This is a genomic window from Janthinobacterium sp. J1-1 (genome assembly GCF_030944405.1).
In the GTDB taxonomy this organism is placed as follows: domain Bacteria; phylum Pseudomonadota; class Gammaproteobacteria; order Burkholderiales; family Burkholderiaceae_D; genus Janthinobacterium.
Genome location: NZ_CP132339.1, coordinates 5,746,790 through 5,804,108 on the forward strand (window position 1 = coordinate 5,746,790; position 57,319 = coordinate 5,804,108).

Here is a 57,319-nt window from a genome sequence, read left to right on the forward strand (position 1 = left end):
CGCCCACCTGCCCTTCGTTCTTGCCATGGCGCAGGCCCAGCGCCTGGCGCGCATCGTCGAACGACACCACCGGCAGTTGCGGATGGTGTTTCGCCACCCAGGTATTCTTGCCCGACGCCGGCAGGCCCGACATGACGATCACCCGCGAGCCCGGCTGCTGGAACAAGGGATAGTCGGGATGCGCCTCGGCGCCGCGAAAATACCTGACGCGCGTATGATCGTCGACAAAGGCGCGCGGCCGGTCGTAACAGCCCTCCTCGCGCGCCAGTTCGCGAAACAGTTCGATCGCGTCCAGCATGCGCTGCGGATCGGGACAGATGCGGCCGCGGATATCGGCCTCGGCCAGCATGGCGAGCAGGCCGATATCGACCTGCCACGACAGTTCGCGCACGGTAAATTCGGGCGTCACGCCACGACGCGAGGTCTCCAGCGCAAAAAACGGCACCTGATGCACCTGGATCAGGCGGCAGATGGCTTCGCGCGCGGCAAACGGCACCGCGTAATCCCATAGCGCGATGCGGGCGTCGAGCGCCCCCTTGCGCGAGTGGCCGGGCTGGCCGATGGCGCCCGAGACAGGATCGATCACGGTGGTGCTGCACTTGGCCACGTCGTGCAGCAGCGCGGCCAGGAAGACGATTTCCTGCTGCGCGCGCGCGGCTTGCGCATAGGCAGGCATGGCCAGCAGCGCCTCGATGACCATCATGGTATGCGTCCAGACGTCGCCTTCGGCGTGATACACCGGATGTTGCGGCGTGGTCTTGGCCAGTTCCAGTTGTGGAAAGGCGGCCAGGCAGGCGGCGAAATCGGGCTGCCTCCCTGGCAGCGGCGCCAGTTGGCGCAGGGTGTTCCAGTTCATCGGGTACTCCTTTTCTTTGTCAGTGCGGCCAGCTCGTCGAGCGAATGGCAGGTGCGCAGGCCCAGGCTTTCCCAGGTAAGCAGCGCTTGCGGCGCATACAGATCGACGCCGGGTGCCAGCTGGTTCGGGATCAAGGGCCGCGTGGCATGGTGCGAGCCGCTGTCGAGGATGGTTTGCGTAAAATCGGGCCGCACCAGCTTGTAGCGCGCCAGCACCTTGTCATCGTCTTCGACTTTCAGGTACAGGCCTTCGGCCAGGTCGGATTTGTCGGTCTGCCGCCAGCACAGGTCCAGTGGCAGCCTTTCACGCGCCACCACGGTCTCGAAGGCCCCGCGCCACAGCGTCGACTTGGCCAGCGAATGGCGCAGCAACTGCCACAGCTGCTGCGGCTTGGCCGGCATGGCGCCCGCGTACAGCACCGGCACGGACAGTACGGGCGATCCCGCCAGCAGCGCATGCCGGCGCGCCGTCGACAAAAATGTCTGGGTGCGGCGGCAATACATGTCGAATTCGTTGAAGTAATGCGGCAGGCAATCGTAGAACACGGAATGCTTGCTGTAGGCCCATTCGCCGAACAGCACGTACCGGTCTTCCAGCAGCGCCAGCAAGGCGTGTTCATGGGCATGCGCCCACGGTTTCAACAGGTTGAACTGGCGCTCGCTGCCGCCGCCCATCAGGTAGTGGCCGCGCGACTGCAGCAGCACCTCGCCGGCCTCGCTGAACGAAACGGCGGCGTTGGCGCCATCGATTTTTTCTTCGATAACGACGTAACGATTGGCCAGCCGCTTGAGAGGCATTTGATCGGAAGCATCGTCGCCGGGCTGCAGGCGCGAGCCTTCCAGGTGCGGCGTGCGCGGGTATTTGAATAACGGTAAAGATTGCAGGTACATGGCGTCACACGCCGCGTTCACCGGGGCGTGTCCTTTGCAGGGTCAGGGGTGCTGACGACGGGGTCGGGCGTGGACTATTTTCAGCGCACAAAGTGTCGCGGCAATCGGGAGCGTCAACGCGCCGGCCGATACCGCACAGGGCAGTTCGTCAGCGTTAGCAGGTGATGGCGAATTGGCGAGGCACTTTTGGCTCCAATGAGGAAGATGTTTGGGAAAGAAGCTGCAATATAACGGCAGTGCCGCTGTATTGCAAGCTTTAGGATTGCAAGCAGCTGAGGGAAAGCGTGTCCCTACTTCTTGCCCAGGCGCGTGATCAGGCTGGAGGTGTCGTAACGGTTGCCGCCGGCCTGCTGCACTTCGCCATAGAACTGGTCGGTCAGCGTGGTGACAGGCAGCTCGCTGCCGTTGCGCTGCGCTTCGGCCAGGCAGATGCCCAGGTCCTTGCGCATCAGGTCGACGGCAAAGCCGAAGTCGAACTTGCGCTCGATCATGGTCTTGCCGCGGTTTTCCATCTGCCACGATTGCGCCGCGCCCTTGGAAATCACGTCCACCACCAGCGCCGCGTCCAAGCCCGCATTCTCGGCAAAGGCGATGCCTTCGCTGAGCGCCTGCACCAGGCCGGCGATGCAGATCTGGTTGACCATCTTGGTCAGCTGGCCCGAGCCCGATGGCCCCATGTAGGTCACGGCGCGCGCGAACAGCGCGATCACGGCTTCGGCCCGCGCATACGCTTCCGCATCGCCACCGGCCATCACCGTCAGCTTGCCGTTTTCGGCGCCTGCCTGGCCGCCCGAGACGGGCGCGTCGAGGAAGAACACGCCCCGCTCTTGCGCCGCAGCATGGATGGTGCGGGCCGCTTCGGCCGAGGCCGTTGTATGGTCGACCAGGATGCTGCCCGGCGCCATGCCGGACAGCAAGCCGCCCTCTTCCAGGATCACCTGGTACAGATCGTTGTCGTTGCCGATGCAGGTGAAGACGAACTCGGCGCCAGCAGCCGCCGCGGCCGGCGTGGCGGCGCTGCTGCCCCGGTGCTGTTCCAGCCAGGCTTGCGCGCGTGCCGGATTGCGGTTGTAGACAGTCACCTCATGCCCGCCCGCCGCCAGATGGCCCGCCATGGGAAAACCCATCACGCCCAGTCCGATAAATGCCACTTTTGCCATTTGTCCGTCCCCTTGTTATCGATTGTTATGGATGAAAGAATCCGCCGATTGTGGCACAACTTCGGCTTGTTGAAGCCGTCACACCAGCGACCGCAAGCCCTCCACCAGCGCCGCGCATTCCTGCGGATTGCCGATGCTGATGCGCAAATACTGGCTGATGCGCGGCGCATTGAAATGGCGCACGATCACCGAGCGCGCACGCAGGCCGGCCGCCAGCTGTGCCGCGTCATGCTGCGGATGGCGCGCAAACACGAAGTTGGCCACCGATGGCAGCACCTCGAAACCGAGCTGCGTCAGCTGCGCCGTCAGCTGCGTGCGGCTGGCGATCACCGCCTGCCGCGTCTGCTGGAAATACGCTTCGTCGCGGAACGAGGCAACGGCGCCGGCCAGCGCCAGGCGATCGAGCGGATAGGAATTGAAGCTGTTCTTGACCCGTTCCAGCGCTTCGATCAGGTCAGGGTGGCCGATGGCAAAACCGACGCGCAGGCCGGCCAGCGAACGCGATTTCGACAGCGTTTGTACCACCAGCAGATTCGGATACTGCTTCACCAGCGTGATGGCGCTCTCGCCGCCGAAATCGACATACGCTTCATCGACCACCACCACTGCCTCGGGATGCGCGCGCAGCATCGCTTCCACGCCGGCCAGCGGCAGGTCGACGCCGGTCGGCGCATTCGGGTTCGGGAAGATGATGGCGCCGCACGGGCCCGTGTAATCGTCCGGGCGGATGCGCATCGCATCGTCGAGCGGCACGGTGCGGTAGTCGATGCCGTACAGCTTGCAATACACAGGATAAAAACTGTAGCTGATGTCCGGAAACAGCAGCGGCGCGTCGTGCTTGAGCAGAGCCATGAACGCCAGCGCCAGCACTTCGTCGGAGCCATTGCCGACAAATACTTCGGCGCTGCTCACGCCATGGTAATCGGCCAGCGTCTGTTTCAGTTCGCTGGCGCTGGGGTCCGGGTACAGGCGAAGGGCGTCGTTGGCCGCTTCCTTCAAGGCGGCGAGTACCTGTGGCGACGGGCCGTACGGGTTTTCATTGGTGTTCAGTTTGATCAGGCCTGGCAGTTTAGGCTGCTCGCCGGGGACGTAAGGGGTCAGCTGGGTGACGATGGAACTCCAGAATTGGCTCATTGCTTGTGCTTGTGGTGTGGGTCAGGGATGGGAAGGGGAAACTGATGGTAGATTACCATAGTGCGTAGGTCGGATTGGCGCACAGCGCGTAATCCGACATGCTGAATGAAACCGCCTTGCGCTGCGCGCTTTGGGCGGGTTTTGAAACCTTCAATGGGCGATTCGGAGAGGACTGGGCGAATACGCCCAGCCCTTCGAATCCCACACGCACGCCCCATTGGGGGCGTGCTCCTCTCCACCGCCACAAATAAAAAAAGCTCCCTTGCGGGAGCTTCTTTTATTTGTTCTGGCGGAGAGGGTGGGATTCGAACCCACGGTACGATTTAACGTACGCTTGATTTCGAGTCAAGTACATTCGACCACTCTGCCACCTCTCCAGGTACTGCTTTGCTGTTGCGGCCTGCTCAAACTGCCGGGGCCGTTTGAGCGAGGCGCTATTCTAGCATGGGGGGCAAGAGTTTGGGGAGAGGTTTTTCACAGTTTTCATTCTTGCAAACCTGAATGGACGATTCGGGGAGCCTCGCGCGAAGTACGCGCTCGTCTTCGAATCCCACGCGCCTGCCCCGCAGGGGGCAGGCTCCTCTCCGCCGGCACAAATAAAAAAAGCTCCCTTGCGGGAGTAATGCCGTTCAGTTAAGACTGAACGGCATTTTTATTTTGGGCTTGTAAACGTCAGGGTCTGCTGTTAACCTGCCTGGCTATGCTCAACGATACTCTCCACTTCCTTGCTAACCACCTTGAAGCACCTGACTGGCGCCGGCTGGGCGAACACTTGCCGGTCGAGTGGATTGATCAAGCCGTGCAGCATACTGATGCAATGAGCATCCGCCATCGTCGCCTACCGGCCGAACAGGTAGTCTGGCTGATGGTGGCATTGGCACTATATCGCCACAAGTCCATTAGTGAGGTCCTCGATGATCTCGGCTTGGCCGTTCCAGATGCACAGACTCCTTTTGTCAGCAAGAGCGCGGCTGCCCAGGCGCGCCAGCGCCTCGGCTCAGATCCGTTGAAGTGGCTGTTCGACCACTCAGCACAGCATTGGTGCGGCCAGGATCGTCGCTCGTATCTGTTCAAAGGATTGGTACTTTTTGCAATGGATGGGACCACTTTGCGGACCCATGACAATGACGAGACCCGTGAACACTTCGGCGCACAAAATTATTCCAGTGGCGCCATCGCGAGCTACCCTCAGGTACGCGGGGTGACCGTCACTGCGTTGTCAACCCATCTTGTTCACAGCGCTGCGTTTGGGCCTTACGGCACGAACGAAATGCTGTACGCCAAAAGGCTGATCGATGGCATACCCAACGATTCGCTGACCGTCTTCGATCGCGGATTTCTCTCAGCTGAAATTCTGTGCGCGCTAACCCGAGGCGGAAGTGAGCGCCACTTCGTCATCCCTGCCAAATCGAATACACGCTGGGAAGTGATCGAGGGCACTGAGGATGGCGACGACTTCACAGTGCGCATGCGCGTGTCACCGCAGGCGCGTGCCAAGTGTGCACAATTGCCGGAGTTTTGGGAGGCGCGTGCCATTACCGTCGTTGATGAACAAGCGCGAAGGCGTGTCCTGCTCACTTCGCTATGCGACCGACGCCGCTACAAACATGCCGATATCGAGAACTGCTACAAGCGTCGCTGGGGCATCGAAACAAGCTATCGCGAACTCAAGCAGACGATGCTTGGCGCCACGCTTACCCTGCGCTCAAAAACGGTAGATGGCGTGTACCAGGAGATCTGGGGCACCCTGATCGCCTATAACTTGATCCGACTGGAGATCGCCAAAGCCGCCTTGGTAGTCAAATGCGCACCGACCGAAGTGAGCTTCATCCGGGCCTTCCACCTGATCCAGTTCGAACTTCACTGGGCCGCCGTCACTAGGTCGTACGGCAAGCTGCCTGCGTCAATGAAACATCTGCGCGAAAGGCTGGTTAGCCTCTTGAATGACGAACGGCCCGATCGAAAATTCGACCGGGCCGTCAAGGCTAAACCAAAGCGTTATGCCACGCGCGTTCTACGAAAACCTGCTTAACTGAACGGCATTACCCTTGCGGGAGCTTCTTTTTCTTGAAAACCTGAATGGACGATTCGGGGAGCCTCGCGCAAGTACGCGCTCGTCTTCGAATCCCACGCGCCTGCCCCGCAGGGGGCAGGCTCCTCTCCGCCGCCACAAATAAAAAAAGCTCCCTTGCGGGAGCTCCTTTTTCTTGAAAACCTGAATGGACGATTCGGGGAGCCTCGCGCGAAGTACGCGCTCGTCTTCGAATCCCACGCGCCTGCCCCGCAGGGGGCAGGCTCCTCTCCGCCGGCACAAATAAAAAAAGCTCCCTTTCGGGAGCTCCTTTTATTTGTTCTGGCGGAGAGGGTGGGATTCGAACCCACGGTACGATTTAACGTACGCTTGATTTCGAGTCAAGTACATTCGACCACTCTGCCACCTCTCCAGGTACTGCGCATTGCTTGCGGTCTCTCTCGCATTGCTGCGAGAAGGCAAGATTATAGCAGCCCGCGGGAAAAAGAAAAGGACTTTTTTACGCCTTCAGATGCGTCAGGCCGCCCATGTACGGGCGCAGCACCGGCGGGATCTCGACGCTGCCGTCGGCTTGCTGGTAGTTTTCCAATACCGCCACCAAAGTGCGGCCGACCGCCAGGCCGGAGCCGTTCAGGGTGTGGGCCAGTTCCGGTTTGCCGGCGGCGTTGCGGAAACGCGCTTGCATGCGGCGGGCCTGGAAGGCTTCCGTGTTCGACAGGGACGAGATTTCGCGGTAGGTGTTCTGCGCCGGCAGCCATACTTCCAGGTCGAACGTCTTGGCGGCGGTAAAGCCCATGTCGCCGGTGCACAGCGACATCACGCGGTACGGCAGGCCCAGGCGCTGCAGAATGGTTTCGGCGTGGCCGACCATTTCGTCAAGCACGTCGTACGAGGTATCGGGATGGACCACCTGCACCATCTCGACCTTGTCGAACTGGTGCTGGCGTATCATGCCGCGCGTGTCGCGGCCGTAGCTGCCCGCTTCCGAGCGGAAGCATGGCGTATGCGCCGTCATTTTCAAGGGCAGCTGGTCCAGCGGCAGGATTTCGTCGCGGGCGATATTGGTCAGCGTGACTTCCGAGGTCGGGATCAGGTAGAAGGTCTCGCCCTCGCCTTCCACGCCGCCTTTTTTCACCGAGAACAGGTCGGCTTCGAACTTCGGCAGCTGGCCCGTGCCGCGCAGGGAATCGGCGTTGACCATGTAGGGGGTGTAGCATTCCGTGTAGCCATGCTCGTCGACGTGCGTGTTGAGCATGAACTGCGCCAGCGCGCGGTGCAAACGGGCGATGCCGCCTTTCATGACCGAGAAGCGCGAGCCGGTCAGCTTGGTCGCCACTTCAAAGTCGAGGCCCAGCGCGGCGCCGACGTCGACATGGTCCTTGACTTCGAAATCGAAACTGCGCGGCGTGCCGACCTTGCGCACTTCCACGTTGCCCGCCTCATCTTCGCCGACCGGCGCCGATTCGTGCGGCAGGTTGGGCACGGCCATAATGAAGTCGCTCAGCCTGGCTTGCACCAGCGCCAGCGCCGTTTCATCGGCTTTCAGTTCGTCGCCCAGGCCAGCCACTTGCGCCATCACGGCCGAGGTGTCTTCGCCCTTGCCTTTCAACATGCCGATCTGCTTGGACAGCGCATTGCGCTTGCCCTGCAATTCTTCGGTGCGCGTCTGTATCGCCTTGCGTTCGGCTTCGAGGGCGGTGAAACCTGCCACGTCGAGCTGGAACTTGCGCGTCGCCAGGCGGGCGGCAACGGTGGCGATGTCTTTACGGAGTAATTGGATATCTATCATGGGGTGCGTGGCGGTGCCGATGTATCGAAAGCACTCATTGTACCAAGACCCGTTCACTTCATTATGAGTTTTGCGCTGGCCGGCCTGGCGGCCGCCAGCATCAGATGAAAGCGGCTTTTTCGGCGGCGCTCAGACGGCGCGCGCTGACGGTCACGACCGGGATCGAGGTGTCGACTGCCTGGGCGACCAGGGCCGAGTCGGCGCTGACGGTAACGGCGCGGGTATCGGCGGTGGCAAAGCTGGAACCGATGGCCAGGACGGCGGCGGCGACAAAGGCGATTTCCATGTTTTTCAGTGCGTTCATGATGTGGCTCCTGGTGATGTTGTGTGTCGTTAAGTGCTGCTGGTATGGTGGTACTTTAGCCAGCAAACACCTGCGACACCACCGGATTGCGACCAGCGGCGAAAAACGCGGCGCGAACGGTAAAAAACAGGAACTGAGGCGAGAATGGACGCTACAGCGCGTCCTTGACCAGGCCGCCCAGCCGGGCAATCGCCTGCTCGATGCGCGGCGTCCAGGCATTGCCGCAATTGAGGCGCAGATAATTGCCGAACTTGCCCGAGGCCGAGAACAGCTGGCCCGGCATATACGCCACGCCCTGCGCGATGGCCGTGCCATGCAGCGCCAGCGCATCGACCTGCGCCGGCATCTCGACCCACAGTACAAAGCCGCCCTGCGGCTCGGACAGCCGGCACTCTGGCGGAAAACTGGCCGCCACCGCATCGGACATGCGGGCGATGCGCTGCACCAGGGTGCGCCGCATCTTGCGCAATTGCTGGTCGTAGCTGCTGCCTTCCAAAAAGTCGGCCAGCACGGCCTGGAAAAAATGGCTGGTGGCGCCGCTGGACACGGTTTTCAGCAAGGCCACTTCCTGCGCAAAGCGTCCGGCCAGCACATAGCCGACGCGCGAGGCGGGCGTGACCGCCTTGGAAAACGACGAGCACAACAATACGTTGCCGCTGCTGTCCCAGGCTTTCACGGGCCAGGGCCGCTGCTGGGCAAAGCACAGGTCGCCATACACGTCGTCTTCCACCAGCGGAATATTAAATTGCGACAGCAGGCCCGCCAGGCGCTGCTTGTGCGCGTCCGGCATCACGCAGCCCAGGGGATTGTTGGCGTTCGGCACGAACAGACACGCTTGCACCAGGCCCTCGCGCAGGGCCAGTTCCAGCGCGTCCAGCGACGGCCCCGTCTTCGGATCGGTGGGAATTTCGAGCGCCTTCATGCCCAGGCTTTCGATCATCTGCAGCAGCACGAAGTAGGTGGCCGACTCGATGGCGATGGTGTCGCCCGGTTTCGCCACGGCGCGCAGGCACAGGCTGATCGCCTCGGTGCAGGAATTGGTGACGACGATCTCGCCCGGGTCCAGCTTGCCCCAGTCCAGCGCGCGGCGCGTTACCTGGCGCAAGAAATTGCCTTCGCTGATGTCGTAGCAGCTGACCTTGCTGAGCAAGGCCGGCTCGCGCCGCGCCACCGCGCTGATGGTGCGTTGCATGCGCTTGATGGGCAGGATTTCATCGGGCGGCCAGGCCGTGCCCAGCTGCACGATATTCGCCGTTTCATTGTCCTTCAGCACCCGCATCAGCAGATTGTTGATGCCGACAAACGCCGGCTCCTTCAGGTGCTGGGCCTGTGCGCTGCACGGCCGGCGCGGCGCGCGATGCCGCACGAAATAGCCGGACTGCGGCCGCGCATCGACCTGGCCGCGGTCTTCCATCAGGCGCAGGGCCTGCATCACGGTACTGATGGACAGCCGCTTTTGCTGCGCCAGATGGCGGATCGACGGCAGCCGCTCGCCGGGCGCGAACACGCGCGTGTCGATCAGCGCCCCCAGTTCGTTGGCCAGGTGTTCGTACAGATTGGTGTGCATGGTGTCCTTGCTTTCCTCATTCCCTGCGCCAGTATGCGGTGGGCCGGCCAGGCTGGCACAGATACAGTTGCCGCATTTTTTGACAAGCACAGTGTAGCCGCGAGCGCACTGTATGCATGACAATTTCGATTGAGTGCATCTGTTCCGGCTCATGCTGGCCGCTTAAGCTGTTCCTGTCCGCACACCAGGAGCACGCCATGGCCACCGAGCACGTTTTGCACAGCAACCGACCCTTGCGGCTGGAGCACGCCAGCGCCGGCGTGATCGAATGCCTGGAAGGCCGCGCCTGGATCACCGCCTACGATCAATTCGACGACACCGTGCTGCAGCCGGGCCAGCGCTACACCATACCGAACGACGGCCTGGTGCTGGCCGAAGCGGTGGGCAGCGGGCGCATCCGTTTTCATGCGGCTGCGCCACAACGTGCCTGGTGGGCGTTACATATCCCGACATTATTGAGCACAAGGACGACATGACTTTATCTTTACCACGCGTGCTCGTCACGGGCGCGGCCGGCGTGATCGGCACCGTTTTCTGGAACAGCCGGCACGGGGAATTCTCCCTGCGCCTGGCCGACCTGCACACAAGCAGCCTGGCGCAAGCGCCCTGCCCTGTGCTCCGGCTCGATGTCAGCGACTACCAGGCCTGCCTGGCCGCCTGCGCCAATATTGACGTGGTACTGCACCTGGCCGGTGTGCCGCATGCGGGCGCCGATTTCGATACCCAGTTGCTGCAGCCAAATATCATCGGCACGCACAATATCTTTCGCGCGGCGCAGGCGCAGGGTGTCAAGCGCGTGATATTCGCCAGCAGCGCGCAAGCGGTGGAAGGCTATCCGCTCGACATGCAGGTGTACGAACACATGCCGGCGCGGCCCGCCAATATGTACGGCGCCAGCAAGGCGTTCGGCGAAGGGGTGGCGTCGGCATTCGCGCATCAGCACGGCATGACGGCGATCGCCGTGCGCATCGCCAATCTGGCGACATTTACACCAGGGCAACAGCACAGCGCACGCGATATCGCCGCCTTTGTCAGCGAGCACGACGTGGTGCAGCTGCTGGCCTGCTGCATTACGGCCGATGTACTGCCCGGTTATCACGTGGTGCATGGCGTGTCGGACAACCGTTACAAGCGGTTGTCGATAGATGCGACGCGCAAGCTGGTGGGATATGCGCCGCAGGATGATGGTTTTACCCTGCTGGGGCTGTAGGCGTCAGCCCTTGCCGACTTTCCGGTCCAGCTCGCGCAGCCAGGCCAGCTTGTCGGCAATCTTGCTTTCCAGCCCACGCGGCACGGGTTTGTACCAGCCCGGTTCGGCCATGCCGTCCGGGAAATACGTTTCACCGGCCGCATAGGCGTCGGGCTCGTCATGCGCGTAACGATAAGCATGGCCGTAGCCCAGCTCCTTCATCAATTTGGTCGGCGCATTGCGCAGGTGCACCGGCACTTCCTTGGACTTGTCCTTTTTCACGAACGCCATCGCCGTATTGAAGGCGTTGTAGCCGGCATTGCTTTTCGCGGCGATCGCCAGGTAGATCACGGCCTGGCCCAGTGCCAGCTCGCCCTCTGGCGAGCCGAGCCGTTCATAGGTTTCGGCCGCGTCGTTGACCATGGTCAGCGCGCGCGGGTCGGCCAGGCCGATATCTTCCCAGGCCATGCGCACGATGCGGCGCGACAGATAACGCGGATCGGCGCCGCCGTCGATCATGCGGCAGAACCAGTACAGGGCCGCATCGGGGTTCGAGCCACGCACGGACTTGTGCAGGGCCGAGATCTGGTCATAGAAATTGTCGCCGCCCTTGTCGAAACGGCGCGAATTCAACGTCAATGCATTGTCGACAAAGGCCGCATCGATGTTCGTGGTGCCGGTCGAGCTGGCGGCCGTGTCGGCCTGTTCCAGCAAATTCAAAAAGCGCCGCGCGTCGCCGTCGGCATAGCCGATCAGGGTATCGACGGCAGCGTCCTCGAATACCAGGTGCGACAAGGCGGTGGCCTGCGCCTTGGCCAGCAATTGCTTCAGCTCGTCTTCCGTCAGCGATTTCAACACATACACTTGCGCACGCGACAGCAGCGCCGAGTTCACTTCAAAACTGGGATTTTCCGTGGTCGCGCCGATAAAGGTGACCAGGCCCGATTCCACGAAGGGCAGCAAGGCATCCTGCTGCGACTTGTTGAAGCGGTGAATCTCGTCGACAAACAGCAAGGTATGCTTGCCGAACTGGTCCAAGCTGTTGCGAGCCTGGTCCATGGCCGCGCGGATATCCTTGACGCCGGCAAACACGGCCGACAGCGCGATGAATTCGCTGTCAAAGGCATTCGCCATCAGCCGCGCCAGCGTTGTCTTGCCCACGCCGGGCGGACCCCACAAGATCATCGAATGGGCCTTGCCCGCTTCGAAGGCCAGGCGCAGCGGCTTGCCCACGCCCAACAGATGGGTCTGGCCAATGACTTCGGTCAGGATTTTCGGGCGCAGCGCCTCGGCCAGCGGCTGGCGTGGTTCGGTGGAAAAAAGGTCCGCCATAGTATTTACCAGGTAAGAATGCAAAAGCCCCGCATCGCTGCGAGGCCGGTCGACAAGGAAGCGCGACTAAAGCAATGACGTCAATTATTGATCACGTCCGCGCCCTTGGGCATGACAAATTTAAAGTGATTGGCCGCCAGGGACGGATTCTTCTGGAAGTTCTTGAACGACAGGATCGAGGTCTGGCCGAACGAGTCGCGCAGCTCCATCGCTTCGGGCACGCCGTTGCGCAGGCCGATAGTGATTTCGTCGAAGGTCGTGTCCTTGGCTTTCGGCGTCGCCTTCAGCCATTCCAGGCCGTCGCGCGTGCCCGCTTCGGCCAGGGTGAAATTCTTTTCCAGGTCGTTGCTTCCGAACAGGATGGCGGCTGGCGAGGAACCGAGCGCGTCGCCCAGTTTCTTGATGGTGACCTGGCTCAGGTCCTTGTCATAGATATACAGCTGCTCGCCATCGGCCTGCAGCAGTTGTTCATATGGTTTCAGATAGGTCCAGATGAACTTGCCCGGGCGGGCGAATTCAAAGGTGCCGCTGGCCGGGGTCGAGACTTTCGCCTTGCCGCCCGCCTCCGCCTTTTTCACTTGCCGCTGCACGAATTCGCCCTTGGCCGACTTGGTGCCGGCGGCGAAGCTCTTGAATTGTTCCAGCGCGCTGGCCGAGGCGCTGGCCGCGAACAGCAGGCCGCAGGCAAGGCTGGTGGCGCCGATCATGAATTTTGTTGCGATAGTCTGTTTGCTCATTCTTCTTATCCTGGTTCGGCACTGGCCGCCGGCACCAGGATTTCCCGGTTGCCATTGGACTGCATGGTTGAGACGACACCGCTTTGCTCCATCTGCTCCAGCAAACGGGCCGCGCGATTGTAGCCGATGCGCAAATGGCGCTGCACCAGCGAAATCGAGGCGCGGCGGTTTTTCAAGACGACTTGCACGGCCTGGTCGTACAGGGCATCGGCCTCGCCGCCGCCCTCGCCCGGCGCGCCACCGGCTTCGCCGCCCTCGCCTTCCAGGGTGCCGCCTTCGAGGATGCCCTCGATATAGTTCGGCTCGCCCTGCAGCTTCAGGTGGCTGACCACGCGGTGTACTTCCTCGTCGGACACGAACGCGCCGTGCACCCGCATCGGCAAACCGGTGCCGGGCGGCATGTACAACATGTCGCCCATGCCGAGCAGGGTTTCCGCGCCCATCTGGTCGAGAATCGTGCGCGAGTCAATTTTGGACGACACCTGGAACGCGATACGGGTCGGGATATTCGCCTTGATCAGGCCCGTGATCACGTCTACAGATGGGCGCTGCGTGGCCAATATCAAGTGCAGGCCGGCCGCGCGCGCCTTTTGCGCGATACGGGCGATCAATTCCTCGACTTTTTTACCCACCACCATCATCAGGTCGGCCAGCTCGTCGATGATGATGACGATGGTCGGCAATTTTTCCAGCGGTTCCGGCGAATCCGGCGTCAGGCTGAACGGATTCGGGATATGTTCTTCCCGCTTGGCCGCGTCGGCGATCTTCGTGTTGTAGCCGGCCAGGTTGCGCACGCCCATCTTGCTCATCAGCTTGTAGCGGCGTTCCATCTCGTTCACGGCCCAGTTCAGCGCATGGCCGGCCTGGCGCATGTCGGTCACCACCGGCGCCAGCAAATGCGGAATGCCTTCGTAGACCGACATTTCCAGCATCTTCGGGTCGATCAAAATTAAACGCACGTCGAGCGGGTCGGACTTGTACAGCAGGGAGAGGATGGTGGCGTTGATGCCCACCGACTTGCCGGAGCCGGTGGTACCGGCCACCAGCAAGTGCGGCATCTTGGCCAGGTCGGCCACCACCGGCTTGCCGGCGATATCCTTGCCCAGCGCAATCGTCAGGCTCGACACGCCATCGTTATACACCTTGGATCCGAGAATTTCCGTCAGGCGCACGATCTGGCGCTTGCTGTTCGGCAGTTCCAGCGCCATGTAGTTCTTGCCGGGAATGGTTTCCACTACCCGGATCGACGTCAGCGACAGCGAACGGGCCAGGTCGCGCGCCAGGCCCACGATCTGGCTGCCCTTCACGCCGGTGGCCGGTTCAATCTCGTAGCGCGTGACAACCGGGCCCGGGTAAGCGGCCACGACCTTGGCGTCGACGCCAAAGTCGGACAATTTCTTTTCAATCAGGCGGCTGGTAAATTCCAGCGTTTCCACCGACACGGTTTCCACCACGGCCGGCGCTTCATCGAGCAAGGACAAGGGCGGCAGCTTGCCGTCGCCCAGGCCTTCGAACAGATAGGCCTGGCGTTCCTTTTCCACCCGCTCGGATTTCACCACGGCCACCACCTGCGGCTCGATTTTCACCGGCGGCGCGGCCACGTGTTTTTCCACATGCTTGGCGCGTTCGATCACCACCACCTCGTCGCGGCGCACGGCGGCCACTTCGCCCTGGCGGCGGTCTTCGCGGTCGCGGTAGCGCAGCACGAACCAGTTGAAGCTGTCTTCGATGGCGGCGCCGATGCGCTCGGCCACCTGCAGCCAGGAAACGTGGAAGAACAGGCTGAAACCGAGCGCGAACAGCAGCAGCAGCAGCAAGGTCGCGCCGGTGAACCCAAACGCCACGTGGCCGGAATGGCCGACCAGCTGGCCCAACACGCCACCGGGTTCGCGCGGCAGCTGCACGTGCAGGCTTTTCGCCATGCGCAGGTATTCCAGGCCCATGCTGCCGATCAGCATGATGGAAAATCCGACGATGCGGATCAGCATCTCGACATGGTGTTCGCGCTCGACCTCGTCTTCCTGCTCCAGCAGGAAGCGCCGGCTGAGCCGGCGATAGCCGTTCCACACCGTGCGCAGCAGCCACACGCACCACCACCAGGCGGAAAAGCCGAAGATATACAACAGCAGGTCGGACAGGGTCGCGCCCAGCTTGCCGCCCAGGTTCGCCACCTTGTCGACCGAGGTGGCGTGCGACCAGCCCGGATCGAGCTTGTTGAAGCTGGCCAGGATCAGCACGAAATACAGGGCGAAGGCGGCAAACGCGAACCAGCGCGCCTCGGACAACAGCCGTACCAGCCGGTTGGGCAGCGGGCGGCGCACGACCGGCTTGCGGGTGTAACTGTTCTGGTTGGCCTGGGCTGGTTTAGTCATTCTGGGAAGCGCTGCAAGGTGAAAAATGTTTCTGTAAGGGAATTTCCCATCATAAGCTGTATTCTAAGCCATATGTGTCTGGGACGACCCCACGATTCGTCTGTGTGGACGGCTTGGTCTATAATCCGGGCATAGCTTGCGCAAGCACAACACTCCCTTGTTCTTGACGTGATTGCCCCCAATTCGGATAGACCCCATACATAGAGAAGCCCCATCATGACCACTACCAAACACGCCCGCGTTCTGATCCTTGGCTCCGGCCCTGCCGGCTACAGCGCCGCCGTCTATGCCGCGCGCGCCAACCTGAAACCGATGCTGGTGACCGGCGTGGAACAGGGCGGCCAGCTGATGACCACCACCGACGTGGAAAACTGGCCTGGCGATCCGATGGGCGTGCAAGGCCCGGACCTGATGCAGCGCCTGCTGCAGCACGCCGAGCGTTTCAATACGGAAATCGTGTTTGACCATATCCACACCACTTTCCTGAACGAAAAGCCGATCCGCTTGAAAGGCGACAGCCACGAATATACCTGCGACACCCTGATTATCGCCACCGGTGCTTCCGCGCAATACCTGGGCCTGCCTTCGGAATCGGCCTTCATGGGCAAGGGCGTGTCGGCCTGCGCCACCTGCGACGGTTTCTTCTACCGCAACCAGGAAGTGGCGGTCGTGGGCGGCGGCAATACGGCCGTCGAAGAAGCGCTGTACCTGTCGAATATCGCCGACAAGGTCACCCTGATCCACCGCCGCGACAAGTTCCGCGCCGAAGCGATCCTGATCGACCGCCTGAACGCCAAGGTTGCCGAAGGCAAGATCGTGCTGAAGTACAACCACACGCTGGACGAAGTGACGGGCAACGAAGGCGGCGTGACGGGCCTGAACATCAAGTCCACCATCGACGGCAAGGTCGAAGCCCTGAGCGTGCACGGCGTGTTCATCGCCATCGGCCACAAGCCGAACACCAGCATCTTCGAAGGCCAGCTCGACATGCACAACGGCTATATCAAGACCAAAACCGGCCTGGAAGGCATGGCCACCGCCACCAGCGCACCGGGCGTGTTTGCCGCCGGCGACGTGCAGGACCATATCTACCGCCAGGCCATTACCAGCGCCGGCACCGGTTGCATGGCAGCACTGGACGCCCAGCGCTACCTGGAAGGCCAGGAGTAATCCAGGTGGCGTCGATGAAAGACTTTGCCGACCTGAAAGCCGTGAGCAAGCAGCTCAAGGAGCAGGCCGAAGCGCGCGCGGTGGAACAGGCCGAGCGCGCCAAAAAGGCGCAAGTGCAGGCGGTGGAAGGCAATCTGTTCAAGGCCAGCATCGGCGGCGTCAAGCGCCTGCCCGAATCGGACCGCTATGTGCCGGCGCTGCCGAAGACGCCCGCCATGACGTCGACCCAGCCGGCGCGCAAGCTGTCGCGCGAGGAAGACGATGCGGCCGTGCTGCGCGAGTCGCTGTCGGACCTGTTCGAAGTCGACCATTACCTGGAAAACGATCCGGCCCTCAATTATGCGGCGCCCGGCGTCGGTCCCGACGTGATCAAAAAGATGCGCAAGGGCCACTGGCCGATCCAGGATGAGCTGGACTTGCACGGCCTGCGCCGCGACGAGGCACGCGACGGCATCGGCGCTTTCCTGGCCCATGCGACACGGCGCAAGCTGCGCTGCGTACGCGTGATCCACGGCAAGGGTTTCGGTTCGAAAGGACAGGAACCGGTGCTGAAATCGATGGTGCACAGCTGGCTGGTGCAAAAGCCGGAAGTGATCGCCTTTTGCCAGTCGCGCCGCTCGGAAGGCGGCGATGGCGCCTTGACGGTGCTGCTGGCGGCGGCGCTGCAGGTGGTGCGCTAGCGCTACTGCAACACTGTTAAAAGTTACTCTCATGCACGGCCCCGTTTGTCACCATTCGGGGCCGTGTCATGTTAACCTGTGGCTATTATTTTTTGCTGAGTAATAGCTCAGGCGCCGCCTCCCATGATGCCACCCCAATTGCCGCCCGGCTCGCTGATCAAACTGATCGAAGTGATCGCCATCCTGGTGGGCGCGTTTTCCGGTTTTATCGAAGCGCGCCGCAAACGCATGGATCTGGTGGGCGTGTTCGTGGTGGCCTTTATCACGGCCTTTGGCGGAGGGACCTTGCGCGACATCCTGCTTGACAAGCGGCCCCTGTTCTGGGTCTCGCACCAGGAATACGCCATTTTAATCTTCGTGCTGGCGCTCACGGCCGCGCCGCTGATCCAGCATCTGCGGCAAATCGTCTCCGAACGCCTGATCGTGGTGGCCGACGCGATCGGCCTGGGCATGTTCGCGATTGCCGGCGTGGCCGAAGCGATGCGCGCGGGCATGCCGCTGTTTATCGCTTCAATGATGGGCGTGATTACGGGAATCTTTGGCGGCGTGATGCGCGACATCGTCTGCAACGAGGTGCCGATGGTGTTTCGTGATGGCAAACCCTACGCCATCTGCGCCTTTATCGGCTGCTGGGCCTATCTGCTGCAGAAGCACTTCGGCGTCGAGCACGACTTTGCGCTGTGGACCAGCGCCAGCGGCATTACCATCATGCGTCTGATCAGCTGGAAATTCGACATGCGGCTGGGACGGTGAGTTGCCCCGTCCTGCCAACAATGGTGTCGGATTACGCGCGGGGCGCTAATCCGACCTCCGCTTAAACAGCTTCCGGGCCCGTCTCGCCGGTGCGGATACGGATCACCTGCTCGATATTACGGACGAAAATCTTGCCGTCGCCGATCTTGCCGGTACGCGCGGCCTTGATGATGGCGTCCACCACCTGCTCGGACACGCTGTCGTCGACCACCACTTCGACCTTCACCTTCGGCAGGAAATCGACCACATACTCGGCGCCACGGTAGAGTTCGGTGTGGCCTTTCTGGCGGCCGAAACCTTTTACTTCCGTCACGGTCAAACCCGTCACATTCACATCGGCCAGGGCTTCGCGTACTTCGTCGAGCTTGAATGGTTTGATGATGGCGGTAATCTGTTTCATGGCTACTCCTTAAAAATTAATGGCTGTTCGGACAGATGGCTGCTTATTCGGTGAACCTGGACGTGATCGGGTAGCGCCAGTCGCGGCCAAAGCCACGGTGCGTGACACGGATGCCGACCGGCGACTGGCGCCGCTTGTATTCATTGATCTTGATCAGGCGCGTGATGCGGGCCACGTCGGCCGGTGGGTAACCGGCTGCGATAATCTCGGCGATCGGCCGGTTTTCTTCCATGTACAGTTGCATGATGCCGTCGAGAATGTCGTACGGCGGCAGCGAGTCCTGGTCCAGCTGGTCGGCGCGCAGTTCGGCCGACGGTCCGCGCGTCAGGATGCGCTGCGGAATCACGTCGGACACGCTGTTACGCCAAGCACACAGGCGGTAGACCAGAGTCTTGGCGATATCCTTGATCACCGCGAAGCCGCCCGCCATGTCGCCGTACAGGGTGCAATAACCGACCGCCATCTCGCTCTTGTTACCGGTCGTCAATACGATACTGCCATGCTTGTTCGACAGGGCCATCAGCAGGGTGCCGCGGATGCGTGCCTGGATATTCTCTTCCGTCGCATCTTCGGCCAGGCCGGCGAATTCTTCAGCCAGGGTGGCGCGGAAGGCGTCGAAGGTTTGTTTGATCGGAATTTCATCGTAGCGCACATTGAGGCGTTTTACCATGTCGCGCGAGTCGATCCACGAAATATCGGCGGTAAACTGCGACGGCATCATCACGGCGCGCACCTTGTCCGCGCCCAGCGCATCGACGGCGATCGCCAGGGTCAGGGCCGAATCGACACCGCCCGACATGCCGATCAGCACGCCGGGAAAGCCGTTCTTGACTATATAGTCGCGCACGCCCAGCACCAGCGCCTGGTAGACCTGGGCCTCGACCGCCAGGGGCAAGGGCAGCGGCTGCGGCACGGGCGCCGCACCATCGAACTCGACGATCTGCAAGTCTTCCTCGAAATGACGCAATTGCGCGCAAATGGTGCCTTCCGCGTCCATCACAAACGAATCGCCATCGAAAATCAGCTCGTCCTGGCCGCCGACCAGGTTGGCGTACACCAGCGACATGCCTTGCGCGCACACATTCTGGCGCATGGTCTCGTAGCGCAGATGCTGCTTGTTCATGTGATACGGCGAGCCATTCGGCACCAGCAGCACCTGGGCGCCGGCCGCGCGCGCGCGTTCGGGGGCGTGGGCAAACCACGTGTCTTCGCAGATATTGATGCCGAAGCGCACGCCCTTGACGGCAAACACGAAGGCCTGGTCGCTGGATGAGAAATAGCGCTTTTCATCGAACACGGTGGTGTTCGGCAAATCGTGCTTGCGGTAGGTGCCCAGCACCTGGCCGTTGACCAGCACCGAGGCGGCGTTATGGCGCACCAGGCCGGCTTCGTCCTGCAACGGCAAGCCCACTACCACGTGCAAATCGGGGAACTGCGCCAGGTCTTGCGCCAGCGCCGCAAACGTTTGTTGGGTTTTTGCGTAGAATGCATTGCGCAGCAACAGGTCTTCCGGTGGATAGCCGACCAGCGACAGTTCCGGCGTCAGGACGATATCGGCGCCGGCGGCATGGGCGCGGCGGGCCAGGTCGACGATCTTGGCGCGGTTGCCGGCCAGATCGCCGACCGTACTATTCATTTGAGCAATTGCGACTTTGACTGTCATGATATTGGATATTTCGTTTTATTAACAAAGACGGGGCCAGCCCCGAGGGGTTGCAGGTCGATGCCGGCAACCCGAGAGTGATGAATGCAAACCACAACAATGAATTATCGCACGGCTATCGTCTCCACCCTGGCTGAAATTGGCGAGCCGGCATGGTCCGCGCTGCTGGCCTTGCAAGCCGAAGCCAATCCTTTCCTGTCCTACGCCTTTTTGCATGCGATGCACGAATCGGGCTGTGCAAGTGCCGACTCCGGCTGGCAGCCACAGTTCCTGGCGCTGTGGCAAGGTGACACGCTGGCCGCCGCCCTGCCCCTGTATGTCAAGCTGCATTCCTACGGCGAATATGTGTTCGACTGGGCCTGGGCCGACGCCTACCAGCAACACGGCCTGGAATACTATCCGAAACTGCTGTCGGCCATTCCATTTACGCCCGTCAGCGGCAGCCGCTTGCTGGCCCGCGATGGCGAGGCGCGCGCGGCCCTGCTGGCCTTTCTGCAGGCGCGGCAGCAGGCCAGCCAGGTGTCGTCCACGCATATCCTGTTTCCGCCAGAGGCCGAGGCGCGCCAGCTCGAAGAGGCCGGCTTTCTGCTGCGCAGCGGCGTGCAGTTTCACTGGCTGAACCCGGGCTATGCCGATTTCGAGCAATTCCTGGCCACCCTGGAACACAAGAAACGCAAGAATATCCGCGCCGAACGGCGCAAGGTGGCGGAGGCCGGCGTGACCATGCGCCAGGTGCGCGGTACCGACATCACACCGGCGCTGTGGCAATTCTTTCACCGCTGCTACAGCAATACCTATGCCGAGCACCGCTCCTCGCCCTACCTGAACCTGGAATTTTTCGAGCGCATCGGCGCCAGCATGCCAGGCAATATATTGCTGGTGGTGGCCGAACGCGAGGGCCGGGCGATTGCCGCCTCGCTGGTGATCCATACACACGATACTTTATATGGCCGCTACTGGGGCGCGCTCGAGCACGTGCCCTGCCTGCATTTCGAGACGGCGTATTACCAGCCGCTGGAGTTCTGCATCGCGCAGGGCATCGCCACCTTCGAAGGCGGCGCCCAGGGCGAACACAAGATGGCGCGCGGCTTCCTGCCGCAAAAGACCTGGTCGGCCCACTGGCTGGCGCACCCGTCGTTCGCCGACGCCGTACAGCGCTTCCTGGAGCGCGAGCGGGGCGGCATCGACGCGTATCTGGACGAATTGAACGAGCACAGCCCGTTCCGGGAATAAAACTGCCTGTTTTATAAGTAATACGGCTGTGGTAAGCTGGAAAAAGTCACGCCTGCAGCAGACGTGCACTGTCCGCCCTGCCGGTCCTTGTTGGCCGCTCCGCTCAACTTTCTTTTTGGTGAATGCAATTGCAAGTATTTAATTTGACCGGCCGCCGCAACGCGCGCCGTGGAGTGTCCGCATGAGCGGCGTGATCGGCTGGTGGGAAGCAGCCCTGCTGGGCCTGATACAGGGCCTGACCGAATTTTTGCCCGTCTCGTCCAGCGCCCATCTGCGCATTATCGGCCCGTTCTTGCCGTCCGGCGCCGACCCCGGCGCGGCGTTTACCGCGATTACCCAGATCGGCACCGAGCTGGCCGTGCTGATCTACTTTCGCAAGGATATCCTGCGCATCGCCCTGGCCTGGTTCGGCGCCCTGCCCGGCAGCGGCGCGACTGCGGCGGCGAAAAGCAATCCCGACGTGCGCCTGGGCTGGCTGGTGATCATCGGCTCGCTGCCGATCGCCATCCTGGGGCTGGCCTTCCAGCATGCGATCGAAACCTATCTGCGCAACCTCTACCTGACGGCCATCATGCTGATTGTGTTCGGCCTGATCCTCGGCGCGGCCGACCGCCATGGCCGCCATGAACTGCCGCTGTCGCGCATGCGCTGGCGCGACGGCATCATCTTCGGCTTTGCGCAGGCGATGGCGCTGATTCCCGGCGTGTCGCGCTCGGGCGGCACCATCACGGCCGGCCTGATGATGGGCTACACGCGCGAAGCGGCGGCCCGCTATTCCTTTTTGCTGGCGATTCCGGCCGTGCTGGCGTCGGGCTTCTACCAGTTGTATAAAAGCTGGGGCGTGGCCGGCCCGGTCGCGCCCGGCCCCACCCTGCTGGCAACGATCATTGCGTTTTTTGTCGGCTATGGCGTGATCGTGGTCTTCCTGCGCATCGTCAGCAGCCGCGGCTACTGGCCGTTCGTGGCCTACCGCATCGTGCTGGGCGTGTTTGTGCTGGCATTGCTGCAAATGGGCGTGATCGCCGCCCACTGATCGCCTTGCGCCAATAAAAATGCCCCCGTGCCAGAGCTGGCACGGGGGCATTTTTCATGACACGGTGACGATTACGAAGCGCTGTCTTCCGCGTCTTTCTTGTAAGCGGCAACGCCGTTCAGGATTTCAGCGCGGGCTTCGTCGGCGCCGTACCAGCCGTCGATCTTGACCCATTTGCCTTTTTCCAGGTCTTTGTAGTGCTCGAAGAAATGCTGGATCTGGCGCAGGCGCAGTTCGTTCAGATCTTCCGGCTTCTGCCAGTGGCTGTAGATCGACAGGACCTTGTCGACTGGCACGGCCAGCACTTTGGCGTCTTCGCCCGACTCGTCCGTCATCTTCAGCACGCCGATAGGACGGCAGCGCACGACCACGCCAGGGAACAGCGGGAACGGGGTGATGACCAGCACGTCGACCGGATCGCCGTCCGGCGACAGGGTGTTCGGCACATAGCCGTAATTGCACGGGTAGTGCATCGCGGTGCCCATGAAACGGTCGACGAAAATCGCGCCCGATTCCTTGTCCACTTCATATTTGATCGGATCGGCGTTCATCGGGATTTCGATGATCACGTTGAAGTCGTTCGGCAAATCGCGGCCCGAAGGCACTTTATTCAAGCTCATGGGGGTTTCCTCGTGTGTGCTGACAGTGTTTTAACCGCGCAATTATAGCGAAGTACACGCCCCTTGTGCGACGCAGCAGCCCCAATGTGGCTATTTTGTCAAGCCAGTTTGCAACAGTGGCGCCGACGGCCCGGCAATGCTATGATTTGTAAATGAGAACCATTATTGTTTAATGCGCCGTGTCTTCCGCCCCTCACCTTTCCGCACCTGACGTCAGCGCCCTGTACAGCGACCATCACGGCTGGCTGCAGGGCTGGCTGCGCCGCAAGATGGGCAATGCCGGTGACGCCGCCGACCTGGCGCACGACACTTTCCTGCGCGTGCTGGCGCGCCGCGACATGCCCAGGCTGCTGGCGCCGCGCGCCTACCTGGGCGCCATCGCGCGCGGCCTGGTGGCCGACTTTTTCCGCCACAAGGATATCGAACGCGCTTATCTCGACGCCCTGGCCGCCTTGCCGGACGCGCATGCGCCGTCGCCGGAATCGCGCGCCATCGTGCTCGAGGCGCTGGTCGCCATCGACACCATGCTCGATGGCCTGAAGCCGGCCGTGCGGCAAGCATTTTTGCTGTCGCAGCTCGACGGCCTGACCTACGAGCAGATCGCGCGGCAATTGGGCGTGACCAAACGCACGGTCAGCAACTATATGTGCACGGCGATTGAACATTGCGTCGAACACTGCGATCCGCTGGCGCCATGAGTGAGCTGAGTGAGCTGATGACGGCGCCGCCGCGCGACGACGCGGCCGTGCGCAAGGAAGCCGTGGCCTGGTATGCGCGCCTGTGTTCGGGCAGCGCCGGCGACGCCGAGCGCAAGGCATGGCTGCGCTGGCATGCGGCGCACCCGGATCACCAGCGCGCCTGGCAGCGCATCGAGGCGATGCGCGCCACCTTGCAGCAGGCACCGGCCGGCATCGCTTCGCCGGTGCTGCGCGCCAGGCTGGCTTCCGGCGGCCAGGCACGCCGGCAAGTGCTGCGCAGCGTGCTGCTGCTGGCAGGCACCGGCACCGTCGGCTACCTGTCCTGGCAGACGGCGCAGCAGCATGGCCTGGTCCAGCCCTGGCTGGCCGATTACAGCACCGCCATCGGGCACCAAAAGCGGGTGCAACTGCCCGATGGCTCGCTGCTGATCATGAACACCGGCAGCGCGGTCGATGTACAGTTCGATATCCATACGCGGCGCGTGCGGCTGCTGGCCGGCGAAATCCTGGCCGAGACGGCCCGCCACCGGCAAGCTCCCGCCGCGCCGGCGGACACGCGCCCCTTCATCATCGAAACCAGGCACGGCGCCGCGCGCGCGCTGGGCACGCGCTTCACCGTGCGCCAGTTCGACGCTCACACGCAAGTGGCGGTGCTGGACGACGCCGTCGAACTGCGCGCCGCGCAAGCGCCTGCCAAGGCGGTCATCCTGCGCGCGGGACAGCAGGCACGCCTGATGGCCGGCGCCATCGACGCGCCGGAACAGGCCGACGAGAGCGCCGGCCTGTGGCATACCGGCAACCTGCTGGTCAACGACCGCAGCCTGGGCGAGGTGGTGGCCGAACTGGCCCGCTACCGCCGTGGCCGTCTGGTGTGCGACGCCAGGGTCGCGCAGCTGCGCATCTCCGGCGTGTTTCCGCTGGCAGACACCGACCGCGCGCTGCTGTTGCTGGTGCAATCGTTCCCGCTGCGCCTGCGCAGCGTGACGCGCTATTGGGTGACGCTGGAAGCGGCCTGAAAAAAAAATTCAGAAAAATTTTCATCTTTTTGTGTTTCGCACGGCCAGCAAGACAGAAGCAACACCAACCACCTGTCTATCATCTCACTGGGCCCATCATGCTTGATCACCGCTGCACGCTACTTCCCCTCGCCATCGCCATGCGTGGCGCCATGCTGACCATGGCGCTGTCGCTGCCGGCCGTCGCCATCGCCGCTCCGGCCGCCGCCACGGCGAAACCCTACCAGATCGCCGCCGGCCCGCTGGTCTCGGCCCTGAACCTGTTCGCCGCCTCGGCCGGCGTGGCATTGACGTATGACCCGGCGCTGGCCAGCGGGCGCACCTCGCCCGGCCTGCAGGGCACGCATACGCCGGGCTCCGGCTTTGCCGCGCTGCTGGCCGGCAGCGGCCTGGAAGTGGTCGACCAGGGCAATGGCGGCTATACCTTGCGCAAAACGGCGGGCGGCGAACAGACCCTGGCGCCCGTCAGCGTCACGGCCCGCGCCGAGGCGGCCAATGTCACCGAAAACAGCGGCAGCTACACCACCCCCGTGATGGGCACGGCCACCCGCATGGCCCTGTCGATGCGCGAGACGCCGCAGTCGGTCAGCATCGTCACGCGCCAGCAGATGGACGACCAGGCCCTGAACAGCGTGCCCGACATCCTGGAAAAAGTCGTCGGCGTGACCGTCGGGCGCAACGACAGCGAACGCGCCACCTTTTATGCGCGCGGCTATACCATCGAAAACTTCCAGTTCGACGGCATGCCCAATACCCTCGACAGCTCGAACCAGTACACCACGGCGATTGGCGACAGCGCCGTCTACGACCGGGTCGAAGTGGTGAAAGGCGCGACCGGCCTGCTGACCGGCGCCGGCAATCCGTCGGCCACCATCAACCTGGTGCGCAAGCGCCCGACCCGTGAATTTGCCGCGTCGGTGAATGGCAGCCTCGGTTCGTGGAACAAATACCGCGGCGTGGCCGATGTCTCCGGGTCCCTGAACGCGTCCGGCAGCCTGCGTGGCCGCGTGGTGGCCGCCGCGCAAAATGCCGACTCGTATATCGACTATTACCAGCGCGACACGCGCAGCCTGTACGCCATCGTCGAAGCCGACCTGGGGCCGCGCACCACCTTGAGCCTGGGCGTCGACTACATGCAGAGCCGCGCCGACGGCGCCACCTTCGGCCACTTGCCGCTGTTCTACAGCGACGGCTCGCAAACCCATTTTCGCCGCTCGCTGAACCCGGCCGCGCGCTGGTCGTACTGGGACAACGACAGCACCAATACCTTCGCCACCGTCAAGCACGCGTTCGACAACGGCTGGAAGCTGGACGCCGCCGCCAGCCATTTGAAACAGTCGAAAGACGTCTTGTACGGCTCGGCCTACAACGGCTACATGAACCAGCAAACCGGCGCCGGCATCCGCCTCTTGGGTGGGCCGCTGCCGACCCAGGCGAGCACCGACAGCGCCAACCTGGCCGTCACCGGCCCGTTCACCCTGTTCGGCCGCCAGCATGAGCTGATGCTGGGCGCCGGCTATTCGCGCCAGAACAAGGATGCCCAGATGTACACCAGCAGCCTGGTGACGGTGCCCGACTACCGGCTGTGGGATGGCAACCTGGTGCTGCCGACGCAGACAAAACGCGCCGACCGCGACACCACCATCACGGAAAAAGGCGTGTCGGGGGCCGTGCGCCTGCGCCCGCTTGACGATCTGTCGGTGATCCTTGGCGCGCGCGCCAGCTGGTATAAATTGTACGACTACCAGGTGTCGGTGGCCGGCGTGAAAAGCGTGTCGGACAACCTCGATGAAAGCGCGAAAGTGGTGCCGTATGCGGGCGTGGTGTATGACCTCAACACCACCTGGTCGGTGTACGCCAGCTACACCGACATCTTCAAGCCGCAGACCTATTACAAGGACGCCAATGACAGCTCGCTGGCCCCGTTGACGGGCAAGAGCATGGAAGCGGGCGTGAAGGGCGAATGGCTCGATGGCAAAATCAACGCCAGCGCGGCCGTGTTCAAGATCGAACAAAACAATGCGCCGCAATACCAGGGCATCCACAGCGTGACGGGCGGCGAAATCTACCGGCCCATCGCCGGCGTCACCAGCAAGGGCGTGGAACTGGAAATGTCGGGCCAGGTCACGCCGGCATGGAACCTGGCCGGCGGCTATACCTTCCGCACCTCGCATATTCCGCCGCAGCCCAACCTGATCCTCAGCGCGGTCAACACCAACCAGCCCAGGCACCTGTTCAAGCTGAGCACAGCCTGGACCCTGCCGGCCGGCTGGACCGTCGGCGGCTCCATGACCTGGCAAAGCGAGACCTACTACCAGCTGTCGACGGCCGCCCGCTGGCGCGCCACCCAGCCCAGCTACGCGGTGGTCGGCCTGATGGCGCGCTACCAGGTCAGCCCGCGCCTGTCGCTGGCGCTGAACGTCAACAACGTGCTCGATAAAACGTATATGCCCGGCATGGGCTCGTACGGCACCGGCGTATATGGCGACCCGCGCAATGCGCTGCTGACGGCCAATTTCAAATTCTGAGCCGGCACGCTCCATTTGAGATCATCGTTACCAACCATATAATACGCAGCATCACTTAAGTAATATTACCGACAGCGGCAATGCCATTCCAGGCATTGTCGTTTTTTATATCCGCCGCCCATTCAACGCCGGCCCTCCATTCCGTCTTCAGCACGCTTGCAATTAATGCAGCCATGTATGGCAACTGATTGATGATCGGGTCATTGCGACAGCCTGCCGCCCCCCGTGGCAACGCCAGCCGCCAATATCGCGGTGTCGTCTTTGCTCCATGAAAAACCACTTCTACAGCATGGTTTATTTTTATTTAAAATTTTTTTTGTTTTCAACATGATATTCACACCATATACAAGGAAATAAGATTTCCATTCAGCTCAAAAAAATTGATCAAGAAAAAGTAAATAAGGAATTCTGTTAAAATGAAGACCTTCCAGTGCAAGCAAGACTTCTGTATTCCTCTAGCCCTACCTTCACTCGATTCAACCTGACGCATACTCCGCGCCACCGATAAATCCTTGCAAAAAGGAGTATTATGATTCCCTCTGCGCGGCCGGGACTGTTACTGAAAGTCACCGGCATCATCTTTATCCTCTTCGGCCTCACCCTGCTGGGTGGCGGCATCTGGCTCGCCTCCCTGGGCGGCTCCTGGTACTACCTGCTGGCCGGCATCGGCATGCTGATTGCAGGCGTCCTCGTCTTCAAAGGCCGCCACAGCGCGCAAGCCTTCCTCGCCTTCCTGCTGCTGGCTACCCTGGCCTGGTCGCTGTTCGAAGTGAAATTCGACTGGTGGCAGCTGTTGCCGCGTCTCGATATCTGGTTTGCCGCCGCCGTCTGGCTGCTGCTGCCCTTCGTCAGCCGCCGCCTGGCTCCTGCCACGGCGCCGCGCCGGCAAGCAGGCAAGACCGCGCTGGGCGTGGCCGTGGCCCTGACGGTGCTGGCGGGCGTGATCGCCCTGTTCCAGGACTACCATGACCTGCACGGCGAAGTGCCTGCCGAAAACATGGCCGCCACCGCCGAAGGCGAACTGGCGCCCGGCGTCGCGCACGGCGACTGGTCCGCCTATGGCCGTTCCGGCTATGGTGACCGGTATGCGCCGGCCGGCCAGATTACGCCCGCCAATATTTCCGGGTTGAAGCAAGCGTGGACCTATCACACGGGCGACTTCAAGGGGCCGAACGACCCGGGCGAGATCGCCAACGAAGTCACGCCGCTGAAAGTGAACGGCATGCTGTATCTGTGCACGCCGCACAATATCGTGATCGCGCTGAACCCGGAAACGGGCAAGGAAATCTGGCGCCATGATCCGAAGATCAACCGCGATGCGGTCAGCTACCAGCACATGATCTGCCGCGGCGTCGCCTACTGGGATGTCAATGCGGGCCGTGCCAAAAACGATCCGGCGCCGGAAGCATCGGGCATGGAATGCCCGCGCCGCATCTTGGCGCCGACCATGGACGGCACGCTGATCGCCGTCAACGCCGATACGGGCGCTGCCTGCAAGGGCTTTGGCGACAATGGCGTGGTCAACCTGTACAAGAGCATGGGCATGACCAAGCGCGGTTTCCTGATGCCGACCTCGCCACCGGCCGTGTCGCAAAAAATGGCCGTGATCGCCGCCAGCGTGACAGACAACCATTCGACGGAAGAGCCATCGGGCGTGATCCGCGGCTATGACCCGGTGACCGGCAAGCTGGTCTGGAACTGGGACCCGGCACGGCCGGACGACACGGCGCCGATCGCCGAGGGCAAGCACTACGTCAACAACTCGCCCAACTCGTGGGGCGTGTCCAGCATCGATGAAAAGCTGGGCATGGTCTACATTCCGATGGGTAATGAAACCCCTGATACCTGGGGCGGCAACCGCAACAAGAACGGCGAGAAATACAATAGCGCCATCGTCGCGCTCGACCTGGCCAGCGGCAAGGTGCGCTGGGTCTACCAGACCGTGCACCACGATATCTGGGACATGGATATCGGCGGCCAGCCGACGCTGGTCGATATCGACACGCCAAAAGGCAAAATACCGTCGGTAGTCGCCACCACCAAGCGCGGCGACATCTATGTGATCGACCGCCGCGACGGCAGCCTGGTGGTGCCGGCGCCGGAAAAACCGGTGCCGACCGCCAATCCGGCCGCCGGCGACACGCTGTCGCCCACCCAGCCGTTCTCGGCCCTGACCTTCCTGCCGGAACGCCATATCAGCGAAGCCGACATGTGGGGCACCACGCCGTTCGACCAGCTGGCCTGCCGCATCACCTTCAAGGAACGCCGCTATGAAGGCCCATTCACGCCGCAGACGGCCGGCAAGGGCGCCATTATTTCCCCCGGCCCGCTCGGCATCTTCGAATGGGGCGGCGCAGCCATCGACCCGGTACGCCAGTTGCTGATCGTCAACCCCGACTACATGGGCTTCCTGGAAAAACTGGTGCCGCGCGCACAGACCACGGCCAAGGGCGGCACTGGTGGCGAAATGGGCTTGCAACCGCAGACGGGCGTACCGTTCGCAGTGGAAATCAAGGCTTTCCTGTCGCCGCTGGGCTTCCCCTGCCAGGCGCCGCCCTGGGGCTATGTGGCCGCCGTCGACCTGCGCACCATGAAAAAAGTCTGGATGCACAAGAACGGCACCACCATGGACAGCGGTCCCGTGCCGATTCCGCTGCCGCTGGGCGTACCGAGTCTGGGCGGCATGGTCACCACCGGTGGCGGCGTCGCCTTCCTCAGCAGCACGCTCGACTACTATATCCGCGGCTATGACGTGCGCAACGGCAAAGTGGTGTGGAAAGCGCGTCTGCCTGCCGGCGGCCAGGCCACGCCGATGAGCTATATCTCCGACCAGAGCGGCCGCCAGTTCGTGGTGGTGATGGCCGGCGGCCACGGCTCGCTGGGCACGAAGATGAGCGACACGCTGATCGCCTATGCCTTGCCGGAAGGTACGCCTGCCAAGCAGGCTGATACGAAGAAATAAACAGCGCACGCTGATGGCGCCCCTTGCGGGCGCAAAAAAAATGCCGTTCAGTGCAAACTGAACGGCATTTTTTACGACCTGAACAACTGATTTACAGGATGGTGGCCAGCGCGCACTGCCGGTAATGCGCCGCCGCCTGCTCGGTCTGTTGCAAGGCGTCGTGCATCTGCGCCAGTTTCAGGTGGGCGTCGCGCACCATGCGCGGGTCGCTGGCGTCGGACAGGGCCTGCTCCAGGTGGCGCTGGGCCTTGCCCCACAGTTTCTGTTTCAGGCACAGGGAGCCTAATGTGAGCGCCAGTTCGGCGTCCAGCGGACGCTGTTTCAGCCACTGTTCGCAATGCTCGATCTGCAGCAGCAGCGCCGGCGTGCCGGACGGCGCGGCCGCTTCGCGGTAGACGCGCACCACGCGGTCGTCCCAGTCGGCGCCCAAGGACTCTTCGCACACCAGCCGCGCTTCGTCGTGCAGGCCGCGCGCGTTCAGGGCGGTGGCGGCGCGGCAGGCGATATATGGTTTCACTCGGTCGCTGGTCGGCACCGTCGACCAGACGCGCATCAGCGACTCGGCGTCATGCGTGCGGTCCGACAGCAGATGTTCATAGGCCAGTTCGCGCAGGCGCGACGACAGCGCCGGATGCAGCGCGCGGTGCTTGTCGAGCGAGCGCACCAGGCGCAGCACTTCGGGCCAGTTCTTCGCCTGCTGCTCGGCTTTCAAGGACCATTGCAGGGCGTGGATATGGCGCGTGCCGCTGGCGTTCAGTTCGCGCACGGCGGCCAGCGCCGCTTCCGGCTGGTGGTCGTCGACCAGCAGTTCGGTGACCGTCATCAGGCGCGCGGTCTTGAGCGTCGCATCGCCTTCGACCCGGGCCAGCCAGCTGTCGCGGCGTTCAGCCTGGCGCATGCGGTGCGCGGCGCGCGCGCCGATCAGGGCGGCCAGGCCGGCGTTTTCTTCCAGTTCGGCGGCGCGCAGGGCGGCTTTTTCGGCGTGGCCGAAACGGCCTTCGAACAGCGCCTTCAAGGCTTCGCGCAAGCCCTTGTTGCCGTCGCGTTCACGCTTGCGGCGGCGGTAAGCGGCCACTTCGGCCGGCATGCGCACGGTGGCGCGCAAAGCCCGCAGCAGGAAGTACAGCACCGCGAACAGCGTCACCTGCAGCAGCACGAAGAAGTTCAGCGACAGGTCGATGCGGTAAGGCGGGTAGAACAGCACCACGTTGCCGGGGTTGAAACGGGCCGTCACGGCGATACCGATCGCCGCGGCCATCAGGGCGAGTAACCAGAGAAATAGACGCATGGGCTCAGGACTTCGCTTTGTAGTTGCGCACAGCGGTCAGGCTGTCGGACAAGGTCGGCATTTCGATGGTCAGATTGCTGGCCTGCACCTGGCGCAGCAGGCCTTGCGCCGTCTGCGTGGAACGCGCGCGCGTGTCAAAATACTTGGCGATGCCATCCTGGGCCGCGATCAGGTCGTTCCTGAACGCCGTTTCGTTGCGCGACAGCAGCGCCATGCGCGCGTTCAGCAGGCGCAGCTTGATGTTCTCGCGCAAAAAGTAGGACTGCGTCGGCGACAGCATCAGCGCTTCCGGCGTATCGACGCGGCGGATGCGGATCAGCTGGCGCACGTCGTTCCACATGTCGCCGCTCCAGGTATCCCAGCCACTGCGCACTTGCTGCAGCAGCGGTTCGGGCGCCGGTGGCCCCACCAGCTTGCCGGCAGCATTGCGTACCGGCTTGCCCGGTTTTTCCGGCGCGGCCGGCAACGCCGGCGTTTCGTCGGACAGCATCGGCAAGGCGTCGATCTGGGCGATCACGGCGTCCAGGCGCAGCGCCACGCCGGTCGAATCGACGCTCGGCAAGGCTTTCAGCTTTTCCATGTCGCGGCCGATGGCGCGGCGGATGGTGATGAATTGCGGCTTGTCCGAACGCGACAGGCTGCGGTCGGCGTTTTGCAGCGCGATCAGGGCGCCCGGCACGTTGCCGGCCAGTTGCAGCTGCTGGCTGGCGGTCGACAGCACTTGCTCGATTTCCGTCAGGGCCCATTCGTCGCGGTTCTTCGACAAATCGTTATACAGCTGCTCCAGCGCCAGTTGCTGGCTTTGCGTTTCGCTCTGGCGGTTTTCCAGCGCGCCCACCTTGATCTGCAGTTCTTTGTTGCTTTCCTGCACATTACGCGCGACCACGCCCGTTTCGGCGTTGCTGATGTCGCCCTTTTGCAGGCGCTTGGCCACTTCCTCGCGCAGGTTGCGGATCTGCTTGCTGCTCGACCAGCTTTGCGCCGCCAGCAGCACGGCCAGCACGATGACGGCGATGCTCATCGGCTTTTGCAGCTGCTCCAGCAGGGTCGGTGCGCGGCCATAGGGGACGCCGCCCGGTTGATCGGCCGCCTGCGGCGTCGTCAAGACGGCGCTGCCAGGCGTTGGAGTCGGTTCTGAGTGTGTAGGCATTTCGTTCATGGTCGTGATTGTAACGCGGCGAGCACGCCTGCGTCGCCAGATCCTGTCAAGGTCACATGGGCAAAGCCCAGCTCGGCCGCAGACTGTGCAATACGGGCATGCGGCACGATCAAATGCTGTTGTTTCATTTTTACAACAAACGCCGTTTCCCCATCGATTTCCTTATCCATTTCAGTAAGCAGTGACAGCAAGCCGCGCAGCGCTTCCGAGCTGGTGATGATCCAGTCATGATTATGCTGCAACAGCTGTTCCAGGGTCGCCCGCAAGGCTGGCGTCAGCGGCGGCACGGCGCGGCGGTAGGCGGTGACGAAGTCGACCTGGGCGCCGGCCGCGCGCAAGCCGTCGGCCAGGAAATCGCGGCCGCCGTCGCCGCGCACGATCAGCACGCGCTTGCCGCGCAGGGCCGGCAAATCCAGCGCCAGCAGCAAGTGCTCGGAATCGCTGCGCGCATGCTCACCGGGGCTGGTGATGCTGGCGTTCGATGCGTTGACGCCATGCGCGGCCAGGGCCAGGCGGCTGCCCTCGCCTACCACCGCCAGCGCCACGCCGCCCGGCCAGGCGGGCAAGTGGGCAAACACGCAGTCGATGGCGTTCGGCGAGACAAAGGCGACCAGCGCATAATCATCGAGGCGCGCCAGCACACTTTTCAACTGTGCGCATTCTTCCTGCCCGTCGAGCGCACGGATTTCCAGCAGCGGCAGCAGTGCCACTTTCAACCCCAGCGCGGCGATGCTGGCGGCCAGCGGCCCGGCTTGTTGCGCCGGCCGCGTGATCACCACGCTGGCCGTGGCCGCAGGGTCAGGCATGCAGCGCCAGGCCTTCGTGCTGGTCGGGCGTCACCGCGCACGAGGCCAGGATGGCGGCGGCGTCCTGCGCGCGCAGCAGTTCGGCCACGGCCTCGCCCAGCTGCTCGGGTGCGCCAGCTTCGCCGCTGACGTCGGCGCTGGCCATGCGGGCGCCGTCCGGCGTGGCGACCATGGCGCGCAGGCGCATCTGGCCGCCATCGACGGTGGCAAACGCGGCCAGCGGAATCTGGCAGCTGCCGCCGAAGATCTTCGACACCTTGCGTTCGGCCGTGACGGCCTGCTCGGTCGCCTGGTGATTCAATGGCGCCAGCAAGGCGAACAGGTCGACGCCGTCCGTGCGTTCGCTCCTGATCTCGATCGCCATCGCGCCCTGGCCGGCGGCCGGCAGGCTGTATTCAGGGTCGAGCACGGCGCGAATGCGTTCTTCCAGGCCCAGGCGCTTCAGGCCGGCGGCGGCCAGGATAATGGCCGCGTAGTCGCCGCGATCGAGCTTGCCCAGGCGCGTGTCGAGATTGCCGCGCAGCGGCAGGATGGTCAGATGCGGGTAGCGCGCGGCGATCAGCGACTGGCGGCGCAGGCTGCTGGTGCCGACCACGGCGCCGTGCGGCAGCGCATCCAGGCTGGCGTAGTCGTTCGATACAAAGGCGTCGCGCGGGTCTTCGCGTTCGAGGATGGCGGCCAGGCTGTAGCCTTCGGGCAGTTCCATCGGCACGTCCTTCAATGAATGCACGGCCAGGTCGGCGCGGCCTTCGTCCATCGCCACTTCCAGTTCCTTGACGAACAGGCCCTTGCCGCCTACCTTGGACAGCGCGCGGTCGAGGATCTGGTCGCCGCGCGTGGTCATGCCGAGGATTTCAACGCTACACTGCGGATACAGCGCGGCCAGGCGCGCGCGTACATGCTCGGCTTGCCACATGGCCAGCCGGCTTTCGCGCGAGGCGATCACCAGCCTGGCCGGGACGGATAATTCGGGGGACATTTCGGATGAGTTCAACACAAGTTCTTTCGCTGTCGTTGTTGTTTCGCCGCTGGCAATGCCACTCTTTTGTCGGGATCGCGCGCGGCGTCGCTATAATTATTTAATTATTGTTCCTTTGCCTACGCGGCAAAGCCAGTCACACGCCATGTTCAAGATCATAAATTTTATCATGCGCCCCCCTCCCCGCTGCGGCTGAACGCCCGGCGCAGTTGCCGTTTCTTTTCTTTTACACCTACTTTGGTACTTAAACATGCTTAATGAAGCCAGTGCAGCAGAAACAGACACCGCCTCCAGCCCGGACAAGGACGCGCCGCTGAAAGAAGATATACGCCTGCTGGGCCGCCTGCTGGGCGACGTGCTGCGCGAACAGGAAGGCGATGCCGTCTTCAACGTGGTCGAGACCATCCGCCAGACCTCGGTGCGCTTTCGCCGCGAGGAAGACGCCGACGCCGCTTTGGCACTGGACACCATGCTCAAGCAGCTGACGCGCGAACAGACCAATTCCGTGGTGCGCGCGTTTTCCTATTTTTCGCACCTGGCCAATATCGCCGAAGACCAGCACCATATCCGCCGCCGCCGCGCCCATTTGCTGGCCGGCTCGCCCGCGCAAAAGGGCAGCGTGTCCTTTGCGCTGAAAAAGCTGCGCGCCGCCGGCGTGCCGCGCGCCACCGTCGACACGTTTTTCCAGGACGCCCTGATCGCCCCCGTGCTGACGGCCCACCCGACCGAAGTGCAGCGCAAGAGCATCCTCGACGCCGAGCACGACATCGCGCGCCTGCTGGCCGAACGCGACACGCCGCAAACGCCCAAAGAGCGCCTGGCCAACATGCAGCTGCTGCGCTCGCGCGTGGCGACCCTGTGGCAAACGCGCATGCTGCGCTATTCCAAGCTGACGGTGGCCGACGAGATCGAAAACGCCCTGTCCTACTACCGCATCACCTTCTTGCGCGAACTGCCGGCCCTGTATGACGATATCGAGGACGATATCGCCGCCGAATATCCGCATCCTGACGGCACCGTCACGCCTATCGACGCGGCCTACGTGCAGATGGGCAGCTGGATCGGCGGCGACCGCGACGGCAATCCGAACGTCAACGCCGGCACCATGCAGCATGCGCTGGCGCGCCACGCCACCACCATCCTCGACTTCTATCTCGACGAAGTGCACGCGCTGGGCGCCGAACTGTCGGTGTCGACCCTGATGGTGGGCGTGAGCACGCAACTGCAGGCGCTGGCCGACCAGTCGCCGGACGCGTCGCCGCACCGCAGCGACGAGCCCTACCGGCGCGCCCTGATCGGCATCTATGCGCGCCTGGCCGCCACCGCGCGCGCCCTGGGCGCGACCAATATCCTGCGCAAGGAAGTGGGCGCCGCCGCCCCCTACCCCGACGCTGGCGCCTTTGTGGCCGACCTGCGCGTGATCATCGCCTCGCTGGAAGCAAACCACGGCGCCGCTTTGGCCCGCCCGCGCCTGGCCACGCTGGCGCGCGCGGCCGACATCTTCGGCTTCCACCTGGCCTCGCTCGACATGCGGCAAACCTCGGACGTGCACGAAAAAGTGCTGGCCGACCTGTTCGCCAGGAGCGGCGTGGAAAGCGATTACTGCGCCCTTGACGAGGACGCCAGGGAAGCGCTGTTGCTCAGTGAACTGGCGCAGCCGCGCCTGCTGTACTCGCCCTTCATCACCTACAACGAGGTGACCGATTCCGAACTGGCGATTTTGCGCGCGGCGCGCGATATCCGCGCCCGCTACGGGTCACGCGCGATCCGCAACTACATCATTTCGCACACGGAAACCGTGTCCGACCTGCTGGAAGTGATGCTGCTGCAAAAGGAAACCGGGCTGCTGCGGATCGATGGCGACAGTGCCAGCGGCGAGCTGATGGTCATCCCGCTGTTCGAAACCATCCCCGATCTGCAGCGCGCGGCCGGCATCATGGGCCGCGCGATGGCGCTGCCGCTGGTCAAGCAGCTGATCGCCCGGCAGGGGCAGTTGCAGGAAGTCATGCTGGGCTATTCCGACTCGAACAAGGATGGCGGTTTCCTCACCTCGAACTGGGAACTGTACAAGGCCGAACTGGCGCTGGTGGCCGACTTCCGGCAGGCCGGGGTCAAGCTGCGCCTGTTCCACGGCCGCGGCGGCACGGTGGGCCGTGGCGGCGGCCCCAGCTACGAAGCCATCCTGGCCCAGCCGCCAGGCACCGTCAACGGCCAGATCCGGCTGACGGAACAGGGCGAGATCATCGCCTCGAAGTTTTCGAATGCGGAAATCGGCCGGCGCAATCTGGAACTGCTGGTGGCCGCCACGCTGGAAGCGAGCCTGGCGCCGCAGGCGGAAAACCCGCAGCACACGGCCCAGCTGGCGCGCTTTGAAAGCGTGATGGCGGAACTGTCGAACCTGGCGTACAAGGCGTATCGCCACCTGGTCTATGAAACGCCGGGCTTTACGGAGTATTTCTTTGCAGCCACGCCGATCGCCGAAATCGCCGAACTGAACCTCGGTTCGCGGCCCGCTTCGCGCAAGGCCAACCAGCGTATCGAAGACCTGCGCGCGATTCCCTGGGGCTTTTCCTGGGGCCAGTGCCGCCTGCTGCTGCCGGGCTGGTTCGGCTTCGGCAGCGCCATTGGCGCGTGGATTAACCAGGCGGAAGGTTCGAAAGACGAGCGTATCGCCACCCTGCGCACGATGTACGCCGAATGGCCCTTCTTTGCCACCCTGCTGTCGAACATGGACATGGTGCTGGCCAAGACCGACCTGGCGATCGCCTCGCGCTATGCGGAACTGGTGGCCGATCATGAATTGCGCGAACGCATCTACAAGCGCATCACGGAAGAGCATGGCAACACCTTGCAATGCCTGGAGCTGATCACCGGCAACACGGAACGCCTGGCCGGCAATCCGCTGCTGGCGCGCTCGATCCAGAACCGTTTCGCCTACCTCGATCCGCTGAACCACTTGCAGGTGGAACTGATCAAGCGCCACCGCGCCCTGTCGACCGAAAACAAGGTCGACGAGCGCGTGCACCGCGGCATCCAGCTGTCGATCAACGGCGTGGCGGCGGGCTTGCGCAATACGGGCTAAGCTTCAGCGCCGGCGTTTTTTCCACAGCCGGCGCGCGTAGAGGCCCGCGCCCAGCAGCAGCGCCAGCAAGGTGCCACCGGCCAGCGCCACCGGCCACGGCAGCAAACCGCGTGGCGGCGGATTGCTGGCCAGGCCATCGCGCAGGGCGGCCGGAAACGGCCGCGGCTCGACCGGCACGATCTTCCAGTCGGCCGGGTCGGGCGGCGTGCGCGCCATGTATTCGCCATACGAAAACACGGGCGCCGAACCGAACGCCCGGCTCGACGGAATTTGCGGAATCCGCACCAGGATCAGGGCCTCGACGTCGCTGCGCAGCTGCTGTTCGAACGGCGTCAGGGCGCGCCCCGGCGTGCCGCTGACCAATTGCAGCAGATCCTGCCCGGCCGCATCGAAGGCCACCGCCGGATACAGGCGCGTCTGCTCCTCGCTCAGGTAGTCATACGCCTTGCGGCCTTCCTTCAGGCTCGCTTTGCTGATCGCTTTGTAGGGATAGCCGGCCAGGGCCATCAGCGCATGGGTCGGTCCGCGTCCCGGAATATGCCAGCCCAGGGCGTCGAACACATCCATGCTCAGGCCCGCGCAGTTGTTCAGCGCGCCGTCGTACGCGATATCGTGCCGGTAATACTGGTTGTACAGGCGCTGCACGCCGCCCTGGTAGGCCTTTGCGGTACGCGGATGGTTCAGCACGGCGACCAGCATGTACGAGGGCCGGTAATACGCTTGCCCGCTGTTCAGGTCGGCCAGGTAGTTATCCATCGGCACGGGCGCGGCCAGGATGCCTTTTTCGCCATAGGCGTCGAGGCCATAAAAATTGTTCACGATCCAGTCGGCAAACTCGCCGCGCGGCCCCATGGTGCCGGTGGCGATCGCAAAATGGCCGCCGTAGGCTTCGTCGTCATCGCCCTGGGCGCCGTTCAGCATGACGGCCAGCACCGGCTTGCCTTCCCACTGGCTGGCCGCGCCGGGCTGGCGCTGCCACACCAGGCGGTTCGAATAGGCGCTCTTCGCGCCGCCATCGTGCGCCCGCACATAGTCGACCAGGCCGTCCTTGCCTTTCAATGGCTCGAGCGCCAGCGCTTTGGCGCCAATCGCGAACTCGTTCGGCCAGATGGTGCGCGCCGTGTAGCGCTGCAGGCCGTCGACCTGTTCCAGGGTGCCGCGCACGCGCACCGGCTTGCCCTCGAAGAAAGCGCGCGAGCTGGCGTCGAAATACGACAGATTGGTGGCGATCTTCGGCGTCAGCCGCCATGGCAGCACGTCGCCCGTGGGCAGGCGCAGGCTGGCGCCGTCCGCTGAAAAGGTGGCGTCGGGCAGCAGCTGCGGCGCGCCCAGCCAGACCAGGCCGGGATAGGCCAGCGCCTGCGCCTGCGCGCCGGCGGCCCAGGTCCGCACATCGTCCTTGCCGCGCGCCACGCTTGAATGGCCGGACACGGGCAGGCCCGCCGCGGGCACCGCGATGACTTCGTCGCGGAAATAGAACATCGCTTGCGGGATGGTCGGGCAATCGACGCACTTGCCGTCGGCAAGGCGAAAATCCCGGCCCGGATGCAGGCCCAGCGGCGCTTCCAGCGCATCGCGCACGCCGGCAGGCGGCGCGGCATGGCCAGGGCCGGACAGGCCGGTCAATACCGTCAAAACAGCAATCGCATGAGAATGCGCCTTCCAGGTTGTCATAGCCAGCGTGCTCCAGAGGATAGCAGCGATTGATCAGTGCTGCCGATTGTAAGCGAATACAGGCATGGCACTATTGCGACACGGCAATCAATAGAGTGGCTGATGCACGGTAGAAATTATTTTTAAAGCAATGTAAGTAAAGCATTACAATGCATGGGAATAATATCTGTCCGACCATGTGCAGCGGCGCGCGCCACCGTACCGATATTCAAAGGCACCGATGGCACAACCGTCGTTTCAACTGCTGCATGCGGCGACTATCGCCGCTCTCGCCCTGGGACTGGTGGCCGTACTGCTGGCGACAGTCATTCACCTGCTGCGCCGGCAACTGCAAGCGAGCCGCGCGCGCTACCGCCAATTCAGCGATGCGGTGCAGGACGGCGTCTGGCAGACCGACGCCGCCGGCAACATCCTGGAGGCCAACCGGCGCATGGGAGAAATGCTGGGCTTGCCCGTGCAAGAACTGATCGGCCGCAATATCCGCGACCTGTTCGATGAGGCGACGCTGCTGCGCGTGTGCGCCTTGCTGCGCGAGGACGAGGACGAGGACGAGGACGATGGCGGCGCCGCGCGCCTGCTGGATTATGTGCGCGCCGATGGCCGCCAGGCCTGGGCCATGATACGCGGCAAGCGCCTGTTCGGCAGCCAGGGCCAGTTGCGCGGGGCGCTGACGGTGGCCACCGATGTGACCGAGCATCACCTGGCACGGCAGGCACTGAGCACGGCCCATGCGGACCTGGGCCAGCGCATCGCGTTGCGCACGGCACAGTTGCAGGATGTAAACGAATTGCTGTCGGCCGAAATCGCCGTGCGCCGCGAGGCCGAGCAGGCACTGGCGCACAGCGAAACACAGTTGCAGGAGATCATATCCATGTTGCCGCTGGCGCTGTTCCTGAAAACCGCCGATTCGCAGATCGTGCTGATGAACCAGGCCTGCGAGCAGCAATGGGGCATCGGCCTGCAGGAACTGACGGCGCGCACCGAAGAACGCTACTACTCACCCGAGCAGCTGCGGGGCTTTCGCGAGGAAGACCGCCAGGCGTTTGCGCAGCGCCGCGTGATCGTGCGCGAAAACGTGCTGTGGAACGACCGTCTGCAGCAGCACCGGCGTGTGCTGACGCACAAGCAGCCGATTTTCGACCGGCACGGCCATCCGCAGCTGATCATCGGCATCGGCATCGACATCACCGAGCGCCAGCGCACGGAAGAGGCGCTGCGCCAGTCGCTGCTGCAACTGCGCGAACTGTCGGATCACCAGGAAAGCATCAAGGACGCAGAGCGGCGCCGCATCGCGCTCGATATCCACGACGACCTGGGGCAAAGCCTGATGGCGCTGAAGATCGACGCGAGCCTGCTGCATGCGCGCACCGGTGAAAAACACGCGCGGCTGCGGCGCCACACGCGGCGCGCGCTGGCCACCATCGACGCCAGCATCGCCGCCGTGCGCGCCATCATCAACGATCTGTATCCGAGCACCCTGGAGCTGGGCCTGGTGCCGGCCGTCGAATGGCTGGTACGGCAGATGAACACGCTGGGCGGCAGTCGCTACCATCTGCGGCTGGCCGATCCCGATACCGGCGAAGGGCTGGACCGGCGCCAGACGGCCGCCCTGTTCCGCGTGATCCAGGAGTCGCTGTCGAACAGCCTGCGCCACGCGCGCGCCAGCACGGTGGAGGTGACCCTGGGGCAGTGCGCCAGCCAGGTCCTGGTGCGCATCAGCGATGACGGCATCGGCATGCAGCCCGGCGACGACGGCAAGCGCGCCGCGTTCGGCCTGAAAAGCATGCGCGAACGTATCCATGCCCTCGGTGGCACGCTGTACATCGACAGCCTGCCGGGCCAGGGCACGACGCTGGAAATCCGTTTGCCGCTGAGTCTGCCCGAGCGGGGCTGAGACGGCGTACGGACGAAAAAAAAGAGGCTTGCGCCTCTTTTTTGCCTGCCTGGCTTAGTTCTGCGTCAGGAAGGTTTTCAGTTTGTCCGAACGCGACGGCTGGCGCAGCTTGCTCATCGCCTTCGCTTCGATCTGGCGTATCCGCTCGCGCGTGACGTCGAACTGCTTGCCCACTTCTTCCAGCGTGTGGTCGTTCGACATTTCCACGCCATAGCGCATGCGCAGCACTTTCGCTTCGCGAGGCGTCAGGGAATCGAGCACTTCCTTGATCACGTTGCGCATCGAGGCGTGCAGCGCGGCGTCCAGCGGCGCCAGGGTGGTGTTGTCTTCGATAAAGTCGCCCAGTTGCGAATCGCCATCTTCGCCCATCGGCGTTTCCATGGAAATCGGCTCTTTGGCGATCTTCATGATTTCGCGCACCTTGTTTTCCGGCATTTCCATCTTGACGGCCAGGGTCGCCAGGTCCGGCTCGCTGCCGGTTTCCTGCATGATCTGGCGCGAGATGCGGTTCATCTTGTTGATCGTTTCGATCATGTGCACCGGCACGCGGATGGTGCGGGCCATGTCGGCGATCGAACGCGTGATGGCCTGGCGGATCCACCAGGTGGCGTAGGTCGAGAACTTGTAGCCGCGGCGGTATTCGAACTTGTCGACCGCTTTCAGCAGGCCGATATTGCCTTCCTGGATCAGGTCGAGGAATTGCAGGCCGCGGTTGATGTATTTCTTGGCGATCGAAATTACCAGGCGCAAGTTGGCAACCGTCATTTCGCGTTTCGCGTGGCGCGCGCGTTTTTCGCCGGCCGCCATCTGCTTGTTGATCTTGCGCAGGTCGGCCAGCGGCAAGGCCACGCGGGCCTGCAGGTCGATCATTTTCTTTTGCAGCTCTTTCACGGCCGGCACGTTACGGCTCAAAATCGCGCTGTACGGATACTTGCAGTCGACTTCGCGGTCGACCCATTCCAGGTCCGTCTCGTTGCCCGGAAACACCTTGATGAAGTGGGCGCGCGGCATGCCGCATTTGTTCACGCACAGTTCCAGCACGGCGCGCTCGATATGGCGCACTTCTTCCATCTGGCCGCGCAGGGTGTCGCACAGCTTCTCGACCACCTTGGCGGTGAAGCGGATGCCCAGCAGTTCCTGCGAGATCGCTTCCTGCGCCTTGACATAGGCTTTCGAATTGTAGCCTTCCGGCGCCTTGCGCATCTTCTCGTACTGGGTCGAGATGACGTTGAATTTTTCCAGCGCATTCTTTTTCAGCTGCGCCAGCTGTTCGCTCGAGAAGCCCGCCGCGCCGCCATTGGCGTCGCCGTCTTCTTCTTCCGCTTCTTCTTCCTCTTCCTCTTCGTCGCCGGTGGCGGCGGCAGGCACGACCACGGCGGCCGGCGCCGGGGCATTGCTTTCGTTCAGGTCGACAAAGCCGTCGACCACTTCATCGACCTTGATTTCGTCGCGCGCGATCTTCTGCGACAGGGCGACGATTTCGCCGATGGTGGTCGGGCAGGCGGAAATCGCCTGGATCATGTCTTTCAGGCCGCCTTCGATGCGCTTGGCGATCTCGATCTCGCCTTCGCGCGTCAGCAGCGCCACGGCGCCCATTTCACGCATGTACATGCGCACCGGGTCGGTGGTGCGGCCGAAGTCGGAATCGACCGTCGACAGCGCGGTGGCGGCCGCCGCTTCGACTTCGTCGTCGCTGGTGACGGTGGCGACGTTGTCAGTCAACAACAGGCTTTCCGCGTCAGGGGCGCGCTCGTAGACGGCGATGCCCATGTCGTTGAAGGTGGCGATGATGCCTTCGATCGCTTCCGGATCGATGATGTTTTCCGGCAGTTGGTCATTGATCTCGGCATAGGTCAGGAAACCGCGTTCCTTGCCCATGTTGATCAGGCCGGTAATCTGCTTGCGGCGGCGCTCCAGGTCGGCAGCCGAGGCTTCCGGATCGCCCAGCGCGTCGGCCACGCCACCCTTGGCCTTGCGGTCGCGCGCTTTCGACACGGCTTTCAGTTCGGCGCGCTCGACGGCGTTCAGTGCCGCCACTTCGTCGTTTTCCGGCGTGAATTCGCTCGGCTTGCGGCCACGGCGGCCCGGCACCTTGACGGTCGGCAGGAAGTAGTTCGAGGTATCGATGGCGGCCAGGGCGTCGGCGTCGGTGGTCTTGCTGACCGCCTGCGCGCCGGTGATGATGGTGACGGGCGCCGGTTCGACCTTGGCGCGCACGACTTTCGAGCGGGCCGCCGTTACCACCTTGTTGGTGGCGGCGCTTTCGCTGACCTTGCGTGGCGCGGCAGCCACTTTCACGTTTGGTGCGATCTTTACGCTCGGCACCTTGGCCGGCGCAACGTCGGCGGCTTCATCCGTAGCGCTCACTTCCGCTGGCAGCTCGGCCGCCACTGGCGTTTCCGCGGCAACGTCCAGCGGCGGCACGGCGGCCAGGCGCGAACGGCTCTTCTTGACGACCGTCACCACGGTCGGCGTGACCACGGTCGCTTCCGGATTCGCTTGCGCATTATCGATGAAGTAAGATAGAGTCGTTTTTGGAACGGCTAATTGCGCGGAGGCCGCCGGGCGTGGCGCCTTGACGGACAACGTTAAAGTTTTTGGCGTATTCTTCATGAGATATCTCTTAATGCGAGACCAGATGGTGTCGGCGCGAAGTGAATGATTCCACCTAAGCCTGCGAAACCGGACTCGATGGAGCGTATTGTTGCGGCTGCCGTCTAGCGGCAGCGGCGCCTGTGTATCGGAACGTTCAAAGCCCGCGCATCCTGCAACAGCGGCGGGCTGGACGGCGAGGCCGAAGCCGGGTCAGATAAACAAGCGATGTACATTGCGGAATGAAAAAAAGCCCGTACCAGAACGGGCTTGTTGTTGTTCAGTGAAGACACAGCGGAGAGCAAGATCATGGATGAATGCCGATAAGCCGAATGACAAGCACACTATCTGCTGTCAACAAGGCGGATATCAAGGCCGCCATGGAATGCTCATATCCCCTGCTCTTATCCCCTGTACATCTGATTCGCCCCGTAAAAAACCCGGTGCAGTCATCAGCGCAAGCCGACATTATACACATTCAAGCATTTTTGCGCTTGTCTTCATTACGACGATGCAGGACAAATGCGTGTCAAGTTGCCAAAAAAGACAATGCACTCGCCTGTGGCGCGTGCTATGCTCCCCTTTTATAGCCTAACCCCACGATGTCGATGACCAGCTCCACGCCAGACCAGCAAGCCACCACTCCTGACACGCACGCGGACGCCGCAGCAGTATCTGCGCCTGTACCGGAGGCCGTAACAGCGGCCCCGGCAGCCGCACCGGCCGGCCTGACGGCGCGCGCGCTGCTCAAGCAGTTCCAGGAGCAATTCCCGCCGTTCCGCGATTGCCTGCCCTTGTCGATCGGTATCGACAAGCAGATCCTGGCCCGCCTGCCGGACCTGGACCGCAAGCTGATGCGCACGGCGCTGGGCATCCACACCGGTTCGCTGCGCTATCTGCGCGTGATGGAAAAAGCCAAGGTACGCTACGACCTCGACGGCAAAGCCGGCGCGGAAGTCACCGCCACCCACCGCGAACACGCCACGCAAGTATTGCAGCAGCGCTTCAAGAAAGAAGCCGACCGCAAGAAGGCCGAGCGCGAAGCGGCAGCGGCCGAGGAAGCCAACCGCCTGCGCCTTGAAAAGCTCAATTTGCTGACCGCGAAGTTCTCGCGCAAAGGCTGATCCGGCTTCATGGATAACGCCTCCGCGCCACTCCAGCCAGCCGCTCCCGCCTTGCCGCCCTACCAGGGCATCCGCCTCGAAGACGTGCGCCTGGTGCGCACCGCCGGCGAAGCGCAAGCCGCCATGGCCGCCCTGCTGGCGACGGACGCGATCGGCTTCGACACCGAATCGAAGCCGACCTTCGTCAAGGGCGAGTCGTCGACCGGCCCGCACCTGATCCAGCTGGCCACCGACGACACCGCCTATCTGTTCCAGGTCGGATCGGCTGCCACGCCGGCGCTGGCCGAGCTGAAAGCCATCCTCGAATCGACCGTCACCTTGAAAGTCGGTTTCGGCCTGTCCGACGACGTCAAGCGCTTGCGCAACAAGCTGGGCATTGCGCCGGCCGGCGTGCTCGACCTGTCGGTGGCCCTGCGTGGCGGCCAGCGCAACGACCTGGGCGCCAAGACGGCGGTGGCCAAATTCTTCGGCCTGCATCTGCAAAAGTCGAAAAAGATTTCCACCACCAACTGGGCTTCGGCCCGCCTGTCCGACAAGCAGATCCTGTACGCGGCCGACGATGCGCAGGTAGCCCTGCGCGTGTACCGCCGCTGGATCGCGGATGGCGGCAAGGTGGCGCCGCAAAAAGCGCCGCGCGCCCCGGCGCCGGCCAGCATGCCGGCCGATTCATAGCGTTTTCACACCATTGCCACTGTCTTAACAGGCGAGAACAGTATATGCTAGGCAACTAAACCAGCATATACAGGTGTACAGCATGCGGCGACCTCTTTCCAGGCTGTTGATTTCGCTGGCCGGCATGGCAAGCGGCATGGCGCTGGCCGCGCCGGCACTAGTACCAGATACCCTGGCGCAGCGCATCAAGGCCTGTACATCCTGCCATGCGCAAGAGGAACGCCAAGACGCCTTCTTTCCCCGCATCGCCGGCAAGCCCTCGGGCTACCTGTACAACCAGCTGCTCAATTTCCGCGACGGCCGGCGCCGCTACCCGATGATGACCTATATGGTCGAGCACCTGCCGGACGCCTACCTCCAGGAAATCGCCGACTATTTTTCGCAGCAGCACCCCACGCCGCCGCCGGCCCAGGCCAGCACGGCGGGCACGGCCGCCCTGGCGCGCGGCAAGCAGCTGGTGCTTGCGGGCGACAGCGTGAAAAAAATCCCGGCCTGCATCAGCTGCCATGGCCAGCAGCTGGCTGGCGTGGCGCCCGCCATTCCAGGCTTGCTGGGCTTGCCGCGCGACTATATCAACGCCCAGTTCGGCGCCTGGAAGAACGGCGTGCGCCGCGCCCATGCGCCCGACTGCATGGCCGTGATCGCCGAGCGCCTGTCCGACGCCGACGTCGGCGCGGTGTCCGCCTGGCTGGGCACGCAGGCGGCCGACGCCAGTGCCCGCCCGGCGGACGCCATGACATTCCCCTTGCCGCTGCACTGCGGCAGCGTGCCGGGCTCCACCGCCGGGGGAGCGCCATGAAAAAATCGCTGATGGCGCTGGCCGTGCTGTTGATCGCGGGCGTGGGCGCGAAAATGCTGCTGTGGCCGGCCGACGATATCGGGCCGCCGGCAAACCCGAGCAGCCTGAGCCGGGAGCAACTGGTGGCGCGCGGCGCCTATCTGGCCAAAGCCGGCGACTGCATGGCCTGCCACACCACCCGTGGTGGGGTGCACTATGCGGGCGGACGGGCGCTGTCCACGCCGTTCGGCAATGTGATCTCGCCCAATATCACGCCGGACAAGATGACTGGCATCGGCGCCTGGAGCGCCGACGATTTCTGGCGCGCCATGCACAACGGCAAGTCGAAAGACGGCCGCCTGCTGTATCCAGCTTTTCCCTACACCAATTACACCAAAGTCAGGCGCGAAGACAGCGACGCCCTGTACGCCTACCTTCAAAGCGTGCCGCCGCAGCGGCAGGCCAACCTTCCGCACGCGCTGCGCTTCCCCTACAACCAGCAGATCGCGCTGGCGGCCTGGCGCGCGCTGTATTTCAAGCCGGCCGTCTACCAGGACGACCCGGCGCGCAGCGTGGAATGGAACCGCGGCGCCTACCTGGTACAGGGCCTGGGCCACTGCAGCGCCTGCCATAGCAGCCGCACCACCCTGGGCGGCAGCGAAGAAGGACTGTCGGGCGGCCTGATCCCCATGCTGGGCTGGTACGCACCCTCGCTGACGTCGAACGCGGAGGCGGGCCTGGGCGACTGGGACACCGGCCATATCGTGGAACTGCTGCATACGGGCGTGTCGCCGCGCGCCACCGTCTTCGGCCCGATGGCCGAGGTGGTACGGCAAAGCCTGCAGCATCTGGAGGTCGCTGACGTGCGGGCGATGGCGGTGTACCTGAAAAGCCTGCCGGATACCCGGCCACCCGTGAAAGGGGCGCCGCGCGACACCTCGGACGCGGCGGTGGCGCAGCTGGCGCAGGGCGCCAAGCTGTATGACACCCATTGCGCCAGCTGCCACCAGGCGGACGGCAAGGGCATGCCGCCCGGCTATCCGCCGCTGGCCGGCAACCGGGCCTTGCTGACAGACTCGCCCGTCAACGCCATCCGCATCGTGCTCAACGGCGGTTTCGCGCCCGGCACGGCCGGCAATCCCCGCCCGTACGGCATGCCGCCGTACGGTCCGGTACTGAACGATGCGGAAGTGGCGGCCGTGGTCAGCCATCTGCGCGCCAGCTGGGGCAATGATGCACCGGCCGTCAGCGCATTGGAAGTGAATAAATACCGCAGCGTGCCGCTGGAATAATCAGCGAAACTTGCTTTTGTGCCCGGTCTTGAGGTCGAGCGCATAGCGCACGCCATTGTCGGTCAGCATGACTTCATCGGGCGGCTCCTCGCCGGCCAGGGCGCCGTCGGTCAAAGGCAAGCCTTCGCCCTTGCGCAGCAGCTCGTCGCAGCGCTCGTACACATTCGGGCAGCCGGTCGAGGCCATCAGCGATTGCACGATGGCCACTTTCCACGCATCGACGCCGCCGGCGTTGAATTCGCAGATCAGGTAGCCTTGCGCGCCGCCAAACAGCTGCACCACCAGGCCGGGCAAGCCCTCGTCCTCGCCCTTGATCAGGGTCAGGAGCTGGCTCTCGCCCGCCTTCCTGATGGCCGGCAAGCGTTTTTCGATGGCGGCCTTGACCCGGCGCTTGATCAGGGCGTGGTCGACGGGTTCATCTTCCTTGAAGCTCCAGATGCGTGCGCGGATCTGCGACTTCGAGTTGTAGGCGGCGCGGGCAATGAACTGCCGGGACGAGCTTTGCACGATGGCTGTCGAACCCGGCTTCATTTTTTCCTGCGGCTTGCCTTCGACCTTGTCGATCGCGGAGGCGTAGATCCACGATTGGCCCAGCAAGCTTTTTTCCTTGCCTTGTTTGATGGTAATAATCAACATGTCATTCCAGTGCTCGTTCTATATGCAATACCGGCATGATACCTCATGCCATCCTGTCGCCACAGCCTGCATTCTGTGCCCGTCACGGCGCAGTCTGTCGCACGGTGCTGCGCCGGCCGCCCCAGCCGCCTTACCATGCAGGCATACCATTGAACAGGGAGTAACCATGACATCCGCCATCTTCCAACCGCGCCGCGCCGGCACCGCCCTGCTGCTGGCCGCCAGCGTCTTCGCCCTGCTCGCGCCTGCCGCGCCAGGCATGGCCTCGCCGATGGACTGGATCGCCGGCAGCAGCGTCAAGGGCAGCGGCAAGCTGCAAAAGCAGATGCGCGAAGTGGGCAATTTCAACGGCGTGGCGCTGAACGTGCCGGGCACGGTGGAACTGCGCATCGGCAATACCGAAGGCGTCACCATCGAAACGGATGACAATATCCTGCCGCTGATCGAGACGGCCGTGGAAAACGGCACCTTGCGCATCCGCCCGGCCAAGCGCAACAGCAATTTGCGCCAGACGGCCCTGACCATCGTGGTGCATGCGCGCCAGGTCGAGCGGGTCAGCGTGGGCGGCTCGGGCACCATCAATGCCAGCGGCCTGCGCGGTGAAAAACTGCGTTTCGACGTGGGCGGCTCGGGTTCGATCAATGCCGGCCAGCTCGACGCGCGCATCGTCTCGGTCGCCATCGGCGGCAGCGGCAGCTTCAACGCCAGCGGCAAGACGGAACAGCTGACGGCTTCGATCGGCGGCTCGGGCAATATCGGCGCCGGCCGGCTGGCCGCCAATGACGTGCAGGTGAGCATAGGCGGCTCGGGCGAAGCGCAGGTGTGGGCAAAAGACAAGCTGGCCATCAGCATCGGCGGCTCGGGCAAGGTCAGCTACTACGGCGACCCGCACGTCAGCCGCAGCATGCAGCGCTCGAGCAGCATCCGGCGCCTGGGCGCCAGCCCCCAGTAAAAGCAAAAGCCCGCATCGCTGCGGGCTTTTTTCATCTGGCGGCCGAAAAGATCAGCGCGCCGGCTTGACCGGCTCGCGGTCGATCAATACCGTGTTGACGCTGTCGGTGAGCCAGATCTGGCCATCCTGGATCGTGCATTGCAGCTGCATGTTGCGCTGGGCCAGCTTGCTCATGTCCTGCGCCGCATCCGACGGCAGGTTGATGACGGTCAGGTTCTTCGCCCGCTCCAGCTTGTTGGCGATCTGCTTCCACCAGATATGGCTGGTCGCGCCATAGCTGTAGACGATCACCTGCTCGGAGCGGCCGCAGGCCTTCAGGATGCGTTTCTCGTCGGGCTGGCCCACTTCGATCCACAGCTGGATGGCGCCCGTCAGGTCTTTCTGCCACAGGTCCGGCTCTTCCGTATCGAACAGGCCCTTGGTGAAGGTCAGCGCCTCGTCGGCGTGGATGGCGAACGCCAGCAGGCGCACCATCATGCGCTCGTCGGTTTCCGACGGATGGCGGGCCAGGGTCAGCGCATGGCCCTGGTAGTAATTGCGGTCCATGTCGGCGATCTGCAGATCGGCTTTGAATATCGTTGCTTTGAGTGCCATTGTGTCTGGGTCAGGGGAAGTTGGAATTCAGCGGAAGACGACGGTCTTGTTGCCATTTTTCAGGATGCGGTGTTCCACGAACCATTTCACGGCGCGCGCCAGCACCACGCACTCGACGTCGCGGCCGATCGCCGTCAGCGTTTCCGCGTCCATCGCATGGTCGACCCGTTCCACGTCCTGTTCGATGATCGGGCCTTCGTCGAGGTCGCCGGTGACGAAATGGGCCGTCGCGCCGATCAGCTTGACGCCGCGGTGATGCGCCTGGGCATACGGCTTGGCGCCCTTGAAGCTGGGCAGGAAGGAATGGTGGATATTGATGGCGCGCCCGTCGAGCGCCTGGCACAGGCCGGGCGACAATATCTGCATATAGCGCGCCAGCACCACCAGGTCGATCTGGTGGGCGTCGAGCAGCTCGATGATTTTCGCTTCCTGCGCCAGCTTGGCCGACTCCGGCGCACCGGCCGCCAGCGGCAGGTGGTGGAACGGAATATTGTAGCTGGCCGCCAGCTGGTAGAACTCCATGTGGTTCGACACGATGGCGGGAATTTCCACGTTCAGCAGGCCGCTCTTGTAGCGGAACAGCAAGTCGTTCAGGCAATGGCCGATCTTCGACACCATCAGCATCACGCGCGGCTTGGTGTGCGCGTCGTGCAGCTGGCCATTGAGTTGCATGGCTTGTGACAACGCCGCGAAGTCGGCGCGCAGCACGCTGTCGCTGATGGCCGCGTCTTCCAGCGCGAAGTGCACGCGCATGAAGAACAGCTGCGATTCCTGGTCACCGAACTGGGCCGAATCGATGATGTTGCAGTCATGTTCGGCCAGGAAGCCGGACACGCGGTGCACGATGCCGCGCTGGTCCAGGCAGGACAGGGTCAGGATGTATTCAGGATGCGTCATGGTCACGAAAAAACAGGTAAACAAGCAGTCAATCAAACTCGCGACTATGCGCGACGGGCGCGGCGGACGGCGCTGGGCCGCACTGCCGCGAGGCCGGTATTGTCGCACGGCCGGGCCACTTTCTCAGCATTTTCCAAGCCGGCATGGCCTGCGTCACGATCGCCCCATCCTTTGATCTACCGCAAACCCCGCCTTTTTTTCAAGCATACAGCCGCCTGCCACGTTGAAAACAGGGCGCCGGCATGGAACCTGGCACCGTCTGCGGCGTCTATCTCTTTGCTTGTTTTAAACGCGTATCCGGATCCGCCGGATGCTTCCCGAACCAGTCTTTATCGAGGTAGAACATGTTCACAAACAGTATCAGCCCCGCCCTGCAAGCCCACCTGGATGCCCAGCTCAACTTTGTCACCGAACTCTCGCGCAAGATGTTCGACACGGCACTGCGCCTCAACGAATTGAACATGCGCCTGGCGCAGGAACTGCTCGAGGAGGCAGCCACCGCCAACCAGCGCATCCTGACGGCGCGCGGCGGCAGTGAAGCCATGTCGCTGGCGGCCAGCCATCTGCAGCCCGGTTCCGACAAGCTGCGCCAGTACCAGCAGAAACTGTCCCACCTGATGGCCGACGCCAATGTCGAAATGAACCGCACGGCCGAAGCCCACTTGCCCGAAGCGAGCCGCACCGCCGTCGCCTTTGCCGACGAACTGGTGCGCAAAACCGCCGAAGAAACCGAAAAAGCCACGCGGCGCCAGCGCGAGATGATCGCCAATATGCATGTGGGCGCCCACAGCGATGGCACGGGCCGCCAGCCGGAAGCCGCCGGCAGGCAGGACCAGGCCCACTGAGCCGCCCCACCATCCCAACCATACCAGCAGGCACCGACAGCGAGGAGAACAGCATGGCTACCAACCAAGGCAGTGACCAAGGCAACGAGCAAGGCAAGAGCACCGGCAGCAGCCAGAAAAGCGAAGGCCAAGCCAGCCAGAAAGGCAGCGGCAAGCGGGGCTTCGCCGCCATGAGCGAAGCACAGCAGCGCGAAATCGCCAGCAAGGGCGGCCAGGCCGCGCACCAGAAAGGCACGGCCCACGAATTCGACTCGGAAGAAGCACGCCGGGCCGGACAAAAAGGGGGCGAGGCCGTCAGCCGCAACCGCGAGCACATGGCCGAGATCGGCCGCAAAGGCGGCGAAAGCCGCCAATCGGCCAACCGCGACAGCGATAGCCGCGGCAAGGCGGCGCAGAAATCGAACCGGCAAGGTGGCAAGGACGAGGACGAAAGCTGACGCCGGGGGCGGCGCCGGCATGGGCGGGAAGGCCGGCGCTGTGACGGCCAGCACAGTGTGGTACATTCTCGCCTCGACCGATCCGCCCCCTCCTCCCGATGCCTGCCCTGAAATACCTGAGCGCCTATTCCGAGCAAACGCTCTCGCAAGTACAGCAACTGATCGCCCAGGACAAGCTGGGCGAGGTGCTGAAAAAGCGCTATCCGCAAGCGCACGACGTGCGCAACGACAAGGCGCTGTACCAGTACGTGCAAGACTTGAAGAATGAATTCCTGCGCAATGCCGAACCCATCAACAAAGTCGCGTTCGACAGCAAGATCCATGTGATCCAGCATGCGCTGGGCCTGCATACGTCGATTTCAAGGGTGCAAGGCGGCAAGCTGAAGGCCAAGCATGAAATCCGCGTGGCCACCATGTTCAAGGAAGTGCCGCTGGAATTTTTGCGCATGATCGCCGTGCATGAACTGGCGCACGTCAAGGAAAAGCAGCACGACAAGGCCTTCTACAAGCTGTGCACGTATATGGAACCGCAGTACCACCAGTATGAATTCGACGTGCGCCTGTACCTGACCCAGCTCGATATTTCCGGCCAGCGGCTGTGGTCATGAAAAAAGCCGCGACGTACTAATGCCGTTCAGCTCAGCTGTCCGACGCATGTCAATGCGTAAGGCGTACAAACGTAAAAATGGCGGGCAGAGTCGCGAACCTGAGAAAATGCCGATGGCGGCGTTGCAGCTCCTCGCCGTACATGCGTACTGTCTTCGTCACTGCGCCTTGCCCTCGACATTTTTCAGGCTCGCTTGGCCCGGTCGGCCTGTGCGGGCGACTGGGGTTTTAATCCGGTTTACTGGGAGCGTAGGGACACTAACTAAACGGCATTACCGCGACACGCGGCTTTTTTTACGGCCAGTGGTATCCCGACCCGCCATCCTGCCACGCGCCGATACCAGGTTGCCGAAACCCATGAAGCGGCGGTGCCGCCAGGGTCAGGGCGCGCAGTCTTTCAGGCGCTGCACCAGCGCGGCCGGATCGGCATCGGCATTGAGGAAGGCGGCGTGCTGCGGCCGCACGAAGCCCTGCTCGCGGCCGTTTTGCACAAAGCTGATCAGGCCATCATAAAAATGGTCGACATTCAACAGGCCGATCGGCTTGGCATGGATGCCCAGCTGGGCCCAGGTCAGCATTTCAAACAGCTCTTCCAGGGTGCCGTAGCCGCCCGGCATGGCGATAAAGGCGTCGGACAGGCTGGCCATCATCGCCTTGCGTTCATGCATGTCCTTCACCACGAACTGGCGCGTCAGGCCGGTATGGCCCACTTCGCGTTCCACCAGCGCGGTCGGGATCACGCCCGTCACTTCGCCACCCAGGCCCAGCACCTCATCGGCAATCACGCCCATCAGGCCCACATTGCCGCCGCCATACACGAGCGCGATATTTTCCGACACCAGCACGTGCGCCAGTTCGCGCGCCGCCACCGCATATTGGGGCGTGACGCCGGCATTGGCGCCACAGTACACACATAAAGCCTTGATCACGGGACCCTCATTTCTTCAGTTCATCAATCGCAGCCTCGACTTCGAGGCGCTCCTTCGCATCGACCGCCACGCACTCGGCGGCCTGTTCATACAAGGCCATCACTTCCGCCAGTTTTTTATTCCCCTCAAGCATGTTCAAGGCGCGTGCATATTCGCTGCGCGCCGAGGCCGAGGCGGGATTCAGGGCCAGCGCCGTCCTGAAGTGCTGGTAGCCGTCGTCCTTGCTGGCGCCATAGCTGAGCGAGCCTATCATGGCGCCCACCTTGTCGATGATTTCCGTGTGGTAGATGCCGAAGGCGATATGCGCATCGGCATGCAGCGGCGCCAGGGTCACGGTACGGTTCAGGCTGTTGCGCACCTTGGCGCCCATGCCCTGGGCCAGCGCCTTGACCACCGAAATTCCCAGCGCATAGCGGCCCAGGCTGTAGGCATGCCAGTAAAAGCCGGCCGGGTTGTCCGGCTGCTCGGCCTGCTGGCGTTCGCAGCGCTCGGCCACTTCCTCGAACAGCGCCAGCCTGGTGCCCTCGTCGAGCTCCAGGTGGGTGGCGTGCATGCAGGTCGCCTTGTGCGCCACGCTGTAGCCGGGCACGCCCACCGCCAGGCCCAGCCTGGCCGCGCGCTCGAAGTCGCCGGCATGGTAGGCGATCCAGGCCTGCACCAGCGCCGCCTGCGCGGGAAACGGCTCGGCATCGCTTGCATGCAGGCGCTGCCAGGCCGTTTCCAGCGACAAGGGGGTGTAGACATAAGCATTGTCGGGATACGGAAATTTTTTCCAGGCCATCACGGTCTCCTTGATCAAATCGCGCTGTCGGTCAGCCGCCCACCGTCTTGCAGTGTAGTCAGGTATTCTTCCGACAGCTTACGGAACAGCAGATGGGTTTCATCGCGCAGGTAGGGGCCGATCAGCGACAGCACCTGGTAGCAGCCGCGCGCCAGGGCATCGGACATCGATTGCTGCTCGCTGTACTTGCGCGGATTGCGCACATATTCATACGACAGCCAGTAGGTGGCGACCACCACCATATTGGTCGCCATGGCGCCGATTTCCATGTCCGAGGCGACCAGGGATTGCTCGCTGCGCAAGTCTTCGCACAGCTGGGTGGCCACCTTGATCTTGTGCGCGAGGATCAGCTTGAAATGCAGTTCCAGCTTGCGGTTGCGCGACAGCAAGTCGTTCAGGTCGCGGTAGAAGAAGCGATAGCGCCAGATCAGTTCGAACATCAGGTGCAGATACAGCCAGACATCCTCGATATTCGAGCGGCGGCCGCTGGGCACGGTCAGTATGCGTTCGATTTCCGCCTCGAACTGGACGAAGATCGAATTGACGATATCGTCCTTGTTGCGGAAGTGGTAGTACAGATTGCCGGGCGAGATATTCATCTCCTCCGCAATCACGGTAGTGGTGATATTCGGTTCACCAAACTCGTTAAACAGGCGCAGCGACAATTCCAGGATGCGTTCGCGGGTACGGCGTGGTGCTTTTTGTAGCATGGCGGGCAATCTCTCTTTGTTCTGCCCCAAGCATACCACCGAAGATAGCCCCGGTGAAACACCCCGCGCCGGGCTGGAAGCCTACTTGAGCTGCTTGCCGGCCGGTGCCGCCTTTTTCTTGGCAGATACTTTTTTGGCCGGCTTGACGGCGCCGCCCGACAGCGCGGCCACCTGTAGCCGCAGCTGCTCCACCTGCTCGCGCAGCGCCGCCAGCTCGGCCTGGCTCGGCACGCCGATGGCCGCCAGCGCGCGCGCCACGCGCTCTTCGAAGACATGTTCCAGGCGGTCGTGCGCGGCGCCCCCCATCAAGGATGCCGCGTCCTGGTCCGGCGGCAAGGCCGGGCCGTCATGGGCCAGGCTGGCCAGCATGCGGCCGCCCTCCTCCTGCGCGCGCGCAAACGCGCCCAGGCTGGCTTGCCAGATCTGCCGCGCCGAGGCCTGCATGGCGTCGGAAGTATCTTGCGCCAACTCCTGCTTGAATTTTTTCGTCATTGCCCGCTCCCCTGTGATGGTCATCCTTGCGCTTGATTCTAGAGGTCAAAAATAGACGTGGGTGTCTAAATGTGGCGCTCGGTGCGCCAGCACACCCAGAAAACGGAAGATCAGGCGGCCGCTTGTACCGGGCCGTGCAGCAGGCCATGCAGGCGGAAGCCTTCGCGGATGTTTTCGCGCAGCACAGCGCCCTTCCAGGGCTTGGTATAGAAGCGGTCGACGGCGCCACGGTTGATGGCCGCCATGATGGGGGTCAGGTCGGCATAGGCCGACAGCATGATGCGGAAAGTGTCGGGGCACAGGTGCTTGACCCGCTCCATGAATTCGGTGCCGCTCATGGCCGGCATGCACTGGTCGCACAGGATCACCTGCACCTGGTGGCGCGCCAGGATGTCGAAGCCTTCGGCCGCCGTCTGGGCGGTCAGGATGCGGTAGCCGTCCTGCGCCAGGAAGTCGCTGAGCACGTCGAGCATGAAGACGTCGTCATCGACGATCAGGAGCGTCTGCTGGTCTTCGTTGCCGGCGTCGCGCGGCGCCTGCAACAGCTTGCCACCCATCAGCATCTGTTCGAATTCTTCCTGTGCCACCGGGCGGCTGAAATAATAGCCCTGCATTTCATCGCAGCCGTGGCGGCGCAGATAGGCCAGCTGGGCATCGTTTTCCACGCCTTCGGCGATCACCTGCAGCTTCATGCTGTGGGCCATGCTGATAATGGCCAGCACGATGGCCGCGTCGTCGGGATTGCTGGTCACTTCGCGCACAAAGGCGATATCGATCTTGAGCTTGTCGATAGGAAAGCGTTTCAGATAGGCCAGGCTGGAATAACCGGTGCCGAAATCGTCGATGGAAATCTGGATCCCCAGCGCCTTCAGGTTGCTCAGCACGGCGATGGTTTCCTCGGCGTTCGACATCAGGGAACTTTCCGTCAGCTCCAGCTCCAGCAGATCGGGGGCGATATCGTGCTTGCGGATGGCCCGCAGCACTTCCTCTTCCAACCCGCCGACGAAGAACTGGATGCCCGACACATTCACCGACAGGTGCACCGGGCCGATGCTGCTGGAACACCATTCGGCGATCTTGCGGCAGGCCTGGTCCAGCACCCAGTTGCCGACCCGCACGATCAGTCCTGTTTCTTCGAGCAGCGGAATGAAGACGGCCGGCGACACCATGCCGTGGCCGGGCCGGCGCCAGCGTATCAGCACCTCGGCGCCGCTGACCCTGCCGGAACCAATATGCACCTTGGGCTGGAAGAACAGCACGAATTCTTCGTTGTCGATGGCCCGCCGCAAGGCGTTTTCCATGTCCAGGCGGGCCATCGACTGGGCGTTCATTTCGGCCGTGAAGAAGCGGAAGGCGTCGCGCCCCGCTTCCTTGGCGCGGTACATGGCCGTGTCCGCATACTGGATCAGCGTGTCGGCGTCCGTCGCGTCGTCGGGATAGACGGCGATGCCGATGCTGGCCGTGACCGTCACTTCATGGCCTTGCAGATCGAACGGCTTGCGCATCGCTTCGCGGATCTTGTCGACCACGCCCACCGAATGCTGGGCGCCGTCGGGCAGGATCAGGATAGCGGCGAACTCGTCGCCGCCGAAGCGGCCGATGGTGTCGCGCACGCGCAGGCTGTCGACCAGGCGGCTGGAAAACTGGCGCAGCAGCTCGTCCCCCAAGGTATGGCCCAGCGTGTCGTTGACGTTCTTGAAGCGGTCGACGTCGAGAAACAGCACCGCCACCGACCACTGGTGTTCCTGCGCCTGGGCCAGCGCATGGGTCAGCGAGTCGTAGAACTGGCTGCGGTTGGGCAGGCCGGTCAGGGTGTCGAAATGGGCCAGTTTCAGCAAGCGCTGCTCGGCCTCCTTGCGTTCGGTGATATCGCGCGCCACCGCCACCAGTATCCAGCTCTGGCCCGAGCGCAGGGTGCGCCGCTGCACTTCGACCGACAGGGGCGAGCCGTCCTTGCGGTGCAGCTGCAGCTCGGCCATCGG

General features: G+C 63.1%; 49 protein-coding genes and 2 tRNA genes (2 of these 51 cut by a window edge). 22 read left to right on the plus strand and 29 right to left on the minus strand.

Annotated features, from left to right (window positions below):
- From Q8L25_RS26215 to Q8L25_RS26235, 5 genes are all read right to left on the minus strand, one after another.
- A protein-coding gene (locus Q8L25_RS26215; RefSeq protein WP_308922178.1) for an AAA family ATPase crosses the window boundary here: on the minus strand, positions 1-856 show its 5' portion. The gene continues 284 nt to the left of window position 1, outside the view; only the first 856 of its 1,140 coding nucleotides appear in the window; the start codon lies at positions 854-856; its stop codon lies beyond the left edge, outside the window.
- Positions 853-1,746 carry an RNA ligase family protein gene (locus Q8L25_RS26220; protein WP_308922179.1) on the minus strand — a complete coding sequence of 298 codons (894 nt, stop codon included), beginning with the start codon at positions 1,744-1,746 and terminating at the stop codon, positions 853-855. The genes Q8L25_RS26215 and Q8L25_RS26220 overlap by 4 nt, the downstream gene beginning before the upstream one ends.
- A 290-nt stretch (positions 1,747-2,036) precedes the next feature.
- Positions 2,037-2,906, minus strand: a complete 870-nt coding sequence (locus Q8L25_RS26225; RefSeq protein ID WP_308922180.1) for an NAD(P)-dependent oxidoreductase — start codon at positions 2,904-2,906, stop codon at positions 2,037-2,039.
- 78 nt (positions 2,907-2,984) lie between these two features.
- Complete coding sequence (hisC, locus tag Q8L25_RS26230; RefSeq protein WP_308922181.1) at positions 2,985-4,040, minus strand: histidinol-phosphate transaminase; 1,056 nt, start codon at positions 4,038-4,040, stop codon at positions 2,985-2,987.
- Positions 4,041-4,327: 287 nt separating this feature from the next.
- Positions 4,328-4,417, minus strand: a tRNA-Ser gene (locus Q8L25_RS26235).
- Between the two features lie 323 nt (positions 4,418-4,740).
- Between Q8L25_RS26235 and Q8L25_RS26240 the strand changes: the two genes are divergently transcribed.
- Positions 4,741-6,072, plus strand: coding sequence for an IS4 family transposase (locus tag Q8L25_RS26240; protein WP_308922182.1), 1,332 nt, complete (start codon positions 4,741-4,743; stop codon positions 6,070-6,072).
- A gap of 322 nt (positions 6,073-6,394) precedes the next feature.
- Here Q8L25_RS26240 and Q8L25_RS26245 read toward each other — a convergent pair.
- From Q8L25_RS26245 to Q8L25_RS26260, 4 genes are all read right to left on the minus strand, one after another.
- Positions 6,395-6,484: transfer RNA gene (locus Q8L25_RS26245), tRNA-Ser, on the minus strand.
- 87 nt (positions 6,485-6,571) lie between these two features.
- A complete protein-coding gene (gene serS, locus Q8L25_RS26250) occupies positions 6,572-7,861 on the minus strand; it encodes a serine--tRNA ligase (RefSeq protein ID WP_308922183.1) in 1,290 nt (429 codons plus the stop codon).
- A 100-nt stretch (positions 7,862-7,961) separates the two neighbouring features.
- Positions 7,962-8,165: a hypothetical protein gene (locus Q8L25_RS26255; protein WP_308922184.1), complete on the minus strand. Its 204-nt coding sequence runs from the start codon at positions 8,163-8,165 to the stop codon at positions 7,962-7,964.
- Positions 8,166-8,316: 151 nt separating this feature from the next.
- Positions 8,317-9,732: a PLP-dependent aminotransferase family protein gene (locus Q8L25_RS26260; protein ID WP_308922185.1), complete on the minus strand. Its 1,416-nt coding sequence runs from the start codon at positions 9,730-9,732 to the stop codon at positions 8,317-8,319.
- Between the two features lie 197 nt (positions 9,733-9,929).
- Between Q8L25_RS26260 and Q8L25_RS26265 the strand changes: the two genes are divergently transcribed.
- Entirely contained in the window at positions 9,930-10,208 is a 279-nt protein-coding gene (locus Q8L25_RS26265; RefSeq protein ID WP_308922186.1) for a DUF2917 domain-containing protein, read from the plus strand.
- The gene (locus Q8L25_RS26270) at positions 10,205-10,942 is read left to right on the plus strand and encodes an NAD(P)-dependent oxidoreductase (protein WP_308922187.1); all 738 of its coding nucleotides are present in this window, start codon (positions 10,205-10,207) and stop codon (positions 10,940-10,942) included. The genes Q8L25_RS26265 and Q8L25_RS26270 overlap by 4 nt, the downstream gene beginning before the upstream one ends.
- A gap of 3 nt (positions 10,943-10,945) precedes the next feature.
- Here Q8L25_RS26270 and Q8L25_RS26275 read toward each other — a convergent pair whose 3' ends face one another.
- From Q8L25_RS26275 to Q8L25_RS26285, 3 genes are all read right to left on the minus strand, one after another.
- The gene (locus Q8L25_RS26275) at positions 10,946-12,253 is read right to left on the minus strand and encodes a replication-associated recombination protein A (protein WP_308922188.1); all 1,308 of its coding nucleotides are present in this window, start codon (positions 12,251-12,253) and stop codon (positions 10,946-10,948) included.
- An 80-nt stretch (positions 12,254-12,333) separates the two neighbouring features.
- Positions 12,334-12,990, minus strand: a complete 657-nt coding sequence (gene lolA / locus Q8L25_RS26280; protein WP_308922189.1) for an outer membrane lipoprotein chaperone LolA — start codon at positions 12,988-12,990, stop codon at positions 12,334-12,336.
- Between the two features lie 5 nt (positions 12,991-12,995).
- Positions 12,996-15,362 (minus strand): DNA translocase FtsK 4TM domain-containing protein, encoded by a 2,367-nt coding sequence (locus Q8L25_RS26285; RefSeq protein ID WP_308922190.1) that lies wholly within the window; start codon positions 15,360-15,362, stop codon positions 12,996-12,998.
- 216 nt (positions 15,363-15,578) lie between these two features.
- Between Q8L25_RS26285 and trxB the strand changes: the two genes are divergently transcribed.
- The 3 genes from trxB to Q8L25_RS26300 all read left to right on the plus strand — a co-directional run bounded on the left by trxB (position 15,579) and on the right by Q8L25_RS26300 (position 17,965).
- Positions 15,579-16,532: a thioredoxin-disulfide reductase gene (gene trxB / locus Q8L25_RS26290; protein ID WP_065307162.1), complete on the plus strand. Its 954-nt coding sequence runs from the start codon at positions 15,579-15,581 to the stop codon at positions 16,530-16,532.
- Between the two features lie 14 nt (positions 16,533-16,546).
- Positions 16,547-17,212: a Smr/MutS family protein gene (locus tag Q8L25_RS26295; protein ID WP_308922191.1), complete on the plus strand. Its 666-nt coding sequence runs from the start codon at positions 16,547-16,549 to the stop codon at positions 17,210-17,212.
- Positions 17,213-17,335: 123 nt separating this feature from the next.
- A complete protein-coding gene (locus Q8L25_RS26300; RefSeq protein WP_065307164.1) occupies positions 17,336-17,965 on the plus strand; it encodes a trimeric intracellular cation channel family protein in 630 nt (209 codons plus the stop codon).
- A gap of 61 nt (positions 17,966-18,026) precedes the next feature.
- Here the strand turns inward: Q8L25_RS26300 and Q8L25_RS26305 are convergent, their stop codons facing one another.
- The gene (locus Q8L25_RS26305; protein ID WP_308922192.1) at positions 18,027-18,365 is read right to left on the minus strand and encodes a P-II family nitrogen regulator; all 339 of its coding nucleotides are present in this window, start codon (positions 18,363-18,365) and stop codon (positions 18,027-18,029) included.
- A 43-nt stretch (positions 18,366-18,408) separates the two neighbouring features.
- On the minus strand, positions 18,409-20,028 hold the full coding sequence (locus tag Q8L25_RS26310) for an NAD+ synthase (RefSeq protein ID WP_308922193.1): 1,620 nt from the start codon (positions 20,026-20,028) through the stop codon (positions 18,409-18,411).
- Between the two features lie 99 nt (positions 20,029-20,127).
- Here Q8L25_RS26310 and Q8L25_RS26315 point away from each other — a divergent pair, with 99 nt between their 5' ends.
- Positions 20,128-21,261 carry a GNAT family N-acetyltransferase gene (locus Q8L25_RS26315; RefSeq protein ID WP_308925808.1) on the plus strand — a complete coding sequence of 378 codons (1,134 nt, stop codon included), beginning with the start codon at positions 20,128-20,130 and terminating at the stop codon, positions 21,259-21,261.
- 181 nt (positions 21,262-21,442) lie between these two features.
- Complete coding sequence (locus Q8L25_RS26320) at positions 21,443-22,294, plus strand: undecaprenyl-diphosphate phosphatase (RefSeq protein ID WP_308922194.1); 852 nt, start codon at positions 21,443-21,445, stop codon at positions 22,292-22,294.
- A 71-nt stretch (positions 22,295-22,365) separates the two neighbouring features.
- On the opposite strand, the gene ppa is transcribed toward Q8L25_RS26320, so the two are convergent.
- Entirely contained in the window at positions 22,366-22,914 is a 549-nt protein-coding gene (gene ppa / locus Q8L25_RS26325; RefSeq protein WP_308922195.1) for an inorganic diphosphatase, read from the minus strand.
- 179 nt (positions 22,915-23,093) lie between these two features.
- Between ppa and Q8L25_RS26330 the strand changes: the two genes are divergently transcribed.
- The 4 genes from Q8L25_RS26330 (at position 23,094) to Q8L25_RS26345 (ending at position 30,118) form a co-directional block, all read left to right on the plus strand.
- Positions 23,094-23,612 carry a sigma-70 family RNA polymerase sigma factor gene (locus tag Q8L25_RS26330; RefSeq protein WP_308922196.1) on the plus strand — a complete coding sequence of 173 codons (519 nt, stop codon included), beginning with the start codon at positions 23,094-23,096 and terminating at the stop codon, positions 23,610-23,612.
- Positions 23,609-24,628: a FecR domain-containing protein gene (locus tag Q8L25_RS26335; RefSeq protein WP_308922197.1), complete on the plus strand. Its 1,020-nt coding sequence runs from the start codon at positions 23,609-23,611 to the stop codon at positions 24,626-24,628. The genes Q8L25_RS26330 and Q8L25_RS26335 overlap by 4 nt, the downstream gene beginning before the upstream one ends.
- 98 nt (positions 24,629-24,726) lie before the next feature.
- Positions 24,727-27,156 carry a TonB-dependent siderophore receptor gene (locus Q8L25_RS26340; protein WP_308922198.1) on the plus strand — a complete coding sequence of 810 codons (2,430 nt, stop codon included), beginning with the start codon at positions 24,727-24,729 and terminating at the stop codon, positions 27,154-27,156.
- A 529-nt stretch (positions 27,157-27,685) separates the two neighbouring features.
- Positions 27,686-30,118 (plus strand): membrane-bound PQQ-dependent dehydrogenase, glucose/quinate/shikimate family, encoded by a 2,433-nt coding sequence (locus tag Q8L25_RS26345; RefSeq protein WP_308922199.1) that lies wholly within the window; start codon positions 27,686-27,688, stop codon positions 30,116-30,118.
- Positions 30,119-30,209: 91 nt separating this feature from the next.
- Here Q8L25_RS26345 and Q8L25_RS26350 read toward each other — a convergent pair whose 3' ends face one another.
- The 4 genes from Q8L25_RS26350 to hemC are packed head-to-tail and all read right to left on the minus strand — an operon-like array spanning position 30,210 to position 34,350.
- A complete protein-coding gene (locus Q8L25_RS26350; RefSeq protein WP_374694328.1) occupies positions 30,210-31,376 on the minus strand; it encodes a heme biosynthesis protein HemY in 1,167 nt (388 codons plus the stop codon).
- A gap of 34 nt (positions 31,377-31,410) precedes the next feature.
- Positions 31,411-32,565 (minus strand): uroporphyrinogen-III C-methyltransferase, encoded by a 1,155-nt coding sequence (locus Q8L25_RS26355; protein WP_308922201.1) that lies wholly within the window; start codon positions 32,563-32,565, stop codon positions 31,411-31,413.
- Positions 32,562-33,371, minus strand: a complete 810-nt coding sequence (locus tag Q8L25_RS26360; RefSeq protein WP_308922202.1) for a uroporphyrinogen-III synthase — start codon at positions 33,369-33,371, stop codon at positions 32,562-32,564. Before Q8L25_RS26360 ends, Q8L25_RS26355 begins: the two co-directional genes overlap by 4 nt.
- Positions 33,364-34,350, minus strand: coding sequence for a hydroxymethylbilane synthase (hemC, locus tag Q8L25_RS26365; protein ID WP_308922203.1), 987 nt, complete (start codon positions 34,348-34,350; stop codon positions 33,364-33,366). The genes Q8L25_RS26360 and hemC overlap by 8 nt, the downstream gene beginning before the upstream one ends.
- A 250-nt stretch (positions 34,351-34,600) precedes the next feature.
- Here hemC and ppc point away from each other — a divergent pair, with 250 nt between their 5' ends.
- Positions 34,601-37,432: a phosphoenolpyruvate carboxylase gene (gene ppc / locus Q8L25_RS26370; protein WP_308922204.1), complete on the plus strand. Its 2,832-nt coding sequence runs from the start codon at positions 34,601-34,603 to the stop codon at positions 37,430-37,432.
- A gap of 3 nt (positions 37,433-37,435) precedes the next feature.
- Here the strand turns inward: ppc and Q8L25_RS26375 are convergent, their stop codons facing one another.
- Complete coding sequence (locus tag Q8L25_RS26375; protein WP_308922205.1) at positions 37,436-39,106, minus strand: hypothetical protein; 1,671 nt, start codon at positions 39,104-39,106, stop codon at positions 37,436-37,438.
- A 220-nt stretch (positions 39,107-39,326) separates the two neighbouring features.
- Here Q8L25_RS26375 and Q8L25_RS26380 point away from each other — a divergent pair, with 220 nt between their 5' ends.
- Entirely contained in the window at positions 39,327-41,000 is a 1,674-nt protein-coding gene (locus tag Q8L25_RS26380) for a PAS domain S-box protein (protein ID WP_308922206.1), read from the plus strand.
- A gap of 54 nt (positions 41,001-41,054) precedes the next feature.
- On the opposite strand, the gene rpoD is transcribed toward Q8L25_RS26380, so the two are convergent.
- Positions 41,055-43,613: an RNA polymerase sigma factor RpoD gene (rpoD, locus tag Q8L25_RS26385; protein ID WP_308922207.1), complete on the minus strand. Its 2,559-nt coding sequence runs from the start codon at positions 43,611-43,613 to the stop codon at positions 41,055-41,057.
- 587 nt (positions 43,614-44,200) lie between these two features.
- Here rpoD and Q8L25_RS26390 point away from each other — a divergent pair.
- From Q8L25_RS26390 to Q8L25_RS26405, 4 genes are all read left to right on the plus strand, one after another.
- Positions 44,201-44,716: a ProQ/FINO family protein gene (locus Q8L25_RS26390; protein WP_308922208.1), complete on the plus strand. Its 516-nt coding sequence runs from the start codon at positions 44,201-44,203 to the stop codon at positions 44,714-44,716.
- A 9-nt stretch (positions 44,717-44,725) separates the two neighbouring features.
- Entirely contained in the window at positions 44,726-45,388 is a 663-nt protein-coding gene (locus tag Q8L25_RS26395) for a 3'-5' exonuclease (RefSeq protein WP_308922209.1), read from the plus strand.
- An 82-nt stretch (positions 45,389-45,470) separates the two neighbouring features.
- On the plus strand, positions 45,471-46,187 hold the full coding sequence (locus Q8L25_RS26400; RefSeq protein ID WP_374694205.1) for a cytochrome c: 717 nt from the start codon (positions 45,471-45,473) through the stop codon (positions 46,185-46,187).
- Positions 46,184-47,458, plus strand: a complete 1,275-nt coding sequence (locus tag Q8L25_RS26405) for a c-type cytochrome (RefSeq protein WP_308922210.1) — start codon at positions 46,184-46,186, stop codon at positions 47,456-47,458. The genes Q8L25_RS26400 and Q8L25_RS26405 overlap by 4 nt, the downstream gene beginning before the upstream one ends.
- Here Q8L25_RS26405 and Q8L25_RS26410 read toward each other — a convergent pair whose 3' ends face one another.
- Positions 47,459-48,094: an SAM-dependent methyltransferase gene (locus Q8L25_RS26410; protein ID WP_308922211.1), complete on the minus strand. Its 636-nt coding sequence runs from the start codon at positions 48,092-48,094 to the stop codon at positions 47,459-47,461.
- Positions 48,095-48,260: 166 nt separating this feature from the next.
- Between Q8L25_RS26410 and Q8L25_RS26415 the strand changes: the two genes are divergently transcribed.
- Positions 48,261-49,046, plus strand: a complete 786-nt coding sequence (locus tag Q8L25_RS26415) for a head GIN domain-containing protein (protein WP_308922212.1) — start codon at positions 48,261-48,263, stop codon at positions 49,044-49,046.
- 51 nt (positions 49,047-49,097) lie between these two features.
- Here the strand turns inward: Q8L25_RS26415 and Q8L25_RS26420 are convergent, their stop codons facing one another.
- Together Q8L25_RS26420 and purU are read right to left on the minus strand one after the other, a co-directional pair.
- Positions 49,098-49,640, minus strand: a complete 543-nt coding sequence (locus tag Q8L25_RS26420; RefSeq protein WP_308922213.1) for a YaeQ family protein — start codon at positions 49,638-49,640, stop codon at positions 49,098-49,100.
- 27 nt (positions 49,641-49,667) lie between these two features.
- Entirely contained in the window at positions 49,668-50,537 is an 870-nt protein-coding gene (gene purU, locus Q8L25_RS26425) for a formyltetrahydrofolate deformylase (protein ID WP_308925810.1), read from the minus strand.
- A gap of 344 nt (positions 50,538-50,881) precedes the next feature.
- Between purU and Q8L25_RS26430 the strand changes: the two genes are divergently transcribed.
- The 3 genes from Q8L25_RS26430 to Q8L25_RS26440 all read left to right on the plus strand — a co-directional run bounded on the left by Q8L25_RS26430 (position 50,882) and on the right by Q8L25_RS26440 (position 52,427).
- Positions 50,882-51,382: a phasin family protein gene (locus Q8L25_RS26430; RefSeq protein WP_308922214.1), complete on the plus strand. Its 501-nt coding sequence runs from the start codon at positions 50,882-50,884 to the stop codon at positions 51,380-51,382.
- A 53-nt stretch (positions 51,383-51,435) separates the two neighbouring features.
- Complete coding sequence (locus tag Q8L25_RS26435) at positions 51,436-51,819, plus strand: KGG domain-containing protein (RefSeq protein WP_308922215.1); 384 nt, start codon at positions 51,436-51,438, stop codon at positions 51,817-51,819.
- Positions 51,820-51,917: 98 nt separating this feature from the next.
- Positions 51,918-52,427, plus strand: coding sequence for a YgjP-like metallopeptidase domain-containing protein (locus Q8L25_RS26440; RefSeq protein WP_308922216.1), 510 nt, complete (start codon positions 51,918-51,920; stop codon positions 52,425-52,427).
- A gap of 378 nt (positions 52,428-52,805) precedes the next feature.
- Here the strand turns inward: Q8L25_RS26440 and Q8L25_RS26445 are convergent, their stop codons facing one another.
- The 5 genes from Q8L25_RS26445 to Q8L25_RS26465 form a co-directional block, all read right to left on the minus strand.
- The gene (locus tag Q8L25_RS26445) at positions 52,806-53,351 is read right to left on the minus strand and encodes a TIGR00730 family Rossman fold protein (protein WP_308925811.1); all 546 of its coding nucleotides are present in this window, start codon (positions 53,349-53,351) and stop codon (positions 52,806-52,808) included.
- Positions 53,352-53,361: 10 nt separating this feature from the next.
- Entirely contained in the window at positions 53,362-54,135 is a 774-nt protein-coding gene (locus Q8L25_RS26450) for a hypothetical protein (RefSeq protein ID WP_308922217.1), read from the minus strand.
- Between the two features lie 14 nt (positions 54,136-54,149).
- Entirely contained in the window at positions 54,150-54,845 is a 696-nt protein-coding gene (locus Q8L25_RS26455; RefSeq protein WP_308922218.1) for a TetR/AcrR family transcriptional regulator, read from the minus strand.
- 81 nt (positions 54,846-54,926) lie between these two features.
- Complete coding sequence (locus Q8L25_RS26460; protein WP_308922219.1) at positions 54,927-55,337, minus strand: phasin family protein; 411 nt, start codon at positions 55,335-55,337, stop codon at positions 54,927-54,929.
- A 110-nt stretch (positions 55,338-55,447) separates the two neighbouring features.
- Positions 55,448-57,319, minus strand: the 3' portion of a protein-coding gene (locus tag Q8L25_RS26465) for an EAL domain-containing protein (RefSeq protein WP_308922220.1). Its footprint extends 1,752 nt past the window's final position; only the last 1,872 of its 3,624 coding nucleotides appear in the window; the start codon falls outside the window, past its right edge — the gene reads right to left on this strand; it ends in the stop codon at positions 55,448-55,450.

Coding starts and splice junctions, on each gene's coding strand:
- Q8L25_RS26220 (WP_308922179.1), bottom strand. CDS start 1,746: ATGTACCTGCAATCTTTACCGTTATTCAAATACCCGCGCACGCCGCAC.
- Q8L25_RS26225 (WP_308922180.1), bottom strand. CDS start 2,906: ATGGCAAAAGTGGCATTTATCGGACTGGGCGTGATGGGTTTTCCCATG.
- hisC (WP_308922181.1), bottom strand. CDS start 4,040: ATGAGCCAATTCTGGAGTTCCATCGTCACCCAGCTGACCCCTTACGTC.
- Q8L25_RS26240 (WP_308922182.1), top strand. CDS start 4,741: ATGCTCAACGATACTCTCCACTTCCTTGCTAACCACCTTGAAGCACCT.
- serS (WP_308922183.1), bottom strand. CDS start 7,861: ATGATAGATATCCAATTACTCCGTAAAGACATCGCCACCGTTGCCGCC.
- Q8L25_RS26255 (WP_308922184.1), bottom strand. CDS start 8,165: ATGAACGCACTGAAAAACATGGAAATCGCCTTTGTCGCCGCCGCCGTC.
- Q8L25_RS26260 (WP_308922185.1), bottom strand. CDS start 9,732: ATGCACACCAATCTGTACGAACACCTGGCCAACGAACTGGGGGCGCTG.
- Q8L25_RS26265 (WP_308922186.1), top strand. CDS start 9,930: ATGGCCACCGAGCACGTTTTGCACAGCAACCGACCCTTGCGGCTGGAG.
- Q8L25_RS26270 (WP_308922187.1), top strand. CDS start 10,205: ATGACTTTATCTTTACCACGCGTGCTCGTCACGGGCGCGGCCGGCGTG.
- Q8L25_RS26275 (WP_308922188.1), bottom strand. CDS start 12,253: ATGGCGGACCTTTTTTCCACCGAACCACGCCAGCCGCTGGCCGAGGCG.
- lolA (WP_308922189.1), bottom strand. CDS start 12,990: ATGAGCAAACAGACTATCGCAACAAAATTCATGATCGGCGCCACCAGC.
- Q8L25_RS26285 (WP_308922190.1), bottom strand. CDS start 15,362: ATGACTAAACCAGCCCAGGCCAACCAGAACAGTTACACCCGCAAGCCG.
- trxB (WP_065307162.1), top strand. CDS start 15,579: ATGACCACTACCAAACACGCCCGCGTTCTGATCCTTGGCTCCGGCCCT.
- Q8L25_RS26295 (WP_308922191.1), top strand. CDS start 16,547: ATGAAAGACTTTGCCGACCTGAAAGCCGTGAGCAAGCAGCTCAAGGAG.
- Q8L25_RS26300 (WP_065307164.1), top strand. CDS start 17,336: ATGATGCCACCCCAATTGCCGCCCGGCTCGCTGATCAAACTGATCGAA.
- Q8L25_RS26305 (WP_308922192.1), bottom strand. CDS start 18,365: ATGAAACAGATTACCGCCATCATCAAACCATTCAAGCTCGACGAAGTA.
- Q8L25_RS26310 (WP_308922193.1), bottom strand. CDS start 20,028: ATGACAGTCAAAGTCGCAATTGCTCAAATGAATAGTACGGTCGGCGAT.
- Q8L25_RS26315 (WP_308925808.1), top strand. CDS start 20,128: ATGAATTATCGCACGGCTATCGTCTCCACCCTGGCTGAAATTGGCGAG.
- Q8L25_RS26320 (WP_308922194.1), top strand. CDS start 21,443: ATGAGCGGCGTGATCGGCTGGTGGGAAGCAGCCCTGCTGGGCCTGATA.
- ppa (WP_308922195.1), bottom strand. CDS start 22,914: ATGAGCTTGAATAAAGTGCCTTCGGGCCGCGATTTGCCGAACGACTTC.
- Q8L25_RS26335 (WP_308922197.1), top strand. CDS start 23,609: ATGAGTGAGCTGAGTGAGCTGATGACGGCGCCGCCGCGCGACGACGCG.
- Q8L25_RS26340 (WP_308922198.1), top strand. CDS start 24,727: ATGCTTGATCACCGCTGCACGCTACTTCCCCTCGCCATCGCCATGCGT.
- Q8L25_RS26345 (WP_308922199.1), top strand. CDS start 27,686: ATGATTCCCTCTGCGCGGCCGGGACTGTTACTGAAAGTCACCGGCATC.
- Q8L25_RS26350 (WP_374694328.1), bottom strand. CDS start 31,376: ATGGCCGCGGCGATCGGTATCGCCGTGACGGCCCGTTTCAACCCCGGC.
- Q8L25_RS26355 (WP_308922201.1), bottom strand. CDS start 32,565: ATGAACGAAATGCCTACACACTCAGAACCGACTCCAACGCCTGGCAGC.
- Q8L25_RS26360 (WP_308922202.1), bottom strand. CDS start 33,371: ATGCCTGACCCTGCGGCCACGGCCAGCGTGGTGATCACGCGGCCGGCG.
- hemC (WP_308922203.1), bottom strand. CDS start 34,350: ATGTCCCCCGAATTATCCGTCCCGGCCAGGCTGGTGATCGCCTCGCGC.
- ppc (WP_308922204.1), top strand. CDS start 34,601: ATGCTTAATGAAGCCAGTGCAGCAGAAACAGACACCGCCTCCAGCCCG.
- Q8L25_RS26375 (WP_308922205.1), bottom strand. CDS start 39,106: ATGACAACCTGGAAGGCGCATTCTCATGCGATTGCTGTTTTGACGGTA.
- Q8L25_RS26380 (WP_308922206.1), top strand. CDS start 39,327: ATGGCACAACCGTCGTTTCAACTGCTGCATGCGGCGACTATCGCCGCT.
- rpoD (WP_308922207.1), bottom strand. CDS start 43,613: ATGAAGAATACGCCAAAAACTTTAACGTTGTCCGTCAAGGCGCCACGC.
- Q8L25_RS26390 (WP_308922208.1), top strand. CDS start 44,201: ATGACCAGCTCCACGCCAGACCAGCAAGCCACCACTCCTGACACGCAC.
- Q8L25_RS26395 (WP_308922209.1), top strand. CDS start 44,726: ATGGATAACGCCTCCGCGCCACTCCAGCCAGCCGCTCCCGCCTTGCCG.
- Q8L25_RS26400 (WP_374694205.1), top strand. CDS start 45,471: ATGCGGCGACCTCTTTCCAGGCTGTTGATTTCGCTGGCCGGCATGGCA.
- Q8L25_RS26405 (WP_308922210.1), top strand. CDS start 46,184: ATGAAAAAATCGCTGATGGCGCTGGCCGTGCTGTTGATCGCGGGCGTG.
- Q8L25_RS26410 (WP_308922211.1), bottom strand. CDS start 48,094: ATGTTGATTATTACCATCAAACAAGGCAAGGAAAAAAGCTTGCTGGGC.
- Q8L25_RS26415 (WP_308922212.1), top strand. CDS start 48,261: ATGACATCCGCCATCTTCCAACCGCGCCGCGCCGGCACCGCCCTGCTG.
- Q8L25_RS26420 (WP_308922213.1), bottom strand. CDS start 49,640: ATGGCACTCAAAGCAACGATATTCAAAGCCGATCTGCAGATCGCCGAC.
- purU (WP_308925810.1), bottom strand. CDS start 50,537: ATGACGCATCCTGAATACATCCTGACCCTGTCCTGCCTGGACCAGCGC.
- Q8L25_RS26430 (WP_308922214.1), top strand. CDS start 50,882: ATGTTCACAAACAGTATCAGCCCCGCCCTGCAAGCCCACCTGGATGCC.
- Q8L25_RS26435 (WP_308922215.1), top strand. CDS start 51,436: ATGGCTACCAACCAAGGCAGTGACCAAGGCAACGAGCAAGGCAAGAGC.
- Q8L25_RS26440 (WP_308922216.1), top strand. CDS start 51,918: ATGCCTGCCCTGAAATACCTGAGCGCCTATTCCGAGCAAACGCTCTCG.
- Q8L25_RS26450 (WP_308922217.1), bottom strand. CDS start 54,135: ATGGCCTGGAAAAAATTTCCGTATCCCGACAATGCTTATGTCTACACC.
- Q8L25_RS26455 (WP_308922218.1), bottom strand. CDS start 54,845: ATGCTACAAAAAGCACCACGCCGTACCCGCGAACGCATCCTGGAATTG.
- Q8L25_RS26460 (WP_308922219.1), bottom strand. CDS start 55,337: ATGACGAAAAAATTCAAGCAGGAGTTGGCGCAAGATACTTCCGACGCC.